The organism is Methylibium sp. T29-B (genome assembly GCF_000576225.1).
Lineage (GTDB): Bacteria > Pseudomonadota > Gammaproteobacteria > Burkholderiales > Burkholderiaceae_C > Methylibium > Methylibium petroleiphilum.
In genome coordinates, this window is the sequence record NZ_AZSN01000014.1 from 1 (window position 1) to 45,623 (window position 45,623).

Consider the following 45,623-nt stretch of genomic DNA (forward strand, 5'->3'; position numbering starts at 1 on the left):
CGCCGCAGGGCGGGCAGGCGCCGGCTTCGGCGTCGGTGGTGCGGTGGTCGAGCAGGCGCCCAGCGTCAACGCCAGTGCGGCCCCGAGGCGGGCCACGTGCCAGCGCGTGCGTCGCGCCGACGATTCTTCAGTGCAGGACACGGTAGATCTCCTCCGCCAGTTCTCTCGAAATGCCATCGACGCTCGACAGGTCGTCCACGCTCGCACTGGCCACGCCGCGTGCGCCGCCGAAGCGCTGCAGCAGCTTCGCACGTTTCTTGGGCCCGATGCCGGCGATGTCCTCCAGCCGGCTGCCGCCGGTGCGCACACTGGCACGCCGGGCGCGCATGCCGGTGATCGCGAAGCGGTGGGCCTCGTCACGGATCTGTGCCACCAGCATCAGCGCGGCCGAGTCCTTGCCAAGGTGGACCTTGGCGCGGCCATCGGCGAACACCAGTTCTTCCAGGCCGACCTTGCGGCCTTCCCCCTTCTCGACCCCGACGATCAGGGACAGGTCGAGCCCGAGCTCCTCGAACACGTCGCGCGCCATCGCCACCTGGCCCTTGCCGCCGTCCACCAGCACGAGGTCGGGCAGCCGCGCCGTGCCCTGGGCGGATGCCTCGGCGAGCTTGGCGTACCGGCGCGTCAGCACCTGGCGCATGGCCGCGTAGTCGTCGCCGGGGGTGATGCCAGTGATGTTGTAGCGCCGGTACTGGGCCGGCTGCATCTTGTGCTCCTCGAACACCACGCACGAGGCCTGGGTCGCCTCGCCGGCCGTGTGACTGATGTCGAAGCATTCGATGCGGAAGCGCTCCAACTGGTCGGGTGCCAGGTCGAGCGCATCGACCAGGGCCCGCGTGCGGGCCTGCTGCGAGCCTTCCTCGCCCAGCAACTGCGTGAGCTTGATGCGTGCGTTCTTCTCCGCCATCTCCAGCCACTGCCGGCGCTGGTCGCGCGGCTGGTGCTGGGCCGTAACGCGCACGCCGCTGGCTTCGGTCAGCGCCTCGACGAGCGCCTTGTCGATCGCATGGCTGGTGATCAACAGTGGCGGGGGCGCACCGTCGAGGTAGTGCTGGGCGATGAAGGCCTCCAGTACCCGCACCTCGACGCGGGCCTGGGGCGGGGCCACCGCGGCGACCGGCCCGGCGGCGTCCTCCATCCCCTCGAGTGCACTCGCCTCCTCGACATGCGTCGGGAAATAGGGCCGGTCGCCCAGGTGCCGGCCGCCCCGCACCATGGCCAGATTGACGCAGGCGCGCCCCCCTGCACCACCGCGGCCAGGATGTCGGCGTCCTTGTCGAAGGCGCCGTCGGCGTTGGTCTCGACCGACTGCTGGTGCAGCACCCGCGACAGGGCCCCGAGCTGATTCCGGATCTCGGCGGCCTTCTCGAACTCCAGCGCATCGGCGTACGCCATCATCTGCGCCTGCAGCGTACCCATCACCTCCTGCTGCTCACCGAGCAGAAAGCGCTCGGCGTTGCGGACATCGCGTGCGTAGTCCGCGGCCCCGATGGCCTGCACGCAGGGCCCCGAGCAGCGCTTGATCTGGTACAGCAGGCAGGGCCGCGTGCGGTGGTTGAACACCGTGTCCTCGCAGGTGCGCAGGCGGAACACCTTCTGCAGCAGCTGGATCGATTCCTTCACAGCCCAGGCGCTCGGGTAGGGGCCGAAGTAGCGATGCCGCTTGTCGACCCCACCGCGGTAGTAGGCCATGCGCGGATAGTCGACGGCGGCCGCCGTGCCAGCGGCAGGCGACGGCCCGCCGGCGACCGCGGCGCCGGTGATCTTGAGGTAGGGATAGCTCTTGTCGTCGCGGAACAGGATGTTGAACTTCGGGTTCAGCGTCTTGATCAGGTTGTTCTCGAGCAGCAGCGCCTCGGCCTCGGAGCGCACCACCGTGGTCTCCAGCCGAGCGATCCTGCCGACCATGTGGCCGGTGCGCGTGCCGCCATGGTTCTTCTGAAAGTAGCTCGACACCCGCTTCTTCAGGTTGCCGGCCTTGCCACATAGAGCAGCGTCCCCTGCGCGTCGAAGTAGCGGTAGACGCCCGGCAGGCTGGGCAAGGCCGCCACCTCGATCGCCAGGCGGTCCCGCGCCTCGTCGCCGGCTGCCGCTGTTGCGGCGGCGTCGGGCGGAGGCACCGTGTCGTCGGGGGAAGCGGCCGTCATGGTCGCGGATTGTGCAGCGTGGCCCTGTCGATAATCCCGCCGATGACACAGCCGCTGCGATGGGACCTGTTCTGCCACGTGATCGACAACTTCGGCGATGTCGGCGTGTCGTGGCGGCTCGCTGCCGACCTGGCGCGGCGCGGTCAGCAGGTCCGGCTGTGGATCGACGACCCGTCGGCACTCGCCTGGATGGCCCCGGCCGGGCAGCCTGGTGTCGAGGTGCTGCGCTGGGCCGAGCCGCTGCCGGACCGCGAGCCGGGCGACGTGGTCGTCGAGACCTTCGGGTGCCAGCTCCCTGCGACCTTCGTGCAGCGCATGCGGCGCCCCTGCCCGCCGGTGTGGATCAACTTCGAGTACCTGAGCGCCGAGTCCTACGTGGAGCGCAGCCATGGGCTGCCCTCGCCGCAGCTCGAAGGTCCCGGCCAGGGGCTGAGCAAGTGGTTCCTCTACCCCGGCTTCACGCCGCGCACCGCCGGCCTGATCCGCGAACCTGAGTTGCTGCCGCGCCGTGCGGCCTTCGACGCCACGGCCTGGCTGGCATCCCACGGCGTGCAGCGCCAGCAGGGTGAACGCGTGGTCAGCCTGTTCTGCTACGAAAACGCGGCCTTGCCAACCTGGCTGGACAGCCTGGCCGAGGTGCCCACGGTCCTCCTGGTGACGCCGGACCGGGCGGCACGGCAGGTGCGGTCCGCGCTCGGCGACGGCGGTCGGACGGGTGCGCTGCGAACCGTGATGTTGCCCTACCTGCCACAGGACGAGTTCGATCACCTGCTGTGGGCCAGCGACCTCAACTTCGTGCGCGGAGAGGATTCGTTCTCGCGCGCGCAATGGGCGGGCGTGCCCTTCATCTGGCAGATCTACCCGCAGGTGGACGACTTCCATGCCGTCAAGCTGGACGCCTTCCTGGACCGTTACCTCGACGCGGCCGCACCCGCCCAGGGTGTGCAGATCCGCGCGCTATGGCACGGGTGGAACGGTCTGTCCGGCGTTACCCGGCCGACCTGGCCCGAAGGGAAGGATTGGCAGCGCCTTGCCCGCGACTGGAGCGCGCACCTGGCCGCCCTGCCCGACGCCACCGACTGTCTGCTTCGCTTCGCGGCGGACAGAGGCTAAAATGCCGAGTTGTCTCGAAAGAAGGCGGCGCTGCCGCTGGGCAGCATGGCCGGGCCGCCACGGACCCGCCCCTTCCAACACGGAATCACTATGAAACTCGCACAGGAAATCCGCGCCGGTAACGTGATCATGCAGGGCAAGGACCCGATGGTCGTGCTCAAGACCGAATACAGCCGCGGCGGCCGCAACTCCGCCACGGTGCGCATGAAGATGAAGAACCTGCTGAACGGCTCCGGTGCCGAAGTGGTGTTCAAGGCCGACGACAAGATGGACCAGATCGTGCTCGAGAAGAAGGAGTGCACCTACTCCTACTTCGCCGACCCGATGTATGCGTTCATGGACGCCGAATACAACCAGTTCGAGGTGGAATCCGAGAACATGGGCGACGCGATCCAGTACCTCGAGGACGGCATGCCGGTCGAGGTGGTGTTTTACGACGGCAAGGCCATCTCGGTCGAACTGCCGACCAGCCTGGTGCGCGAGATCACCGAAACCGAGCCGGCCGTCAAGGGCGACACCTCGGGCAAGGTGCTGAAGATCGCGAAGCTGGCCACCGGCTTCGAGATCTCGGTGCCGCTGTTCGTGCAGACCGGCGACAAGGTCGAGATCGACACCCGCACGCACGAGTACCGCAAGCGCGTGTGAGCGAACTCGCTTCGCCGCGAACGAGGGCACCTGCGGGTGCCCTTGCCGTTTCTGGTGCTGCACGGCGGCTGCAGGCACCATCCGGACCATGAACCCAGGGTTCGACTTCGATGCCGCCGTCGGCGCGCCCTTTCGCATGCAGCCGGGGCTGCGCAAGCTGGCGCCGGCGACGGTCCAGTTGACGGCGCTGAACCCGGCCGCACCGGCGTTCGCCGAGAAGCTCACGGTGCTGACGCGGCATGCCGGCGAAGCGCTGCTCTGCGCACCGGACTTCGACCCGCTGCCCGCGTTGCGGGCGCTGGTCCACGAGGCCGCCCGGGATCCCCTCACGGCGTTGAGCGCCGATGAGGAGGGCGTCACCGCCCACCGGCTCGGCGGTCGCGTGCGCTGGGACGGCAGGTTGGCCGATGCCGGCGGCGCGGCGCCCTGGCCGCACGAAGCGGCGCTCGCCTGCCTCACGGCGATGCCGCCCGCGCAACGCCTGTCGGGCCTGCTGAGCCTCACGCTGCACGAGGATCTGGCCATCGTCGATGGCGCGCGGGCCACGCTGCCCTGGATGGCGGTCTGCCTGCCCTCGCACTGGGCGCCGTCCGAGAAGGTCGGTCGCTCCTTCGCTGCGGTGCATGGGCCGGTGGCCGACAACGCCACGCTGATCGCGGCCAGCCAGCACCTGACGCGGCTGGTCTGCCAGTCGCAACGCTGGGAGCGATTCGTTTGGAACCTGACGACGCACCCGTCGCACGACCAACATCCGGCCCGCCACGCGCGGCTGCCTTGGCCCGACGACCCGCAGGCCGTGGCCGAGGCTGCTCACTGGCGCACCGAGCACCAGACCTTCATTCCGCTGCCCGCGCTGCAGCAGGCCGTGTTCACGATCCATGTGAACGTGCAAGCGATGACGCAGGCCATCACGACGCCACGCCAGGCCACTGCATTGCATGCCGCGCTGTCGACGATGAGCGATGCGGTGCTCGCCTATCGCGGCCTCGGCCCGGCACGTGACGCCCTGCTGGTCTGGCTCGCCGCGCGCGCGTCGGCATGAAGACGGCGCCGATCACGCCAGGCCGCCTGGCCTTCTCACCCGACGGCGTGCCGCTGGCGCCGGAGTTCGGCGATGTCTACCACCCGGCGGCGGGCGCGCTGCAGCAGGCACACCACGTCTTCCTCGGCGGTAACCGGCTGCCGGCGCGCTGGGGCGGTCGCGGGCGCTTCGTGATCCTCGAGACCGGCTTCGGCCTGGGCAACAACTTCCTCGCCACCTGGGACGCCTGGCAACGTGACCCGCAGCGCTGCGAGCGGCTGGTGTTCGTCTCGATCGAGAAGCATCCGCTGACGCGCGAGGACCTGGCTCGTGCGCACGCGGCTTCACCGCTGCCCGAATTGGCCCGTGCACTGGTTTCGGCCTGGCCCTTGTCGACGCCGAATCTGCATCCGATCGCCTTCGAAGGCGGTCGCGTGCAACTGCTGCTGGGTTTCGGTGACGTGGCCTTGCTGCTGCCGCAATTGGTGGTGTCGGTCGACGCCTTCTTCCTCGACGGGTTCGCCCCGGCCCGCAATCCTGAGATGTGGGAGCCGCGCCGACTTCAGCGCCTGGGCCGGCTCGCCGCGCCCGGCGCAACCGCGGCGACCTGGAGCGCTGCGCGGGTCGTGCGTGACGGGCTCTCGGCAGCCGGCTTCACGGTGGAAACCACAGCCGGTACCGGCGGCAAGCGCGACATCACGGTGGCGCGATTCACACCAAGGCACATCGCGGTGCCCCCGCCCGGTGGCTGGCATGCGCACGACGCGGCCTCACGCGAAGCCTTGGTGATCGGCGCCGGTCTGGCCGGCTGCGCGGCAGCCTGGGCGTTGTCGCAACAGGGCTGGCAGTGCCAGCTGCTGGATCGTGCGGCGGAGCCGGCCGACGTCACGTCTGGCAATCCGGCCGGCCTGTTCCACGGCAGCTTCCACCGCGACGACGGTCCGCATGCCCGCACACTGCGAGCCGCGGCACTGGCGACCGAACGCCTGGCCGGCGCGTGGATCGCGCAGGCCGAGTGTCCGGCCAGCTCGCTGGCTGCCTGCGCCTCGAATCGAGGTGGTCGGACGACGCGGCGCGCGCGGCAATGGCGGCCCAGCAGATCGCCCCCGGCTATATCGACTGGATGGACCGGGCCGTCGCGAGCACGCTCTCCGGCCTCGCCCTGCCGAGCGGCGCCTGGTTCTACCCGGGCGGCGGCTGGCTCGCGCCGCGCGACTATGCGCGCGAACTGCTTGCGCGCAGTGCTCCCGCTTTCGGGGTGGCACCGACGTGGCGACCATCGAGCGGCATAGCGGCCTGTGGCGCGTGCTCGACGAACAGCGCCAGGTGATCGCCGAAGCACCGGTGCTGGTGCTGGCCAACGGGCTCGGTGCGAACGGCCTGCTGGCCTCCGGCCGCGGTGAGGTGCCGTGGCCGCTGACGGCGGTGCGTGGACAGATCAGCAGCCTGGCGACCGACGGTCACCCCGCCACCCTGCCCTGCCCGCGCCTGCCGGTCGCCGGCGGCGGCTATGTGCTGCCGCAGACGGGCGGTCGGCTGCTCTTCGGCGCCACCAGCCAGCCCGACGACATCGATCCCGCGCTGCGCGATGCCGACCACCGACTCAATCTGCAACAGCTCGCAGGACTGTCGGGCGGCGACGTCGAAGCCTGGTCCAGCCTGCCCTGGCAGGGCCGCGTGGGGTGGCGCGCAGTGACGAGCGATCGGCTGCCGCTGATCGGTGCAGTGCCCGACCTGGAGGCGCTGGACCGCACCTCGCGCGCCGACCAGCCGCGCTTCGTGCCGCGCCAGCGCGACGCGCGAGGCGGTCTCTATGTCTTCACCGGCCTCGGTTCGCGTGGCATCACCTGGGCCGCGCTCGGTGGCCAGTTGCTGGCCTCGTGGATCAGCGGCGCGCCCTGCCCGCTCGAAGCCGATCTGCGCGACGCGCTCGACCCCGCGCGCTACGCGCTGCCGCGCTGGCGCAGCGACTCGTAGAGACAGATCGCGGCGGCAGCAGCCACGTTCAGCGATTCCTGGCCGCCCGGCTGCGGGATGCGCCGCGTTTCGCTGCAGCGCGCCAGCAGCGCCTTGCCGACGCCCTGGCCTTCGTGCCCGAGCACCCAGCCACAGGGACTCGGCAATCGTCCCTCGGCCAGCGCGAGGCCGGCGTGGGAACTGGTGGCCAGCAGCGGCACGCCCAGCGCGTCCAGGTCTCCGACCTCGGCCGATTCGACCAGGTGCAGCGCGAAATGCGCGCCCATGCCGGCGCGCAGCACTTTCGACGACCACAGCGCCGCGGTTCCCTTGAGCGCGACGACCTGCACCACGCCGAGCGCTGCTGCACTGCGCAGGACGCTGCCGACGTTGCCGGCATCCTGCAGCCGGTCGAGCACGACGGTCGCCACCCCCGCCTGCACCGCCGTCGCCTCGGTCGCGTGATCGAGCACGAAGCCCAGCCGGGCCGGCGACTCCAGGCCGCTGAGTTGCGCGAACAGCGCGTCGGCCACGACCGCGATGCGCGGCGCCGCTCGCGCCAGCCGCTGCAACCGCGGATCGACCCAGCCAGCCTCGCTGACCACCGCCTGCGCCGGCACGACGCCGCGCGACACGCAGGCCTCGCACAGATGGTCGCCCTCGAGCCAGACCGCGCGGAGCTTGCGGTAGGCCCCCGGGTCCTGCGCCAGCTTGCGCAGCCGCACGAGCAGCGCGTTGTCGCGCGAGCTGATGAACTGAGGGCCGCTGGTCACGGCCGCCGCTCCAGCAACACCTCGCGCACCGGCGCGAAGCTGCGTCGGTGCGCGCCGCAGGCCCCGTGGACGCGCAGCGCCGCAAGGTGGTCGGGCGTCGGGTAGCCTTATGGCCCGCGAAGCCGTACTGCGGGTGCGCCTCGTGAAGCGCGAGGCAGAGACGGTCGCGATGCACCTTGGCGAGGATCGACGCCGCCGAGATCGCAGCCACCTTCGCGTCCCCCTTGACGATGGCCTCGGCCGGCACCTGTAACACCGGCAGCCGGTTGCCGTCGACCAGCACCTTGTTCGGCCGCAGCCGCAGGCCCGCAACCGCGCGGCGCATCGCCAGCAGCGTGGCCTGCAGGATGTTGAGCGTGTCGATCTCCTCGACGCTGGCCTCGGCGATGCAGCAGCACAGCGCCTTCGCGCGGATCTCGTCGAACAGCCGCTCGCGCACCCGCTCGCTCAGGACCTTGGAGTCGCCCAGGCCGCGGATCGGCTGCACGTCATCGAGGATCACCGCCGCGGCCACCACCGGCCCGGCCAGCGGCCCGCGGCCGGCTTCGTCGACACCGGCCAGCAGGCCCGGGACGTCCCATGACAGGCCGAGCTGCCGGTCGGTCGGCAGGCCCGGCGCCTCAGCCCGCGATGACTTGCGCGATCGCATCGGTGGCGGCGCGAGCGGTGTCGCGCCGGAGCAGGAAATGGAGCTCTGTAAAGCGCCCCGCGATGCGCTCGCAGGCAGCCGGATCGTCGAGCCAGCGCAGCGTTTCGGTGGCCAGCGCGTCCGGCGTCATCGCGTGCTGCAGCAGTTCGGGAACGACAAAGTCCTCGCTCAGCACGTTCGGCAGGCCCACCCAGGCTGGTAGCGCATGTGGCGCATCACCTGCCAGTTGAGCCAGTGGACGCGGTAGCCGATCACCATCGGCCGTTTGAACAACGCGGCTTCCAGCGTGGCGGTGCCGCTGGCCACCATCACCACGTCGCTGGCGGCCATCACCTCGTGCGAACGGCCGTCGACCAGCTCCACCGCCTCCTGCGCACCGGCTTCGGCCACCGCCGCCTCGACCATCGCACGCAGGCCGGGCGCGACCGGCAGCAGGCAGCGCAGGCCAGGCCGCGCCGTGCGCAGCCGCCGTGCGGCGCGCAGGAAGTCGGGAGCAATGTGGCGGATCTCGCCGCGGCGGCTGCCGGGCATCACGGCCACCACGGTCTCGCCGTCACCCAGGCCAAGCGCAGCGCGAGCGGCGGCGCGCGGTACGTCCAACGGAATCGCATCGGCCAGTGGATGGCCCACGTAGCTGGCGGGCACGCCCGCCTTCGCCAGCAGCGCCGGCTCGAACGGAAAGAGGCACAGCACATGGTCGGCCGACGCGGCCAGCTTGTGCACCCGCCCGCCGCGCCAGGCCCAGATCGACGGGCAGACGAAGTGGATGGTCTTGAGCCGGCTGCCTTCAGGCGTGCCTCGAGGCCGAGGTTGAAATCGGGCGCATCGATGCCGATGAAAGCCGAAGGGCGCTGCGCCAGCAGACGGTCGCCGAGCTCGGTACGCAGCGCGACGAGCTGGCGGTAGACCCTCAGCGCCTCGGCGTAGCCGTGCACCGAAAGTCGCTCGCTGGGCCACCAGGCCTCGAAGCCCTGGGCCACCATGTCGGGGCCGCCGATACCGGCCGCCTGCAGCGTCGGCCAGCGGGCCTTCAGGCCCCCCATCAACAAGCCGGCGAGCAGGTCGCCAGAGGCTTCGCCAGCGACCATGCCGAGCTGCATGGTGGTGCTATCTGACGATGCCGCGCTTGGAGGCGGCGAGGAAATCGAGCATCAGCCCGAGATCCTCATCACCGCCGTCGACACCGCCCTGCAATGCGGCGATGGACGCCTTCGACTCGTCGAGCGTCAGCCCCTTGCGATAGAGCAGGCGGTGCATCTGCTTGACCTGGGCAATACGCTCCGCGCCGAAACCGCGCCGGCGCAGCCCCTCGACGTTGAAGCCGCGCACCTCGGCCGGGTTGCCGTCGACCATCATGAAGGGGGGCACGTCCTGCGACAGCGCGGTCTGGAAACCGGCCATCGCGTGCGCGCCGATCTTCACGAACTGATGCACGCCGGTGAGGCCGCCGATGATGACCCAGTCGCCCACGTGCACATGGCCGGCCAGCGTGGCGTTGTTGGCCAGGATGCACTGGCTGCCGAGCTGCACGTCGTGCGCGATGTGCACGTAGGCCATCACCCAGTTGTCGTTGCCGACGCGGGTGACGCCGCTGTCCTGCGCGGTGCCGCAGTTGAAGGTGCAGAACTCGCGGATGGTATTGCGGTCGCCGATCTCGAGCCGGGTGGGCTCGCCAGCGTATTTCTTGTCCTGCGGTGCCGCGCCGATGGAGCAGAACTGCCAGATGCGGTTGTCGGTCCCGATCGTCGTGTGGCCCTCGATCACGCAGTGCGCACCGATCGTGGTGCCGGCACCGATGCTCACGTGGGGACCGATGACCGCATACGGCCCGACCTGGACGTCAGGCGCGAGCTGTGCTTGCGGATCGACGATCGCGGTGGGATGGACCGTGCTCATCGCCGGCGCCTTCAGGCGACGCTGCGCATCGTGCACATCAGCTCGGCACCGCAGGCCAGTTCCCCGGCGACCGTGGCGCGTGCCTTGAACTTGTGGATGCCGCCGCGGACGCGATCGGCCTCGACCTCGAGGATCAGCTGGTCGCCGGGCTCCACAGGCCGCTTGAAGCGCGCACCGTCGATGCCGACGAAATAGATCACCGAGTTCTTGTCGGACTGCAGGTTGTTGTCGGCAAAGCTCAGCAACGCGGCGGCCTGCGCCAGCGCCTCCAGCATCAGCACCCCCGGCATCACCGGCCGGTGCGGAAAGTGCCCGACGAAGAACGGCTCGTTGATCGTGACGTTCTTCAGCGCCTTGATGCGCACGCCGGCCTCGACCTCCAGCACCCGGTCCACCAGCAGGAACGGATAGCGATGCGGCAGTTTCTCGAGGATCTGGTGAATGTCCATCATGGCGTGTTCTCGGCGCCGTTCGCGTCGGCGGCGCCTGGTTCTTGGTCGGAAGCGGCAGCGGCCTGGCGCTCCAGTGCGCGGATGCGCTCGCGCAGCGCCGGCAACTGGCGCAGCGTGACCGCGGTCTTTTCCCACGCGCGATTCTCGGCCAGCGGGAAGATGCCGGTGTACACGCCGGGCTTGTCGATCGAGCGCAGCACGGCCGTGTGAGCCGAGACGTGCACACCGTCGGCGATGCTCACGTGGCCGACCACGCCGGCGCCGCCACCGAAGGTGCAGCCTTCGCCGATGCGCGTGCTGCCGGCCACGCCGGTGAAGGCGGCCATCGCAGTGCCCCGGCCGATTCGCACGTTGTGGGCGATCTGGATCAAGTTGTCGAGCTTCACGCCGTCCTCGATCACGGTGTCGCCGAGCGCACCGCGGTCGATGCAGGTGTTGGCGCCGATCTCCACGTCGTCGCCGATGCGCACGGCGCCCAGTTGCTCGATCTTCACGTAGCCGTGCTCGCGGCTCGGCGCGAAGCCGAAGCCGTCGGCGCCGATGACGGCGCCGCTGTGGACGATGCAGCGGGCACCGACCACGCACTCAAACGCCAGGGTCACGCGCGGATGCAGCCGAGTGCCTGCGCCGACGCGCGCCGCGCGCCCGACGAAGCACTGCGCACCGATCTCCGCACCGTCGTCGATCTGCGCGCCGGCCTCGACGACCGCCAGCGCGCCGATGCTGACGCCAGCGCCAAGCCGTGCGCCGGGATCGACCACCGCGCTCGGGTGCACCCCGGTGACCGCTGCCGGCCGCACGCGCCGCGCCCACCATTGGGTCAGGCGCGCGAAATAGAGATAGGGATCGGGCGTGACGATCGCCGCACCGCGGGCCACCGCTTCGTCACGCAGGGCCGGCGCCACGATCACGCAGCCTGCCGAACTGCCGGCCAGCTGGGCGCGGTAGCGCGGATTGGCCAGAAAGGAGATGGTGGCGGCGTCGGCGTCCTCGAGCGGCCCGATGCGGGCGATGTCGAGTGACTTCGGGCCGATCAGCTCGCCGCCGAGTGCTGCGGCGATGTCGCCGAGAGTGACCTCTGCCGAGTCGATCACCGCGCGGCCACGCGCCTCACTTCGCGCCGTTCAGCGCCTTGATCACCTTGTCGGTGATGTCGACGCGCGGACCCGCGAACACGGCTTCCTGGAGGATGACGTCGTACTTCTCGGTCTCGAAGATCTGCTTGATCACCTTGTTGGCGCGATCGACCACACCGGCCAGTTCCTCATTCTTCCGCTGGTTCAGGTCTTCCTGGAACTCGCGCCGCTTGCGCTGGAACTCGCGGTCCTGCTCGACCAGGTCGCGCTGACGGCGGCTGCGATCGCCTTCGGCCAGGGTGGGCGCATCCTTCTCGAGTTTTTCCGAAGCGGTCTTCAGCTTCGCAGCGACGTCCGCCAATTCCTTCTCGCGTTTGGAGAACTCGGATTCCAGCTTGGCCTGGGCCGCCTTCGCGGGGCCTGCCTCGCGCAGCACGCGTTCGCTGTTCACGTAGCCGATCTTCAGTTCCTGCGCTGCCGCCGCCGTCACTCCGGCAGCGAGCACCGCCGCGGCAAGCATCGGCATCAATGACAAGGTCTTCATCAGAACGCGGTCCCGATCTGGAATTGCAACTTTTGAATTCTATCCTGCGCAAACTTGCGCACCGGCTGACCGTAGCTGATCTTGAGCGGCCCGACCGGCGAGACCCAACTCAGGCCGATGCCGGCCGCGGCACGCAGGTCGCCGAGGCTGAGCTTCTCGTCCTCGCCCCACACGTTGCCGGCGTCGAGATAGCCGAACAGGCGCAGCGTGCGGTCGTTGCCCGAGCCGGGCACCGGGACGTAGAACTCGGCATTCAGGTTGAGCTTGCGGTTGCCGCCGATGTAGGCGCCGGTCACGTCGATCGGGCCCAGCGAGCTCTGGTCGAAGCCCCGCACCGACCCGAGGCCGCCGCCGTAGAAGTTCTTGAAGATCGGATACGGACGGCCGCCGAAGCCCTTGCCCCAGCCGGCTTCGGCATTGAGGCCCAGCGTGTACTTCTTCGACAGCGGAATCCACTGCTGGATCTGGTAGTTGGTGCGCAGATACCGGGTGTCGAGCGCCACGCTCCATTCGGCGTTCAGCCGCTGGTAGAGACCGGAGGTGGGGACCAGCGCGCTGTCGCGGCCGTCGCGCTGCCAACCGAGCGTCAGCGGCAGGCTGTCGGTCGTGTCACCGAAGGCCTCACGGTACAGGAAATAGCTGTTCGGGATCGAGACACCGGCCTCGATCTGGGTCCGCTCCCAGCCCGCGCCGAAGAACACGGTATCGAACTCGCTGAACGGCACGCCGAAACGGATCGCCCCGCCCTGCGTCACCAGCTTGTAATCCTCGCCCTGGCTGTTGATCGGCCTGGCCGTTCGGTAGAACACGTCGATGGCGCGCGAGATGCCGTCGACCGTGAAGTACGGATCGACCGTGCTGACCACGATGTTGCGGTTGTAGCGGCTGGTGTTGACCTCGAAGCCAGGTAGTTGCCGCTGCCGAAGATGTTGTCCTGTCGGATGCCGAAGGTCAGCGAGACCTTCTCCGCGCTGGAGAAGCCGGCGCCCAGTTGCAGATTGCCGGTCGGCTTCTCGACCACCTGGGCGGTGATATCGACCTGGTCCTGCGCACCCGGCACCTCGGCGGTGTCGATGGTGACCTCGCTGAAGTAGCCGAGCCGGTCCACGCGGTCGCGCGACAGCTTGATGCGCCGGCCGTCGTACCAGGACGACTCGAACTGCCGGAATTCGCGCCGCACCACCTCGTCGCGGGTGCGGGTATTGCCTGCCACGTTCACGCGGCGTACGTAGACCCGGCGGCTCGGCTCGCCGACCAGCACCACCTCGACGCGCCCGGTGGCACGGTCGATCTCGGTCCGCGGCTCGACGCGTGCAAAGGCGTAGCCGAACGCGCCGTACATCTCGGTGAAGCGGCGGGTCGTTTCGGCGACCGTCTCGGCGCGATACGCCTCGCCCGGCTTGATGGCCACCAGCGCCTTGAAGTCGTCTTCCTTGCCGAGGTACTCACCCTCGAGGCGGACCGCCGTCACGGTATAGGGCTGACCTTCGGTCACGTTGATCGTGATCGAAATGTTCTGCTTGTCCGGCGAGATGGCCACCTGGGTGGAGTCGACGGTGAACTCGAGATAGCCGCGGTTCAGGTAATAGGCGCGCAGTGTCTCGAGGTCGGCATTGAGCTTGGTACGCGAATAGCGATCCGTCTTCGTGTACCACGTGAGCCAACCGCCGGTGGTCAGCTCGAACTGCCCGAGCAGCGTGCTTTCCGAGAACACCTTGTTGCCGGTGATGCGGATGTCGCTGATCTTCGCAACCTCGCCTTCGCTGACGGTGAAGGTGACGTTGACGCGGTTGCGCTCCACCGGAGTGATGGTGGTCACGACCTCGGCACCGTAGAGGCTGCGCGTGAGGTACTGGCGCTTGAGTTCCTGTTCGGCACGGTCGGCCAGGGCGCGGTCGAACGGCTGGCCTTCGCCGATGCCCACATCCTTCAGCGACTTGGTCAGCGCGTCCTTGTCGAACTCCTTGAGCCCGACGAAGGTCACCGACGAGATGATCGGCCGCTCCTCGACAATGACGACGACCACGTCGTTATCGACGTCCAGTCGCACGTCCTTGAACAGGCCGGTGGCGAACAGCGCGCGCAGCGCGGCGGCGCCCTTCTCGTCGCTGTAGGTGTCGCCGATACGGAACGGCAGCGCGCCGAAAATGGTACCGGCGTCGGCCCGCTGCAGGCCTTCGACACGGATGTCCTTGAGCACGAAGGGCTCGACCGCCCACACCGGCGCCGCGTGCATTGCCACCGCCAGGGCGGCGGCGAGAATCGAGGGGCGCAACGCGGAAGGGGTGGCCAAGGAGAGCGACGGACGGACCGTCGACAGGAGGAGCGCGCGGGAGAAGGCCATGCGGTCAATGCAGGCCCAGCAGGCGGGCCACGTCGTTGTAGAGGGCGAGTGACATCATCACGAGCATGATTGCCAGCCCCCCGCGCTGCAGCCGATCGAGCCACACCTCAGAGACCGGCCGCCCTGTCACTCCTTCGAAAGATGATACATGAGGTGTCCGCCGTCGAGCATCGGCAACGGCAGCAGATTGAGCACGCCGAGACTGACGCTCACCAGTGCGAGGAAGCCGAGGTAGTAGGCCAGCCCGAGTTGTGCCGACTGGCCGGCGTAGTCGGCGATCGTCAGCGGCCCGCTCAGGTTCTTCAGCGAGGCCTCGCCGATCAGCATCTTGCCCAGCATGCGCAAGCTCAGTGCCGCCACTTCCCAGGTCCGTTGGGCACCGCGCACCAGGCCATCGACCACGCCGTAGCGCACCGTGATCGTTTCCGGCGCCTGCCCCACGTAGGCCTCGATCCGGCCCACGCTGCGGGCGCCGTCGGTCAGCAGCCCCGGCATCACGGTCAGCGATAGCCGCTCGCTGCCCCGCTGTACCTCCCACGCCATCGGGACCGGCACGCCGTCCCGCACGGCCGCACGGATCGTCTCGCGCAGCCGTCCGGCATCGTCGATGCGGGCGCCATCGACGCCCAGCACGCGGTCGCCTTCACGCAGCCCGGCCCGCGCGGCGGGTCCGCCCTCGACCAGCTTGCCGAGCACCGGCTCGCTGAACGGCGCGCCGATGCCGATGCGGCGCATCAGCTCGGCATCGACCTCGCGAGCGTCCACGCCCTCGAGCGCCAGGCGCACCGTGCGCTCGCCGTGCCCCTGGGCGTCGGTGATGCGCAGCGCGATGCGTTCGCCGCGCAGGGCGGCGTCGGTCAGCTGCCAGCGCAGATCGGTCATCGACTGCACCGGCTCGATACCGCCGTCGTCCTGCACGACGCCCCGCACCCAGTCGCCCGCCGCCAGGCCCGCGCGATCGGCAATGCTGCCGACCGTCGCGCGCCGAGGACGGCCTTGGGTTCCTCCAGCCCGACCCAGTTGGCCGCGGCGTACAGCAGCACTGCGAGCAGCAGGTTGGCGGCCGGGCCGGCCGCCACGATGCTCGATCGCTGCCACAGCGGTCGGTTGTTATAGGCCCGAGCGCGTTCGGCAGCGGGCACCGAACCCTCGCGTTCGTCGAGCATCTTCACGTAACCGCCCAGGGGCAGCATCGAGACGACGAACTCGGTCTCCCCCGCTGGCGGCGCCACACGACCCGCCCGAAACCGACCGAGAAGCGCAGCACCTTCACGCCACAGGCCACGGCAACCCGGTAGTGCCCGTACTCGTGCACGACGATCAGGATGGCGAGCGTCAGCAGGAAGGCCAGCAAGGTGGTCATGACAGGGCTTTCAGGTGCTGGCGCGCCACGCTGCGGGCTTCCGCGTCCAGCGCGAGCAGGCCCGCGAGCGAGGCCGCGGCCCCGGCGCCAAGCGGCGTGCGTTCGAAGGTGTGGGCATTGACGCTGTGAATCTGGTCGAAGCGGATCGTTCCGGCCAGGAAGGCCGCCACGGCCACCTCGTTCGCGGCATTCAGCACCGCCGTGCCGCCCTCGGGCCCGCGCAGGGCGGCCCAGGCCAGCGGCAGCCCGGGGTAGCGGCGCTCGTCGGCCGGCTCGAAGCTGAGAGCCCCCAGCCGCAGGAAGTCGAGTTGCTCGGCTCCGGACTCGATCCGTTCCGGCCACGCCAGCCCGTAGGCGATCGGGACGCGCATGTCGGGCGTTCCGAGCTGCGCCAGCACCGAATGATCGCGGCATACCACCATCGAGTGGATGATGCTCTGAGGGTGCAGAACGACACGCACCTGCTCGGGCTGCAGGTCGAACAGCCAGCGGGCCTCGATCACCTCGAGCGCCTTGTTCATCATCGTCGCCGAATCGACTGAAATCTTGCGGCCCATGACCCAGTTCGGATGGGCGCAGGCCTCGTCGGGCGAGACGTCGCGCAGGCTGGCCGGGTCACGGCTGCGGAACGGCCCGCCTGAAGCCGTCAGCACGATGTGATCGATGCGCCGCGCCCAGGTGCTGCGATCCTCCGGCAGGCACTGGAAGATCGCCGAGTGTTCGCTGTCGATCGGCAGCAGCGTGGCGCCGCCTTCCTTCACCGCCGCCATGAACAGCGCACCGCCCACCACCAGCGCCTCCTTGTTCGCCAGCAGCAGGCGCTTGCCGGCGCGCGCAGCAGCCAGGCAGGGCGCCAGCCCGGCGGCGCCGACGATCGCCGCCATCACCGTGTCCACCTCCGGGTGGGCCGCTACCTCGGCCAGTGCGGCCGCGCCGGACAGCACTTCGACACCGCTGCCGCGAGCCGCTCGCGCAGCGTCTGCGCTGCCGCGGCGTCCGGCAACACCGCGTAGCGCGGCCGGAACTGCAGACACTGCGCCGCCAGTTCGTCGATTCGGCTGTGGGCGCTGAGTGCGAACAGTTCGTAGCGGTCGGGATGGCGCGCGATCACATCGAGGGTGCTGACACCGATGGAGCCGGTGGCACCGAGAAGGCACACACGTTGCATCGTCATGGCGTCTTCAGAAGGAACACAGCGCCAGCGCCAGTGGGAACACCGGCAGCAACGCGTCGATACGGTCGAGCACGCCGCCGTGGCCCGGCAGCAGCGCGCTGCTGTCCTTGGCGCCGGCACTGCGCTTGACCAGCGACTCGAACAGATCGCCGACGACGCTCATTGCCGTGAGAAACACCAGTGCCACGGCCAGCCCGGCGAACCCGAGCCGTTCGAGCAACTGGCTGTACAGGCTGGACACCGACTGGCCGGTGTACCGATCGAGGGCGATCCAGACCAGGGCGAGCACCAGCACGCCAGCCATGCCGCTCCACACGCCCTCCCAGCTCTTGCCCGGACTGATGGCCGGCGCCAGCTTGCGCCGACCGAAGGCGCGGCCGCCGAAATAGGCGGCGATGTCGGCCGCCCACACCAGCGTGAACACCGAGAGCAGGAAGTTCACGCCGCGTGCCTTGGCGGCCACCATCGCCAGCCAGACGCTCCACAGCAGCAGCGCGCCGAGCATCCAGCGCAGCGGCGGGCTCAGGGTCGGCCAGCCGGCGACGCCACGGCGCAGGACCCACGCGCCGCCCAGAACCCAGGCCGCGGTCGCGACCCACCACCACCCGGCGCCCTCCGCCGCCACGTCGGGCCAGCCCAGACCGTAGGCTGCCGATCCGCCCGCGGCCACCAGTCCGCCCAGCGCTACCGCACCCACCGATCCGAGACCGTTCAGGCGCCCCCACTCCCAGCCGGCGGCACCGATCATCACCAGCAGCAGCAGCGCGAACGGCCACAGGGCCGCGGCGAACAAGGCCGGAAGGAGTGCCGCGAGCAACAGCAGCGCCGTGATGATGCGTTGCTTGAGCATCGTGCGGGCCGAGCTCAGACCGTGGCCTGCGGATCGGCCGCCACCGCTGCGACCGGCTTCACGCCACCATAGCGGCGATCGCGCGCGGCGTAGGCGGCCAGCGCAGCATCCAGCTCGACGTCACCGAAGTCCGGCCACAGGCAATCGGTGAAGTACAGCTCCGAGTAGGCCGCCTGCCACAGCAGGAAATTCGAGATCCGGACCTCGCCACCGGTGCGGATGAAAAGATCGGGATCGGGCGCGTGGCTGAGCGCCATGTACTGTCCCAGCCGGGCCTCGTTCAGCTGGTCAGCCGGTATGCCGTCGGCGATCGCCTGCCGGCAGGCCTGCAGCACGTCCCAGCGGCCACCGTAGTTGAACGCGACCGACAAGGTGATGCGCGTGTTGTGCGCGGTGCTGCGCTCGGCCTCCGCCCAGGCCTCTCGCACCTTGTCGGACACCGCATCGCGGTCGCCGACGATGCGGATGCGCACGCCCTCCTTCGCCAGCTTGGCCAGGTACTTGGAGACCGCCACCAGCACCAGCCCCATCAGACCCGACACCTCTTCTTCGGGCCGCTTCCAGTTCTCGCTGGAGAACGCGAACACCGTGAGGTACTCGATGCCACGATCGGCGCAAGCCTTGACGGTGCGCACCAGCGCGTCGACGCCCTGCTTGTGCCCGACGAAGCGCGGCATGAAGCGCTTGCTGGCCCAGCGGCCATTGCCGTCCATCACCACGGCCACGTGGCGCGGGATCGCGGCGGGGGCCTGGCTCACGGCGGAGGCGCTACGCACACCGGAGGCTCTCAAACCGCGAGGATCTCGGCTTCCTTGGACTGCACCAGTCGGTCGATCTCGGCGATCACGCGGTCGGTGAGCTTCTGCACCTCGTCGAGCGAGCGGCGCTCGTCGTCTTCGGAGATGGCCTTGTCCTTCAGGAGCTTCTTGGCCTGGTCGTTGGCGTCGCGGCGCAGGTTGCGCACCGCGATCCGTGCGTCCTCGCCGGCGCCGCGCACCACCTTCGTGAGGTCGCGGCGGCGTTCTTCGTTCAGCGCCGGCATCGGAACGCGCAGCAGCTCACCCTGCGACGACGGATTCAGGCCCAGGTCCGACTCGCGGATCGCCTTCTCGATCTTCGGGCCCATGCCCTTTTCCCACGGCTGGACGCTGATGGTGCGGGCGTCGAGCAGGCTCACGTTGGCCACCTGGCTGATCGACACCATCGAGCCGTAGTACTCGACGTGCACCTGGTCCAGGATGCCGGGGTGGGCGCGGCCGGTGCGAATCTTCTGCAGTTCCGACTTGAAGGATTCGATCGAACGTGCCGACTTCTGCTCGAACGTCTTCTTGATGTCTGCGATGCTCATGTTGTTGCGATCCTCGGACGGGTTCACACATGCACCAGGGTGCCCTCGTCCTCTCCCGTCACCACGCGCCTGAGGGCACCGGGCTTGAAGATCGAGAACACCTTGATCGGCAGCTTCTGGTCGCGGCACAGCGCGAACGCCGTCGCGTCCATGACCTGCAGGTTCTTGCTGATCGCCTCGTCGAAGCTGATCTTGGCGTAGCGCGTGGCGCCGGGATCCTTCTTCGGATCGGCGGAGTAGACGCCATCGACCTTGGTCGCCTTCAACACGATCTGCGCGCCGATCTCGGCCCCGCGCAGCGCGGCGGCGGTGTCGGTGGTGAAGAACGGATTGCCGGTGCCGGCGGCGAAGATCACCACCTTGCCTTCTTCGAGGTACTGCAAGGCCTTGGGGCGAACATAGGGCTCGACCACCTGCTCGATGCCGATCGCCGACATCACCCGGGCGGTCATGCCCTCTTGGCGCATCGTGTCGGCGAGGGCGAGTGCATTCATCACCGTGGCGAGCATGCCCATGTAGTCGGCCGTCGCGCGGTCCATGCCGACGGCACCGCCGGCCACGCCTCGGAAGAGGTTCCCGCCGCCGATCACCACCGCCACCTCGCAACCCATCTCGGTGATCTCGCGAACCTCCTGCACCATGCGCACGATGGTCGCGCGGTTGATGCCGTAGGCGTCGTCGCCCATCAAGGCCTCGCCGGAAAGCTTGAGCAGGATGCGCTTGAACGCCGGCATGCGGGGGACTCCTCGGGTGAACGGTCAGTAGGACGGCAGTTTAGGGGATGGCCCCGGCACGCAGGCACGCGCGCCGGGCCGGGCGCAGCGCTTACTGCCCCTTGGCAGCGGCCACCTGGGCGGCCACTTCGGCGGCGAAGTCGTCGGTCTTCTTCTCGATGCCCTCACCCACGATGTACATCGTGAAGCCCTTGATCGTCGTGCTGGCGGCCTTGAGCATCTGCTCGACGGTCTGCTTGTCGTTCTTCACGAAGGTCTGGTTGAACAACGAGACCTCCTTCAGGAACTTCTGCACCGAGCCTTCGACCCGCTTGGTGACGATCTCGGCAGACTGCGGCGCCTTGCCGGCCGCCTCGGCGGCCTTGGCATCCTCGGCGGCCTTGCCGGCGGCGACGTTGCGCTCCTTCTCGATCAGATCGGCCGGCACGTCGGCCGAGGTCAGCGCCACGGGCTTCATCGCGGCCACGTGCATCGCCACGTCCTTGGCGGCCACGTCGTCGCCGGTGTACTCGACCACCACGCCGATGCGGGTGCCGTGCAGGTAGCTGACCAGCTTGCTGTCGCCGCTGAAGCGCTTGAAGCGGCGGATCGCGATGTTCTCGCCGATCTTGCCGATCAGCGCGGTGCGGGTGGCCTCCACCGTCACGCCGGCGATCTCCAACGCCGACAGCGCCGCGACATCCGCCGGGGCCTGGGTGACCACAAGTTCCGCGAGCGTCTTGCCGAAGGCCAGGAAGTCGTCGTTCTTGGACACGAAGTCGGTTTCGCAGTTCAGTTCCATCAGCGCACCGGTCGTGCCGCTGATGTGCGCCACGACGATGCCTTCGGCCGTGACGCGCGAGGCGGCCTTGCTGGCCTTGCTGCCGAGCTTGACGCGCAACAGTTCCTCGGCCTTGTTCAGGTCACCTTCGGCCTCGGTGAGGGCCTTCTTGCACTCCATCATCGGGGCGTCGGTCTTGGCGCGCAGTTCGGCGACCATGCTGGCGGTGATTGCGGGCATTGCGTTCTCCGTTCGGTGAAGCGAGGCTGCCTCCGGGCAGCGATCGCTTCGAAATCATTGAAAAAAAGGGGCTGAATCAGCCCTTGATGAGTGCGCGGGGGCGCCTTGCGACGGGCTCAGGCCGCGTCGCTGACTTCCACGAACTCGTCGGTGCTCTGGGCGGCGGCGACCACTTCGCTGACCGCGTTGGCCTTGCCTTCGAGTGCGGCATCCGCCACGGCACGGGCGTACAACGCCACGGCCTTCGCGGAGTCGTCGTTGCCCGGGATCACGTAATCGATGCCCTCGGGCGAGTGGTTCGAGTCCACCACGCCGATGACCGGAATGCCCAGCTTCTTCGCCTCGGCAATCGCGATCTTGTGGTAGCCCACGTCGATGACGAACATGGCATCGGGCAGCGCGTTCATGTCCTGGATGCCGCCGATGTCCTTCTCGAGCTTGGCGATCTCGCGGGCGAACAGCAGCGCTTCCTTCTTGCTCATGGACTCGAGGCCCGCTTCCTGCTGCGCCTGCATTTCCTTCAGCTTCTTCAGCGACCCCTTGACGGTCTTGAAGTTGGTCAGCATGCCGCCGAGCCAGCGCTGGTCGACGTAGGGCATACCGGCGCGCTGGGCCTCCTGGGCAACCACTTCGCGCGCCTGGCGCTTGGTGCCGACCATCAGGATCGTGCCGCGCTTGGCGGCGAGCGAGCGGGTGAACTTCATCGCCTCGTTGAAGAGCGGCAGCGTCTTCTCGAGGTTGATGATGTGGATCTTGTTGCGATGGCCGAAGATGAAGGGGGCCATCTTCGGATTCCAGAAGCGGGTCTGGTGTCCGAAATGGACGCCCGCTTCCAGCATTTCACGCATGGTGAGGGACATGGAAACTCCAAAGGTTGGGTCTAAAATCCGGCCAGAATTGCAAGTGATTGCAGCGCTTTGTTGCGACATGCAAGCAGACCTCTTTCGAGTCTTGCAACACCTTTTGGCGACCGGGTTTGCGGATTGCAAATGTTCTTCCGGCTTTTGCCGAACCGGCCTCGATCGAACCGACCAGGACAGGCACCGACGTGTTCCAGAAAAACCCTGAGAGTTTAGCACGCCGATGACCGACGACCTGCTCTCCCGGCGCGCCCGGGTGCTTGACGGCACGAGCAGCGCCGGCGCGGAGATCGAGCGCTCGCTGCAGCACGCAGCCTCCGCTGCCGTGGCCCCGGCCTTCCTGAAGATCGATGCTGTCGGCGCGCGAGCCGCGGCCCGCGCCGTCGACGCCGCGTTCTCCAGCGGCGCCCCGCTGCCGCCGCTCGCCGGTCTGGCCGTCAGCATCAAGGACCTGTTCGACATCGCCGGTCAGGTCACGACCGCGGGCTCCACGGTACTGGCCGATGCCGAACCGGCCGCGCAGGACGCGCCCGCGGTGTCGCGGCTGCGGGCAGCCGGCGCAGCGTTGATCGGCCGCACCCACATGACCGAGTTCGCGTTCTCGGGCATTGGCCTCAATCCGCACCACCCCACGCCGGCCAACGTGCCGATGGCAGCCCTGGACCGCGACACGCCGCGCATCCCAGGCGGCTCCAGTTCCGGCGCGGCGGTCTCGGTGGCCGGCGGGGCCGCGTGGGCGGCGCTGGGTTCGGACACCGGCGGTTCGGTGCGCATCCCGGCGGCGCTGCAGGGTCTGGTCGGCTTCAAGAACACAGCATCGCTGACGCCGACCGAGGGAGCCATCCCGCTGTCCACCACGCTCGACACGGTCTCGGCCCTGACGCGCTCGGTGCGCGACGCCGTGCTGCTGCACGAGTTGCTGTCGGCGCGCCGCGTCGCGCTGCCTGGCCGGCCGCTGCGCGCCACCCGGCTCGCGGTGCCGACAACGCTGATGCTCGACGCGCTGGAGCCTGCCGTGGCCGCGGCCTTCGAACGCGCCGTGGACCGGTTGTCGCGCGTCGCGCACAGATCGTCGCGCTCGACGTCCCGCCGCTGGCCGACCTGGCGCCGCTGCAGGTCAACGGTGGTTTCGCGAGCTGCGAAAGCTGGGCCTGGCACCGGCACCGGCTCGCGACACACGAAGAAGCCGGCTACGACCGCCGCGTGGTGACGCGCATCCGCCGCGGCATGGCCATGAGCGCGGCGGACTACATCGACCTGCAGAAGGCACGCGCCGCCTGGATCGCTCGCATGCACGTGGCGCTGCGTGGCTTCGACGCGGTGCTGTCCCCGACCGTGCCGATCCTCGCGCCACCGATCACCGCGCTGGAAGCGAGCGACGAGGAATTCTTCCGCGTCAACTCGCTGCTGCTGCGCAACCCCTCGGTCGTGAACCTGCTCGACGGCTGCGCGATCAGCCTGCCCTGCCAGGCGCCGGGCGAAGCGCCGGTCGGCCTGATGCTGTGGTCGCGCGGCCATGCCGACGACGCCCTGCTCGACACGGCCCTGGCCGTCGAAGCCGTGCTGGCCACTGGAGCATCCTCATGAAGGTCGGCGTGATCGGCGCCGGTATCGTCGGCGTGACCACAGCCTACGAGCTGGCCGAGGACGGCCACGACGTCACCGTGTTCGAGCGACACAGCAGCGTCGCCTCGGAGGCGAGCTTCGCGCATGCCGGCTTGCTGGGCTCGGGCGATGTTGCGCCATGGGCAGCGCCCGGCCTTCCCGGCCGCCTGCTACGCGACCTGTTCAGCCGCCATCCGGCGATGCGCGTGCGCCCTTCCTTCGACGCGATGCAATGGCGCTGGCTGTGGCGCTGGTGGAGCGCCTGCCGCGCGCCGAACTTCCCGCAGCGCCACATCGAGCTGCTGCGACTGGCGCAGTACAGCCGCGAACGGCTCCGCGTGCTCGACGAGCGGCTGCAGCTGGATTTCGAACGCTCGCAGGGCCTGTTGCTCCTGCTGCGAGAAGAGCGCGACGTTGCCGCGGCGCAGCCCCGCCTGGCGCTGCTGCGCGAACTCGGCATCAGCGTGCGCGAACTGGACGCCGCCGCCTGCCACGCGACGGAGCCCGGCCTCCATCGCGAGCAGCCGCTGGCCGGCGGGATCCAGCTGCCCCAGGACGGCGTGGGCAACTGCCGCCAGTTCGCCCACCTGCTGCGCGACGCGGCCGAGCGGCTCGGCGTCGAGTTCCGGTTCGGCACCGTGGTGCGCGCGCTGGAGACCGGAACACGCTCCGATGGCGCCGAACTGCAGCTCGAGCACCTGGCCCTGACCACCGGCTTCGCTTCGAGCCGGGCCACGGCCGTCCCCGGCGGCAACGGCGACAAGCACGGCAACGCGATGGCTCACCGCGCGCGCGCCGCGGCGCGCTATCTCGACCCGGTGTCGGCGGAGGCTTTCGATGCGTGGTGATCGCCGCCGGTGTCGATGCCGCCGAACTGCTGCCGGGCCTGGGCATCAAGCTGCCGCTGATGCCGATCCACGGCTACTCGCTGACAGCGCCGCTGCGCTCGCCCGAACGGGGCCCGAAGGCAGCACTGGTCGACGAGCGCTACCGCATCGCGATGAGCCGGCTGGGGCAGCGCGTGCGTCTGGCCGGCTGCGCCGAGCTGGGCGGCTCGGTGCAGACGCAGCGGCGGGCGGCGGTCGAGACGCTGTACCGACTGCTCAACGACTGGTTCCCCGGCGCCGCCCACATTGCGCGGCCCCAGGTATGGAAAGGCGCTCGGCCAACGCTGCCCGACGGCCTGCCACTGATCGGCCCCAGCCCCCGCCCCGGCGTGTGGCTGAACCTGGGCCACGCCGACCACGGCTGGACGCTGGCCTGCGGCAGCGCCCGGCTGCTGGCCGACCAGATCGCCGGACGCTCGCCCGGCTTCGATCCGGGCAGTTTCGCGCTGGCCCGGGCGGCCTCGGTCCCGCCGTCTGCCTGACGGGTCAGCCAACATGCTTGATGTCGCGATGCCCTGGGCCGTTCTGGGCGATGGCTCGCGGCGTGACGTGGAGCGGCTGCCGCTGTTCGGCGTGGCCGCAACGCGTGCGCTGGAGATCGAGGCCGCGCGCGCCTTGCCGCCCCACACGCTGATGCAGCGTGCCGGCGGCTCGGTGGCCCGGCTGGCCCTCGCATTGGCGCCGCATGCACGACGCATCTGGATCGCTGCCGGTCCCGGCAACAACGGTGGCGATGGCCTGGAAGCCGCGGCGTGGCTGCAGCGCGCCGGCAAGCAGGTGACGGTGAGCCTTGCGCCTTCCGTGCAAACGCCAGCCGATGCGGCGGCGGCCGGCGCCAAGGCACGTGCCGCGGGAGTCGCACTGGTGGAAAGCAGCGCGCCGCCCGAGCCGCTCGGCCCCGACAATCTGGCCATCGACGCCCTGTTCGGCATCGGCCTGACCCGCGCGCCCGCCGGCTGGGCCCTGGCCGCGATGAGGTCGCTCAACGACGGCGGCACTCCGGTGTTGTCGATCGACCTGCCCAGCGGGTTGGACGCCGAGCAGGGGGCACTGCTTGACGAGACCGCCGTGGTGCAGGCTCGCTGGACACTGAGCCTGCTGACCTTGAAGCCGGGTCTGTTCACCGCTCAGGGGCGCGACCACGCCGGGCAAATCTGGTTCCACGACCTGGGTGTCGATGCCGAGACCTCACAGGCGAGTGCCGGCCTGCTGACGGGTGCGAGCACGTTGTGGCCGGCGCGCCGGCATGCGCAGCACAAGGGCAGCTTCGGCGACGTATGGGTGGTCGGCGGCGCCGCCGGCATGGTCGGGGCCGCGCTGCTCGCGGCACGGGCCGCGCTGGCCGCCGGCGCTGGCCGTGTGCACCTGGTGCCGCTCGATCCGCAGTCACCGGCGCTCGATCCCATGCACCCCGAGTTGATGCACCGGCCGCTCACCGCACTGCACGATGCCCGCACGCCTCTCGAGAACGCCACGGTGGTGTGCGGCTGCGGTGGCGGCGACGCGGTGCGTGAGCACCTCCCGGGCCTGATCGCCCGTGCCGGACGCCTGCTGCTCGATGCCGATGCGCTGAACGCGGTGGCCGCCGACCCGTCGCTCGCTCGCTTGCTCGAAATGCGTGCCGGCCGCAGGCGCGCCGCCACGCTGCTGACGCCGCACCCCCTCGAGGCCTCCCGGCTGCTGGGTCTGCAGACTGCCGCGATCCAGTCCGCCCGGCTGTCGGCCGCGGAGCGGCTCGCGCAGCGATGGCACGCCACCGTCGTCCTCAAGGGATCGGGGAGCGTCATCGCGGCGCCTGGGGAAACCACGCTGATCAACGCCAGCGGCAATGCATCGCTGGCCACGGCGGGAACCGGCGATGTGCTGGCGGGCTGGATCGGCGGGCTCTGGGCGCAAGGCCTGTCAGCACGAAGCGCCGCGCTGCTGGGCACGCACACCCATGGCGCCGCGGCCGACGTCTGGTGCGCACACCAGGCGCGTCCCGGGCCGCTGGCCGCGAGCGCGCTGATTGCTCAGCTGCGGCGCTGAGCGCCGCAGCGACTCAGTGGATCGGGCCTACCGCCTCGAACGCTTCGACTTGCGCGGCGCTGCCGCGGTGTCCGCCCCAGCGCTGCGCGCAGGCTTGCGGGGAGTCTTGCTGACCGCCTTCTTGGTCGCCCGCTTGTGCTCGCGGTCGACGTCCTTCACGACCTGCAGTTCCTCGACGGCCGAAGCCGCCTTGTCACGCGGTGCCCGCGGGTTCAGCCCCGATTCGTGGACCAGTCGGAAGTCGATCTTGCGCCCGTCGAGATCGACGCGGCTCACCTGCACCCGCACCCGGCTGCCGACGACGTAGCGCACGCCGGTGCGCTCGCCGCGCAGCTCCTGTCGCGCTTCGTCGAAGCGGAAGTACTCTCCGCCGAGTTCGGTGATGTGCACCAGGCCCTCGACGTAAAGCTCGTCGAGCGTGACGAACAACCCGAAGGTCGTGACTGCGGTGACCGCGCCGCCGAACTCCTCGCCGAGGTGCTCACGCATGAACTTGCATTTCAGCCAAGCTTCGACATCGCGCGACGCCTCGTCGGCCCTCCGCTCGTTCGCGCTGCAGTGCGCGCCGGCCGCTTCCCAGGCCATCGCCTCGGCGGTCTGCTTGACGACCAGCTTGCTGGCCTGCTGCGCCTTCGAGGCCGCGGTCGGCCGAACCTTGCGCGTGTGGACGGCTGAGCTGGCGAGCTCGGTGACCTGCAGGTGGTACTTCTTGCTGCCCAGCAGAGCCTTGATCACACGGTGCACCAGCAGGTCCGGGTAGCGGCGGATCGGGCTGGTGAAGTGGGTGTAGGCCGGATAGGCCAGGCCGAAGTGACCGCTGTTGGTCGGCGTGTAGATGGCCTGCTGCATCGAGCGCAGCAGCATCGAGTGGATCTGGGTGGCGTCAGGGCGGTCCTTCGTCGCCTGCGCGATCGCCTGGAACTCACCGGGCCGGGGATCGTCGCCGATCGACAAGCCGAGGCCGAGCGCACGCAGATAGGTCTGAAGGATCGCGCGCTTCTCGGGCGTCGGGCCTTCGTGCACGCGATACAGCGAAGCGTGCTTGTGTGACGCGATGAAATCGGCCGAGCACACGTTCGCCGCCAGCATCGCCTCCTCGATCAGGCGGTGTGCGTCGTTGCGTGTGCGCGGCACAATCTTCTCGATTCGCCCGTTCTCATCGCAGACGATCTGCGTCTCGGTGGTCTCGAAGTCGACCGCGCCGCGCGTGGCGCGCGCCTTCAGCAGGGCGCGATACACCTCGTGCAGGTGCAGCAGGTGCGGCACCAACTCCTTGCGCTTCTGCGCCTCGGGCCCGCGCGTGTTGGCGAGGATCGTCGCGACTTCCGTGTACGTGAAGCGCGCATGCGAGTTGATGACGGCCGGGAAGAACTGGTAGGCGTGTACCTCGCCTGCGGCATCGACCACCATGTCGCACACCATCGCGAGGCGGTCCTCGTTGGGATTCAGCGAGCACAGCCCGTTGCTGAGCTTCTCCGGCAGCATCGGAATCACGCGCCGCGGGAAATAGACCGAGGTCGCGCGCTCGTAGGCATCGTCGTCCAGCGACTCGCCGGGCTTCACGTAGTGGCTCACGTCGGCAATGGCGACGATCAGGCGCCAGCCGTTCGGCGCCGCCCCCTTGGTCTTGCGGCCGATCGTGACCGGCTCGCAGTACACGGCGTCGTCGAAGTCCCGGGCGTCCTCGCCATCGATGGTGACCAGCGGGACGTCGGTCAGGTCGATGCGCTGCCTCTTGTCGGCTGGCCGCACCTTGTCGGGCAGCTTGGCCGTCTGCGCCAGCGTTTCGGCCGAGAAGCGGTGCGGCACCTCGTACTTGCGCACCGCGATCTCGATCTCCATGCCCGCGTCGTCGATCTCGCCGAGCACCTCTGTCACGCGGCCCAGTGGCTGCGAATGCATCGACGGCGGCTCGGTCAGCTCGACCGCGACCACCTGACCCGCGCTGGCATTGGCAATGCCATTCTTCGGGATCATGATGTCCTGGCCGTAGCGCTTGTCCTCCGGGGCGACCAGCCAGATGCCGCTCTCGTGCAGCAGGCGACCGATGATCGGCGCCTTGCGGCGTTCCAGGATCTCGAGCACCCGCCCTTCAGGCCGGCCCTTGCGGTCATAGCGGATCACCCGCACGCGGACCCGATCGCGGTGCAGAACCGCCCGCATTTCCTGCGGCGACAGATAGATGTCGGATTCGCCGTCGTCGCGCTGGACGAAGCCGTGCCCGTCGCGGTGGCCTTGGACGATACCCTCGACCTCACTCATTAGCGCAGCACCGAGTGAGGCGCTGCTTGTCTTGTCTTCGTTCTTGATGCTAAAATCTCCGGCTTCGGTACCTAGCCCAGGTGGCGGAATTGGTAGACGCACTAGTTTCAGGTACTAGCGAGTAACATCGTGGAGGTTCGAGTCCTCTCCTGGGCACCAAATCATAAAAGGCCAGCGCAGCGCGCTGGCCTTTTTGTTTTCCGCGGTCGATGGTGCGTGACCTCTCAAACCGCCAGCTTCCTCGCGAGCCCGTCGGGCCGCAGGCTGTCGTAATCCTCGAACGGCTGGTGGATCCAGGGACTGGTCGGCAGCGATTCGACATAGTAGTCCGGCGTGTAGCTCGACACACCCTTCACCCAGATCACGGACGAACGCAGTTCGCTGATCGAGGGCATGCCGCGCAGGCGATCGACCACCGCCTTCAGTGTCACCCCGGTATCGGCGAGGTCGTCGACCAGCAGGACCCGGCCGGCCAGTTCGCCCTTGGGCAGGGTGATGTAGGTCGCCAGGTCCAGCCGCCCCTGGATGGTCCCGGCGTCCGAGCGATAGGAACTGGTCGACATGATGGCCAGCGGCTTGTCGAACACCCGCGACAGCATGTCGCCGGGCCGCAGGCCGCCACGCGCCAGGCACAGGATCTGGTCGAACGCCCAGCCCGAGTTGTGCACCTTCAGTGCCAGGCGCTCGATCAGCAGGTGGTACTCGTCCCAGGAGACGTAGAGGTGCTTGCCGTCGTCGGTGAGCATGTGGCGTGGTTCCCGTGGTGTCTACCTTTGGCGCATCAGCTGGTAGGGGTGGCGTAGCAGGATGGTGTGCTCGCGATCCGGCCCCGTCGACACCATGTCGATCGGCGCGCCGATGACCTCCTGCACGCGCTCGAGATAGCGGCGGGCATTGAGTGGCAAGTCGTCCCAGCGCGTCGTGCCGACGGTGCTGCCGGTCCACCCCGGGAAGCTCTCGTAGACCGGCTTGCAGGCCACGATCTCGTCGGCGTCGAGCGGCAGGATGTCGATGCGCCGGCCATCGAGTTCGTAGCCCACGCCCATCTTGATCTCGGTCAGGCCATCGAGCACGTCGAGCTTGGTGATGCACAGGCCCGTGAGGCCGTTGATCAGGATCGAGCGCTTCATCGCCGCCGCATCCAGCCAGCCGCAGCGCCGCGGGCGGCCCGTGACGGTGCCCCGCTCCTGACCGACCGTCGACAGATGGTGCCCCACCGTGCCCGGCTCGTCCATCGGCAGCTCGGTCGGGAACGGGCCCGAGCCCACGCGTGTGGTGTAGGCCTTGGTGATGCCGAGGATGTAGTGCAGCTTGTCCGGGCCGACGCCGGACCCGGCCGCCGCATTGCCGGCCACGCAGTTGCTCGACGTGACGTAGGGGTAGGTGCCGTGGTCGATGTCGAGCAGCGTGCCCTGCGCACCCTCGAACAGAACGCTGCCGCCGGCCAGGTTGGTCTCGTGGATGCGCACGCCGACATCGGCCAGCATGGGCTTCAGCTGCTCGGCGACGTTCATTGCATGGTCGAAGATCGGCTGAAACTCGAGCGCCTCCGCCTTCAGGAAGCCCTGCAGCACGAAGTTGTGAAGTTCGAGCAGGTCGCGCAGCTTCTTCGCGAAGCGATCCGGGTGCTTCAGGTCCTGCACGCGCAACGCGCGCCGTGCGACCTTGTCCTCGTAGGCCGGGCCGATGCCCTTGCCGGTCGTCCCGATCTTGCCGGCCCCCGAGCTCTCGCGCAGCGCCTCGCGGGCCTTGTCGACCTCCACGTGGAACGGCAGGATCAGCGGGCACGACTCGCTGATGAACAGCCGCGAACGCACCTCGACGCCGGCCGCCTCCAACCGCTCGATCTCGCCGAGCAGGTGGGCCGGATCGACGACCACGCCGTTGCCGATGTAGCAGGCCACGCCGTCGCGCATCACACCCGACGGAATGAGCTGCAGCGCAGTCTTCTTGCCCTTGATCACCAGCGTGTGACCGGCGTTGTGGCCGCCCTGGAAGCGCACCACCGCCGCTGCGTGGTCGGTCAGCCAGTCGACCACCTTGCCCTTGCCCTCGTCGCCCCACTGGGTCCCGACCACCACGACGTTGTGACCGGCCTTGCTCGCTGCTTGCATTGTCTTGTCCTGAATCTGATGGCTCTCGGTCGCTGGCTTCACAGCGGCCGGACGACCCATTGGCCGCCTTTTTGCACGATCTCGCGGTCGCAGTCGAACTCCTGGACCTCGTGCTCATGTCCCGGCAGCACGCACACCACGGTCTCGCCGCCAGCCCGCAGGGCGCGGACGGCGGCGCGCAACCCGGTTTCCTCACCCCAGGGCGCACGCACCGCAGCCCGGCGCCCATCGGGGCAGGCACGTTGCACCACTTCCTTGAGATCGGCACTGAAGCCCACCGCTGGCCGGTTGCGGCCGAACACCGCACCGACCTCGTCGTAGCGCCCGCCGCGCACCAGCGAGTCGCTGGACCCGGCGCCGTAGACGGCAAAGCGCGCGCCGCTGTAGTAGGCGTAGCCGCTCAGGTCGGCAAGGTCGAAGCCGACCCGCACGTCGGGATGCGCGATCGCGGCGTGCGCGGCCAGGCGTCGCAGGTCGGCCAGCGCGGCCGTGATCAGTGGACGCTGAGGCAGCCGCGCTGCCGCGATGTCGAGCACCTCTCCATCGCCGTACAGCGAGGTCAGTGCCTGCAGCCCCTGCCGCACCTCGGCGGTGAATCCGCTGCCAAGCGCCTGCAGCGCCGTGCCGTCCTTGGCAGCGAGCGCCGCGTACACATGGTTCAGACGCGCGGGGTCGCAAGCGACACCGGCCAGCAGGCCGCGCACGATACGGGCGTCGGCCAAGTCGAGCACCAGGCCCGGGACACCCGCGGCACGCAAGCTGTCGAGCGCCAGATCCTGTACCTCGAGATCGGCCTCGAGTCCGGCATGACCGTAGAGTTCGGCGCCGAACTGCAGCGGTTCCCGGCTACCGTGCAGTCCGGCCGGCCGCGTGTGCGCCACCGGGCCGCAGTAGCACAGGCGCGTGATGCCATCGCGATTGAGCAGGTGCGCGTCGATGCGCGCCACCTGGGGCGTGGTGTCGGCACGCAGACCCAGCGTGCGGCCGCTCAGTTGATCGACCAGCTTGAAGGTCCGTAAATCCAGTTCGTGCCCGGTGCCCGTCAGCAGCGACTCGAGGTGCTCGAGCAAGGGCGGCATCACCAGTTCGTAGCCGTAGACGCGGGCCGCGTCCAGTACGGTGCGCCGCAATTCCTCGATGCGCCGCGCCTCGGAGGGCAGCACATCGGCAATGTGCTCGGGCAGCAGCCAAGCAGAGGTCATGAAAAGCCTGCGGGGTTAAAACCGCATTGTACCGGCGCCCCCAGCAGCATTCGCGCGCGATTGACCTGCGCGAACGATGATCAGCCTGCCAAAACCAGCAGCACCACCAGCCCGCCCAGCATGCTGGTCAAGCCAAGAAAACGCAGTTGCCCGTCGCTCAGCCGCGTGGCCTGCTCGAACACCCGGCGCCAGCGCTGCGGACTCAGGAAAGGCAGCAGCCCCTCGAAGACCAGCATCAGCGCCAGCGCGCTGAACAGCGTGTCCCACATGCCGGCTCCTGCGGCAACGCGCCGTCAGCCCGGACTCACCTGGCACGGGAGGAGGATGGCCCGCCCTCACCTCGCATCGCGCGGAAGAACTCGCTCTCGGGCTCGACCACCATCACGTCGGTCTTGCTGCGAAAGCTCGCCCGATAGGCCTCGAGACTGCGATAGAACTGCGCGAACTGCGGGTCGCGACCGAAGGCCTCGGCATACAGGGCCGAAGCCTTGGCATCGCCGTCACCCTTGACCTTCTGTGCATCCCGGTAGGCCTCGGCGACGATGACCTCGCGCTGCCGGTCGGCGTCGGCACGCACCTGCTCGCCTTCGGCCTGGCCGGTGGAGCGGGTCTCGTTGGCGACGCGCTTGCGCTCCGACTCCATGCGGCGGTAGACGGCCTCGGTGATGTTGGCGACGAAGTCGACCCGCTTGATCCGCACGTCAACCACCTCGATGCCGAAGCTCGTGGCGTCGTCCGACAACCGCCGCAGCACGCCCTGCATGACCTTGTCGCGCTCGGTCGAGAGCACCTGGCGCACGCTGACCTTGGTGACCTCCTCGTTCAGCGCGGCCTGGACGATCGGTGCCAGCCGCGCCTCGACATTGCGCGCATCGATGCCGCTGTTGCGGATGAATTGTCGCGGGTCCTTGATGCGCCACTTCACCAGCCAGTCGATCACCAGACTGGTCTTCTCGGCGGTGAATACCGGCCGCGTTTCAGGCTGTCGAGGCTCTGGATGCGGCGGTCGAGGAAGACCACGTTCTGGAACGGCGGGGGCAGCTTGAACTTCAGCCCCGGCTGGGCAATGACTTCCTTGATCTCGCCCAGCGCATACAGCACGGCGAACTGCCGCTGGTCGACGACGAACAGCGTGCTCGAGGCAATCATCAATGCGAGCAGAGCGCTCGCCACGATCAGACCGATGCGATTCATTCTTGTTGTTCTCCTCAACGGCTTTCGCGCTCACGCGAACGCTGGTTGTCGCGCGATCGCACATCGTTCTGTGACGTGCCGGTGCTTTCGGTGGTCGGCAGCGCGGGCGCCGGTGCGGCCGCGGCGGTCGCCCCGGCCGATTGCATCAGCTTGTCGAGCGGCAGGTACAGCAGGTTAGAGCCGGTGCGCGACTCGATCATGATCTTGCTGACGTTGGAGTACACCTCTCGCATCGTGTCCACATAGAGACGATCGCGCGTGACGGCCGGCGCCTTCTGGTACTCCGTCAGCACCTGCTTGAAGCGCGATGCATCGCCCTCGGCCTGCGCAATCACGCGCGCCTTGTAGCCCTCGGCCTCCTCGCGCAGGCGCGAGGCCGTGCCCTGCGCCTTCGGGATCACGTCGTTGGCGTAGGCCTGGCCCTCGTTCTTGAAGCGCGAGCGGTCGGCGCCGGCCTTCACGGCATCGTCGAACGCCGCCTGCACCTGCTCGGGCGGCGCCACACTCTGCACGTTGACGTTGGAAATCAGGATGCCGGTCTTCAGACGATCGAGCTGCGCCTGGATGGACTTGACGAGGTCGGTCGCGATGGCATCGCGCTGCTCGTACAGCACCGAGTCCATGTTGCTGCGACCGACGATCTCGCGCACTGCGGATTCGGAGGCTAACACCACCGCCTCGTCCGCATTGCGGTTCTCGAACAGGTAGTCCTTCGAATCCTTCAGGCGGTACTGCACTGTGAAGCGGATGTCGACGATGTTCTCGTCCTGGGTCAGCATCGACGAGTCCCGCAGCCCGGTGGCCTGCACCACCGAATTGCGCCCGACCTCGACCGACCGCAACTGCGTCACGTTCACCACCTCCGCCGACTGGAACGGGTATGGGAAACGCCACTGGAAGCCGGCTTCGACCGTGTGGCTGTATCGGCCGAAGGACATCACGACGCCCTGCTGCCCTTCCTGCACGATGAAGAAGCCGCTGCCCAGCCAGATCAGCGCCACGACCGCGCCGATCAAGCCGATGCCGATACCGGCGCTGCGCAGGTCCGGCGGTGGCGAGCTGGCGCCACCGCCGTCGGGCTGCGGACTGTTCCCACCCCCTTTGCCACCGAACAGGCCGCTCAGGCGACGATTGAAGTCGCGCCAAAGCTCGTCGAGATCGGGCGGGCCGTCGTTGCGGCCGCCGGTCGCCAGCAGCCGCTCCCACGCGCGCGCCAGACGGCGCGGCGCACGGCGCCGGACCACAGCAGCGCCAGGGCCTCGACCAGGAGTGCGGGGCGTCCCCGCGGGCGCGCTGCGCCTGCATCGTTATAGGTATTCATGCGTGTCGTTGGAGCAAGACGGAGGCGGGAATAGGATCGTGATCGGAGAGCGCGGCGTCGGCGTCGTCGCGCACCGGCGCGTCGGAGACCGAGGCACCGGGCGCACCCGCCTCGCCACCGTCGGCGAGCAGCGCCTCGCTCACCAGCGCCCGCAGCTCGGCGAGCCCCACACCGCGCAAGGCACTGACGAAGACGCGCGGGATGCGGCGTCCTCCGTCGAGTTCGAGCCGATCCACCAGCACGCGAGGCCGCTGCTCCTCGTCGAGCTGGTCGAGCTTGTTGTAGACCAGGATCTGGGGAATACCGGCCGCGTCGATCTCCGCGAGCACGCGCTCCACCTCGACCCGCTGCTCGGCCAGCACCGGGCTCGAAGCGTCGACCACATGCAGCAGCAGATCGGCATCGGCAGCCTCCTGCAGCGTGGCGGCGAAGGCCTTGACGAGCGTGTGCGGCAGATCGCGGATGAAGCCCACGGTGTCCGACAGACTGACCGAGCGCTGCGCGTCCTCGAGATAGAGCTGCCGCGTGGTGGTGTCGAGCGTCGCGAACAGTTGGTCGGCGGCGTAGCTGCGGGCCTTGACCAGCGCGTTGAACAGCGTGGACTTGCCGGCATTGGTGTAGCCGATCAGCGAGACGCGGAAGGTGCCGGCGCGCTCGCGCGAGCGCCGTTGCGTGCCGCGCTGGCGCTTCACCTTGTCGAGCCTCGCCTTGAGCGCCTTGATGCGCTCGCCGATCATGCGGCGATCGAGTTCGATCTGGCGTTCGCCCGGACCGCCACGATGACCCACGCCGCCGCGCTGGCGCTCGAGGTGGGTCCACCGGCGCACCAGCCGGTTGCTGAGGTACTGCAGCTGCGCGAGCTCGACCTGCAGCTTGCCCTCGTGGCTCTGAGCGCGCGCGGCGAAGATCTCGAGGATCAGGCCGGTTCGGTCGAGCACCTCGACGCCAAGATGGCGCTCCAGGTTGCGCTGCTGCGTCGGGGACAAGGCCTGATCGAAGATCACGCACTGGCCGCCGCTTTCGGCCACCAGCGCCTTCAGCTCGTCGGCCTTGCCCGAACCGAGGAACAGTGCGGCGTCGGGCGCCTTGCGGCGAGCGATCAGGCGCGCCACCGGCGTGTCGCCGGCCGACTCGGCCAGCAGCGCCAGTTCGTCGAGGGTGGCGTCGAAGGAGGCGCCGGCGCCGAGGTCGACACCGACCAGCACCGCCCTGGCCTCGTTGACGGCGGTGGACGCGCTCAACCTGAAACCACCAGGGTCTGGCGGCAGGCGGTCAGGCGACGAGACGGATGCCGGGAGTCCATCGAGCCGTTCAGCCCGCCGACTCCGGCGCGTCGTTGGCCTGGAAATTCACGGCCCGGCCGGGCACGACGGTGGAAATCGCGTGCTTGTAGACCATCTGGGTCACGGTGTTGCGCAACAAGACCACGTACTGGTCGAAGGACTCGATGTGCCCCTGCAGCTTGATGCCGTTCACGAGGTAGATCGAGACCGGAACGTGCTCCTTGCGAAGCAGGTTCAGGAACGGGTCTTGTAGGAGTTGCCCTTTGTTGCTCACGATATCGTCCGTGTTGTGAAGCTGTTGGAGGATGGAAGGTATCACAGGCTCCAGCCGGCGACGCCCTCAGACTACGAGTCCTTCTCCGCGAAGGGGTTCCGTGACGATTTCATCTCGATGCGCATCGGCGTGCCGCTGAGCTGGAAGTGGCTGCGGAAACGCCCCTCCAGGAAGCGCTTGTAGGCGTCGGTCACATGCTCCAGCGAGTTGCCGTGGATCACGATCACCGGCGGGTTCTGCCCGCCTTGGTGGGCGTAGCGCAGCTTGGGTCGGAAGGCGCCGGCGCGCTTGGGCTGCTGGAACTGCACCGCCTCCAGCAGCACCCGCGTCAGCACCGGCGTGGCGAGCTTCTTGGTGGCCGAGGCCCACGCGTCGGCGATCGCCTTCCACACCGGCCCCAGGCCCTGGCGCTTGATGGCGGAGATGTGCAGCACCGGCGCGAACTTCAGGAACGCCAACCGCTGCTCGATGGAGCGCTGCAGCAGTTCGCGCTGGTAGCTGTCGACCGCGTCCCACTTGTTCACCGCCAGCACCACGGCACGGCCGGAATCGAGGATATAGCCGGCGATGTGGGCGTCCTGGTCAGTCACCCCCTGGGTCGCGTCGAGCAACAGCAGCACGACATTCGCGTCGGCGATCGCCTGCAGCGTCTTGACGACCGAGAACTTCTCGATCGACTCGAACACCTTGCCCTTGCGACGCAGGCCGGCAGTGTCGATCAACTCGAACTTCTGGCCATTGCGCTCGAACGGAACGCTGATGGCGTCGCGTGTGGTGCCGGGCAGGTCGAAGGCCACCAGCCGCTCTTCACCGAGCCAGGTGTTGATCAACGTCGACTTGCCCACGTTCGGGCGACCCGCTACCGCCAGGCGGATCGGCCGATCTGGGTCGTCGAGCGCGAGATCGTCGGGCTCGTCGAACGCAAAGTCCTCCAGCGCCGCCGTCAGCAGGCTGCGGATGCCCTGCCCGTGTGCCGACGACACCGCCAGCGGCTCGCCCATGCCGAGCTCGTAGAACTCGGCCAGCTGGATGCCTTCCAGCATGCCCTCGGCCTTGTTGGCAGCGAGCAGCACCTTCTTGCCGGCAGTGCGCAGGTAGCGTGCGATGTCATGGTCCTGCCCGGTGACGCCGGCGCGGACGTCGACCACGAAGATGACCACGTCGGACTCCGCCACCGCCTGGCGCGTCTGCTTGGCCATCTCCTTGTAGATGCCGCTCTCGGCCGTGGGCTCGAAGCCGCCGGTGTCGACGACGATGAACTCGCGTTCGCCGAGCCGCCCATCACCGTAATGGCGGTCGCGGGTCAGGCCGGCGAAGTCGGCCACGATCGCGTCGCGGCTCTTCGTCAGACGGTTGAACAGCGTCGACTTGCCGACGTTGGGGCGCCCCACGAGCGCCAGGACGGGTTTCATTCAGGTTCCGATCGCACTCACTCGGGCCGGAACGCGAACACCGTGCCGCGGCGGGTCACCGCGACGATGGTGGTGCCGACCTTCACCGGGGCACCGATGATGGGCTGCCCGTCGGTGGGCAAGCGCAACAGCGGCTGGCCGTTGTTGCGATCGAGGAAGTGCACCTGGCCCTCGAAATCTCCAAACACCAGCGTCGGACCCACCACCAACGGTGAACTGAGGCCGCGGTGGAGCATGCGCTCCGAGGTCCATGCGACTTCGCCGCTGGCGCGCTTCCAGGCGGTAATGCGGTCGGTGGCATCGGCCGAGAACACCAGTTGCTCGTCGGCCGCCACGCCCTGGGTCCCGCCGGTGGTCTTGGCCCAGCCGAGGGTGCCCCCTTCGACGTTGACGCAACCGACCGCGGCCTGGAAGCCGCGCACGCAGACTGCGTCGCCGACGCGCGCCGCCGGCCCGACGAGGTCGGCCAGCCGTTCGACCTCGTTGGTGCCGCGCGGCGACGCGACGGTGGTGTCCCAGCGCACGCTGCCGCGCAGCGGGTCGAGCCCGGCGAGGCGCGGACCCTGGCCGACCACCAGCGTGTCCTTCCACGGCAGCAGCACACCGGGCTGCAGCAGCGTCAACGGATCGCCGGGGCGCTGCTGGACCCACAGCTTGCGGCCATCCAGTACGTCGAAGGCCTGCACGCTGCGGTCGATGCCGAGCACGAAGACGCGCTCGCCCGCCACCAGCGGCGGTGTCACGACACGGGTGGTCAGGCGCGTGCGCCACAGCGGCTTTCCGCTGTCGAGCACGACCAGCTCGTTGCCGGTCGTCACGACGCTGGCGTAGCGCCCGTCGCTGCCCACGCCGGCGCTGAGCTTGCCGTCGGCATCGCCGCGCCAGAGCTCGCGGCCGGTGTCCGCCGCCAGGGCGACGACGCGACCATCGGAACTGGCCAGCACCACGGCACCGGCGCCGGTGGCGATGCGCAGGGGAAAGTCCACACTGCCCAGGCCCTGCGTCCACACCTGCCGGCCGGCGATCTGCGCCTTGAGCGGCTCGAGTGGTGTCGGCTTGGGCTTCTCGGGCCCGCTGGAGCAGGCGGCCAGGCCGGCAACGAGCAGCGCGGCGGCAAGGCGGCGCATCACTTCGACGCTCCCGTCGCAGCCGCTGAGGCCGCCGCAGCGGGCGCCTCAGCGGCGCCCAGCGCGGTCAGCTTGGCCTCGACCAGCCGACGGTAGTCGAGCGTCGGCGGCATCGCATCGAACGCGGCCTGATAGGCGGCACGCGCCTCGGCGGGCTTGCCCTGCGCCGTGAGGATGTCGCCGCGGCGATCGGCCGCCAGCCCTGCAAAGGACTGCGGAGGATCGGTCGGCAGTGCCTTGAGCGCCTCGTCGTACTTCTTCTCGTCGAGCAGTACGCCGGCCAGGCGCAGGCGCGCCAGCACCGCGTACTCCTTGTCGCTCGCGTTGCCGATCACCCATTCCAGGCTGGCCCGCGCCGCGTCGTTCTGGCCCTTCTCGAACTGCGCCTTCGCCGCCAGCAGGCCGGCCTGTCCAGCGAACGCCGTCGAGCCGTAGCGATCCTTCATGTCGGAGAACACGCGGGCGGCCTTGTCGGTGTCGCCGGCGATCACGGCCTTGTCGAGTTCGTCGAACAGCACGCTGGCCTTCACGGATCGGTCTCGCTGCATCCACTGCCAGCCGTTGAACGCGGCGAAACCGCCGAGCGCAATGATCAGGACCCAGGTGATCAGGTTGCCGTACTGCTTCCAGAAGTGCTTGATCGAGTCGAGCTGTTCTTGTTCTTGGAGGTCGAGATGGGTGGCCATGCGGATGCTTTGTGAGAGGCTGCGCGGCGTGCGGGGCGCGAAGCCGGGATTATGAACGGAGCAATTCGCCGGCCCAGGCCGCCGGATCGGCCAGCGGGCGCAGTACCTGGGTGGCCGCGCCCTCTCCGGCACGCAGCGGCTTGAGCGCCACCATGCCCTGCGCCAGCTCGTCGGCGCCGAAGACCAGCGCATGGCGGGCGCCGCTGGCGTCGGCCTTCTTGAACTGCGACTTCATGCTGGCCGGCCCGTCCTTGCCGGCGGGATGCAGGATGACGCTGGCGCCGTGGGCGCGCAGGGCCTCGATCAGCACCATCGCCGTCGGCAGCGCGGCAGCGGCAGGCAGCACCGCGTAGGCGTCCGGCAGCCGCGGCGGCGTCACGACGCCGACCGCGTCCAGCAGCAGCAACAGGCGCTCGATCCCCAGGCCCCAGCCGACGCCTGGCGCCGGCTTGCCGCCGAGCTGCTCGATCAGGCTGTCGTAACGGCCACCGCCTCCGACCGTCAGGGGCGCGCCCATGCGATCGGTGACCCACTCGAACACGGTGAGGTTGTAGTAGTCCATGCCGCGCACCAGCCGCGGGTTGATGCGGTAGGGCAGACCGGCGGCATCCAGCACCGCACGCACGGCATCGAAATGCGCCAGTGAGGCCTCGCCGAGGAAGTCGATGAGCCGGGGCGCCGCGTCCACCACAGCCTGCATCGCCGGCGTCTTGGTGTCGAGGATTCGCAGCGGGTTGCTGTGCAGGCGGCGCTTCGCGTCATCGTCCAGCAGGTCGGCGTGCGCCTCCAGGTGCGCGATCAGCGCCGCCCGGTGGGCACGCCGCTCTTCGGGCTGCCCCAGGCTGTTGATCTCCAGCCACAGATCACGGCCTTCGATCAGCCCGAGCTCGCGCCACAGCGCGCGGCACATCAGGATCAGCTCGGCATCGACGTCCGGGCCATGAAAGCCCAGCGCCTCGGCGCCGGCCTGATGGAACTGGCGGTAGCGGCCCTTCTGCGGGCGCTCGTGGCGGAACATCGCGCCCAGGTAGTAGAGGCGTTTGCCGCCCTCGTACAGCAGCGAATGTTCGGTCACCGCCCGCACCACGCCGGCCGTGCCTTCCGGGCGCAGTGTGAGTTGGTCGCCGTTCATGCTGTCGGTGAAGGAGTACATCTCCTTCTCGACGATGTCGGTCACCTCGCCGAGCCCGCGCACGAACAGCGCCGTCGGTTCGACGATCGGTGTGCGGATCGCGGCATAGCCGTAACGCTGCATCACGCGGCGCACCGCGTCCTCGAACCATTCCCAGCGTGCCGATTCGGGCGGCAGCAGGTCGTTCATGCCCTTGACCGCACGCAGCGGCGAAGTCTCCGTCTTGGCGGCTTTCTGTTGTTCTGCCATGGTCGATGCCCACAAGGATTCAGGCCGGCCGCGGCCGGTTCGCTGGGCACACCCGAGGGGTGCGCCGGCTCGCCGCGTCAATGCGCGGCGGTGATGCTGCCGTAACGGCGCTCGATGTAGTGCTCGACGACGTTCTGGAACTCGCGCGCGATGCCCTCGCCGCGCAAGGTCATCGCCTTCTCGCCATCGATGAACACCGGCGCGGCAGGCGCCTCGCCGGTGCCGGGCAGGCTGATGCCGATATCGGCATGCTTGCTCTCGCCAGGCCCGTTGACAATGCAGCCCATCACCGCCACCTTCATGTTCTCCACGCCCGGGTAACGCGCCTTCCAGACCGGCATCTGTGCCCGCAGGAAGTCGTCGATCTGCTTGGCCAGCTCCTGGAAGGTGGTGCTGGTGGTGCGGCCGCAGCCCGGGCAGGCGGTGACGCTGGGATTGAAGGCACGCAGGCCGAGCGACTGCAGGATCTCGAGCGCCACCACCACCTCCTGCGTGCGGGCCTCGCCCGGCTGCGGCGTGAGGCTGACGCGGATGGTGTCGCCGATGCCGTCCTGCAGCAGCATCGCCAGCGCCGCGGTCGACGCCACGGTGCCCTTGGTGCCCATGCCGGCTTCGGTGAGCCCGAGGTGCAGCGGGTAATCGCACCGTCGCGCCAGTGCGCGGTAGACGCTCACGAGGTCCTGCACGCCGCTGACCTTGCAGCTGATGAGGATCTGGGACGGGTCCATGCCCAGCTCGCGCGCATATGCGGCCGACTGCAGCGCCGAGCTGATCAGCGCGTGGTACATCACCTGCTTCGCGTCCCAGGGCCGGGCGCGGGCGGCGTTCTCATCCATCAAAGCCGCCAGCAGTTCCTGATCGAGGCTGCCCCAGTTGACGCCGATGCGCACCGGCTTGTCGTGGCGCATCGCGGCCTCGATCATCATCGCGAACTGCCGGTCGCGCTTGTCGCCCTTGCCAACGTTGCCGGGATTGATGCGGTACTTCGACAGCGCGGCCGCGCAGTCCGGGAACTCGGTCAGCAGGCGGTGGCCGTTGTAGTGGAAATCGCCGATCAGCGGCACCGAGATGCCCATGCGGTCTAGCTGCTCGCGCACGTGCGGCACGGCCTGCGCCGCCTCCGGCGTGTTGACCGTGATGCGCACCAACTCCGAGCCCGCCAACGCCAGCTCCTTGACCTGGATCGCGGTCTCGATCGCATTCACCGTGTCGGTGTTGGTCATGGACTGCACGCGCACCGGGGCGTCGCCACCGACCGTCACGACATTGCTGCCCCAGACGACACGCGCCTGCAGCGAACGGCGCGCGGCAGGCTGCGCCACGTCGATCGCTTCGGCGTCACTGCGGGTCCCTGCGGACGCTACTGGCCTGTTCATTTCAGCTCCAAGCGCGCGACGTTGTCGCGCGTCGACTCGCTCAATGCGACCGGCTGGCCGCGGAAGACGATCTGGGTGGCTTCGGCATTTCCCACGGTCACGCGCAGCGGGAGCGGGCCGTCCAGACCCGCCGCCTCGCCGGCCGCCAGCGTGCGCGACAGCAGCACCTGCCCCTTCGCATCACGCACCTCGACCCAGGATTCCGCCACCGCCCGCATGGTCAGCAGGCCGCCGGCCGCGGATGCCGAGGCTGCGGTGCCGACCGGAGCCGAGAACACCGTGTCGATCACGGCCGAACCGGGTGCTGCAGCCTCGGCCTCGGACGACCCGACGGCCGACGCTCCCGCCAGCGCGGGCGATGCCGACTCGGGCGCGATCGACGTCGTCGAGGACACGGCAACGCCTGTATCGATCGGGTTGCTGGCGGCGATCTCCGGGACTGCCGAGGCGCTTGGATCGGTCGGCAGCAGCCGACCCACCCAGCCCACGGGCAGCAGGTAGACGGCCACCGCTGCCAGCACCAGGACGGCGGCCGCGATCAGCGGTGGGCTGAGGAAGCGCTGCCACTCGTCACCGTCGCTTGGCACGCCGCGATCGTGGAAGGGCTGGTTGAGGCCCCGCGCCACGTGATCGAGCCCACGGCCGGCCGACGCGGCCGTAGGCAGGAGCGACAGCACCGGCTCGGCATCGATTTTCAGTGCGCGGCACATGCTCTGCGCCAGCGCACGCGCGAAAGTGGCATCGGGCAGCTGTTCTGGGTGGTCGTTCTCGATTGCCTCCAGCTTCTGCGGCGAGACCTTCAGCGAGGCTGCGAGCACCGCGAGGTGCATCCCTTGCGATTCGCGCGCCGCGCGCAGCAGCTTCCCGGCCGTCGTGGCCGGCGGGCCGGCGTCGACCGTCCCCTCACTCATCGAACATCCCCCGCTCGAACGACGCCGCCTCGCGCGACGTGGGGTAGCTCGCACGCAGCTGGTTGCCCAGATCGCGAACGCCCTGCGGATTGGCCAGGCGGTTCTCGATGCGGGCGGCGAGCCACAGCGTCTCGGCGCTGCGCAACTCGGCGTTGTTGTTGACGCGGCGCACGTAGAAGCGCGCCCGCTCGTACTCGCCACGTCGGTACAGCACGTCGGCCAGGTTCATCGCGATCGCCGGGTTGGCCGGCTCGAGTTCGTAGGCGCGCTTGAGCGTCAGCTCGGCCAGGTCCAGCTGGCCGGCGCGTGCCTCGCAGATCCCCTGCACCAGGAAAGTCCGGTTCGGGGTGCGGTACTGCGGCGTCGCCACGGCGCGCTCGAACAGCTTTCCCGCCTCCGGGTAGCGGCCACGCTGGCACAGGAACCAGCCGTAGTTGTGCATCACGTCGCCGTCGGTGGATGCCAGCTGCAGTGCGCGCTTGAAACTGTCCTCGGCCTTCTGCTCCTCGCCCAGCGCGGCCAGCACCAGGCCTTGCAGGTTCAGCGCCTGCGGCAGATTGGGGTCGGCGGCCAGCGCCAGCTTCACCTCCGACAGGGCATTGTCGAAACGCCCCTCGGAGAAATAGGCCCCCGCAAGGTCGAGGCGGATGCGCGCGCGCTTCGCCGAGTCGGACTCCTCGTCCGTGCCGGCACCGGCGGTGGAACTGCTGCGGCCGAAGTCGTTGGGCCGGCCCTGCGCCTGGGCAACGCTCCAGACCGCGCCACACAACAGCGTCGCCAGCAGCAGTCCTCGCATCGCGTCCCTCACCCATCCGTCCCGCATCATCGTGTCGTCTCCGTGGCTGAACCCGATGGTGCAGCGTCGGCCCGGCGCTGCACCGCGCTGTCGATCGGCCGGATGGCGATCGGCGCACGCCGCATCCGTGCCTGCGCATTGGTGCGGTCCTGTACCTCGCCGGCCAGTTGGCCGCAGGCGGCGTCGATGTCATCGCCGCGAGTCCGTCGCACCGTGGTGACCAGACCCCCGTCGACCAGCAGCTGCGCGAAGGCCTGCACGCGCGCCACTGACGAACGCGTCAGCCCCGAGGCCGGGAACGGGTTGAACGGGATGAGGTTGATCTTGCAGGGCACGCGCCCCACCGGCCCGCGTTCGCCCACCAGGCGCAACAGTTCGCGCGCCTGCGCCTCACTGTCGTTGACGCCGTCGAGCATGCAGTACTCGAAGGTGATGAAGTCGCGCGGCGCCGCCTCGAGGTAGCGCTGGCAGGCCTCGAGCAGCTCCGCGATCCGGTACTTGCGGTTGAGCGGCACGAGATCGTCGCGCAGCGCGTCGGTCGGCGCATGCAGCGACACTGCCAGAGCCACCGGACAGTCCTCGCGCAGGCGGTCGATCATCGGCACCACACCGGAGGTCGATACCGTGACACGGCGACGCGACAGGCCGTAGCCGTGATCGTCGAGCATCACGCGCAGCGCCGGCAATAGCGCGGCGTAGTTCTGCAGCGGTTCACCCATGCCCATCATCACGACGTTGCTGATGACGCGCTCGGTCGTGCCCAGCCGCGCGCGCAGCTGGTGCTCGGCATGCCAGAGCTGGGCAACGATCTCGCCGGTCGACAGGTTGCGACTGAAGCCCTGGTGACCGGTCGAGCAGAAGCGGCAACCGACCGCGCAACCGGCCTGCGACGAGATGCACAACGTGCCGCGATCGTCCTCGGGGATGAACACCGTCTCGACGGCATTGCCGCCGCCCACGTCGAACAGCCACTTGACCGTGCCGTCGGCCGACACGTGCTCGCTCAGCACTGCGAGCGGCCGGACCACCACCCGCCCCGCTAGCTTCTCGCGCAGCGACTTCGCCAGATCGGACATCTGAGCGAAGTCGCTCTGGCCCTTCTGGTGGATCCAGCGGAACAGCTGAGTGGCGCGAAAACGCTTCTCGCCGAGCTGCTCGCAGAAAGCGGCCAGCGCGTCGAGATCGAATTCGAGCAGGTTGGCCGCAGTCATGGCTTGCACCGATCGGACCGTCGGGGCGCCAGGCGCCCCGCAGTCGTTCAGCGGCTGTAGACGTTCATGCCCGGGAAGAAGAACGCCACCTCGACCGCGGCGGTCTCCGGCGCGTCCGAGCCGTGCACGGCATTGGCGTCGATGCTGTCGGCGAAGTCGGCACGGATGGTGCCCTTCTCGGCCTTCTTCGGGTCCGTCGCGCCCATCAGCTCGCGGTTCTTGGCGATCGCGCCCTCGCCTTCCAGCGCCTGGATCATCACCGGGCCCGAGATCATGAACTCGACCAGGTCCTTGAAGAAAGGCCGGGCCTTGTGCACGGCGTAGAACTGCTCGGCCTCGCCGCGCGACAGGTGAACCAGCTTGGCCGCCACGATCTTCAGGCCCGCGCCCTCGAAACGGGCATAGATCTGACCGATCACGTTCTTGGCAACGGCGTCAGGCTTGATGATAGACAAGGTGCGTTCGATCGCCATATTTATTCTCCGGAATCAATGATTTAGCAGAACCTTGAATTGTAGCGCTTGAGGTCGGCGCCTCGATGTCGCTCGCAGCCTCAGCGGCGCGGTCCGCGGCCCCCACCGCCGCCCCCACGACCCCCCTGGCCTCCG

General features: G+C 68.9%; 36 protein-coding genes, 1 tRNA gene and 8 pseudogenes. 10 read left to right on the forward strand and 35 right to left on the reverse strand.

The genetic code is table 11. The features are described 5' to 3' along the window. Positions 1 to 127: 127 nt before the first annotated feature. Positions 128 to 2,147, reverse strand: a pseudogene (locus tag Y694_RS04105) (excinuclease ABC subunit UvrC). Between the two features lie 42 nt (positions 2,148 to 2,189). Between Y694_RS04105 and earP the strand changes: the two are divergent. From earP to Y694_RS25415, 5 genes are all read left to right on the forward strand, one after another. After that, complete coding sequence (earP, locus tag Y694_RS04110) at positions 2,190 to 3,260, forward strand: elongation factor P maturation arginine rhamnosyltransferase EarP (protein WP_036230102.1); 1,071 nt, start codon at positions 2,190 to 2,192, stop codon at positions 3,258 to 3,260. Positions 3,261 to 3,350: 90 nt separating this feature from the next. Beyond that, positions 3,351 to 3,905: an elongation factor P gene (gene efp / locus Y694_RS04115; protein ID WP_036230106.1), complete on the forward strand. Its 555-nt coding sequence runs from the start codon at positions 3,351 to 3,353 to the stop codon at positions 3,903 to 3,905. Positions 3,906 to 3,993: 88 nt separating this feature from the next. Continuing rightward, positions 3,994 to 4,947, forward strand: coding sequence for a heme-dependent oxidative N-demethylase subunit alpha family protein (locus Y694_RS04120; protein WP_036230107.1), 954 nt, complete (start codon positions 3,994 to 3,996; stop codon positions 4,945 to 4,947). After that, positions 4,944 to 6,218 carry a tRNA (5-methylaminomethyl-2-thiouridine)(34)-methyltransferase MnmD gene (gene mnmD / locus Y694_RS22395; RefSeq protein ID WP_231497529.1) on the forward strand — a complete coding sequence of 425 codons (1,275 nt, stop codon included), beginning with the start codon at positions 4,944 to 4,946 and terminating at the stop codon, positions 6,216 to 6,218. The genes Y694_RS04120 and mnmD overlap by 4 nt, the downstream gene beginning before the upstream one ends. Beyond that, a complete protein-coding gene (locus tag Y694_RS25415; protein WP_231497531.1) occupies positions 6,124 to 6,903 on the forward strand; it encodes an FAD-dependent oxidoreductase in 780 nt (259 codons plus the stop codon). Before mnmD ends, Y694_RS25415 begins: the two co-directional genes overlap by 95 nt. On the opposite strand, the gene Y694_RS04135 is transcribed toward Y694_RS25415, so the two are convergent. The 16 genes and pseudogenes from Y694_RS04135 to rpsB form a co-directional block, all read right to left on the reverse strand. Then, entirely contained in the window at positions 6,870 to 7,655 is a 786-nt protein-coding gene (locus tag Y694_RS04135; protein ID WP_036230112.1) for an RNA methyltransferase, read from the reverse strand. The genes Y694_RS25415 and Y694_RS04135 overlap by 34 nt on opposite strands. Before the next feature lie 26 nt (positions 7,656 to 7,681). Then, positions 7,682 to 8,304 (reverse strand): annotated as a pseudogene (gene rnhB / locus Y694_RS23145) (ribonuclease HII); the annotation flags it as partial. Beyond that, positions 8,276 to 9,404 (reverse strand): annotated as a pseudogene (lpxB, locus tag Y694_RS04140) (lipid-A-disaccharide synthase). The pseudogenes lpxB and rnhB, both read right to left, overlap by 29 nt. Positions 9,405 to 9,411: 7 nt before the next feature. Next, positions 9,412 to 10,200, reverse strand: a complete 789-nt coding sequence (gene lpxA / locus Y694_RS04145) for an acyl-ACP--UDP-N-acetylglucosamine O-acyltransferase (RefSeq protein WP_036230140.1) — start codon at positions 10,198 to 10,200, stop codon at positions 9,412 to 9,414. Between the two features lie 11 nt (positions 10,201 to 10,211). Beyond that, positions 10,212 to 10,652 carry a 3-hydroxyacyl-ACP dehydratase FabZ gene (gene fabZ / locus Y694_RS04150; protein ID WP_036230115.1) on the reverse strand — a complete coding sequence of 147 codons (441 nt, stop codon included), beginning with the start codon at positions 10,650 to 10,652 and terminating at the stop codon, positions 10,212 to 10,214. Beyond that, entirely contained in the window at positions 10,649 to 11,746 is a 1,098-nt protein-coding gene (gene lpxD / locus Y694_RS04155; protein ID WP_011829564.1) for a UDP-3-O-(3-hydroxymyristoyl)glucosamine N-acyltransferase, read from the reverse strand. Before lpxD ends, fabZ begins: the two co-directional genes overlap by 4 nt. A gap of 16 nt (positions 11,747 to 11,762) precedes the next feature. Next, complete coding sequence (locus tag Y694_RS04160) at positions 11,763 to 12,272, reverse strand: OmpH family outer membrane protein (RefSeq protein WP_011829565.1); 510 nt, start codon at positions 12,270 to 12,272, stop codon at positions 11,763 to 11,765. Continuing rightward, positions 12,272 to 14,508: pseudogene (gene bamA / locus Y694_RS04165) on the reverse strand (outer membrane protein assembly factor BamA). The gene Y694_RS04160 and the pseudogene bamA overlap by 1 nt, the downstream one beginning before the upstream one ends. 112 nt (positions 14,509 to 14,620) lie before the next feature. Continuing rightward, positions 14,621 to 15,979, reverse strand: a pseudogene (gene rseP, locus Y694_RS04170) (RIP metalloprotease RseP). Continuing rightward, positions 15,976 to 17,147: pseudogene (locus Y694_RS04175) on the reverse strand (1-deoxy-D-xylulose-5-phosphate reductoisomerase). Before Y694_RS04175 ends, rseP begins: the two co-directional pseudogenes overlap by 4 nt. A 13-nt stretch (positions 17,148 to 17,160) precedes the next feature. Continuing rightward, positions 17,161 to 18,003 carry a phosphatidate cytidylyltransferase gene (locus Y694_RS04180; RefSeq protein WP_036230118.1) on the reverse strand — a complete coding sequence of 281 codons (843 nt, stop codon included), beginning with the start codon at positions 18,001 to 18,003 and terminating at the stop codon, positions 17,161 to 17,163. 14 nt (positions 18,004 to 18,017) lie between these two features. Then, entirely contained in the window at positions 18,018 to 18,761 is a 744-nt protein-coding gene (gene uppS, locus Y694_RS04185) for a polyprenyl diphosphate synthase (RefSeq protein ID WP_036230143.1), read from the reverse strand. A 29-nt stretch (positions 18,762 to 18,790) separates the two neighbouring features. Continuing rightward, positions 18,791 to 19,351, reverse strand: coding sequence for a ribosome recycling factor (frr, locus tag Y694_RS04190; protein WP_011829571.1), 561 nt, complete (start codon positions 19,349 to 19,351; stop codon positions 18,791 to 18,793). A 23-nt stretch (positions 19,352 to 19,374) separates the two neighbouring features. Next, the gene (gene pyrH, locus Y694_RS04195; protein ID WP_011829572.1) at positions 19,375 to 20,085 is read right to left on the reverse strand and encodes a UMP kinase; all 711 of its coding nucleotides are present in this window, start codon (positions 20,083 to 20,085) and stop codon (positions 19,375 to 19,377) included. 91 nt (positions 20,086 to 20,176) lie between these two features. Further along, positions 20,177 to 21,085, reverse strand: coding sequence for a translation elongation factor Ts (tsf, locus tag Y694_RS04200; RefSeq protein ID WP_036230120.1), 909 nt, complete (start codon positions 21,083 to 21,085; stop codon positions 20,177 to 20,179). A gap of 116 nt (positions 21,086 to 21,201) precedes the next feature. Next, positions 21,202 to 21,945 (reverse strand): 30S ribosomal protein S2, encoded by a 744-nt coding sequence (rpsB, locus tag Y694_RS04205; RefSeq protein ID WP_036230121.1) that lies wholly within the window; start codon positions 21,943 to 21,945, stop codon positions 21,202 to 21,204. Positions 21,946 to 22,168: 223 nt separating this feature from the next. On the opposite strand from rpsB, the pseudogene Y694_RS04210 reads away from it, so the two are divergent. From Y694_RS04210 to Y694_RS04225, 4 genes and pseudogenes are all read left to right on the forward strand, one after another. Continuing rightward, positions 22,169 to 23,532: pseudogene (locus Y694_RS04210) on the forward strand (amidase). Continuing rightward, the gene (locus Y694_RS26415) at positions 23,529 to 24,398 is read left to right on the forward strand and encodes an FAD-dependent oxidoreductase (RefSeq protein ID WP_051495556.1); all 870 of its coding nucleotides are present in this window, start codon (positions 23,529 to 23,531) and stop codon (positions 24,396 to 24,398) included. Before Y694_RS04210 ends, Y694_RS26415 begins: the two are co-directional and overlap by 4 nt. Then, positions 24,392 to 24,919 carry an FAD-dependent oxidoreductase gene (locus tag Y694_RS26420; protein WP_036230122.1) on the forward strand — a complete coding sequence of 176 codons (528 nt, stop codon included), beginning with the start codon at positions 24,392 to 24,394 and terminating at the stop codon, positions 24,917 to 24,919. Before Y694_RS26415 ends, Y694_RS26420 begins: the two co-directional genes overlap by 7 nt. Positions 24,920 to 24,947: 28 nt before the next feature. Next, positions 24,948 to 26,465 carry a bifunctional ADP-dependent NAD(P)H-hydrate dehydratase/NAD(P)H-hydrate epimerase gene (locus tag Y694_RS04225; protein ID WP_051495557.1) on the forward strand — a complete coding sequence of 506 codons (1,518 nt, stop codon included), beginning with the start codon at positions 24,948 to 24,950 and terminating at the stop codon, positions 26,463 to 26,465. A 27-nt stretch (positions 26,466 to 26,492) separates the two neighbouring features. Here Y694_RS04225 and rnr read toward each other — a convergent pair whose 3' ends face one another. Further along, complete coding sequence (rnr, locus tag Y694_RS04230) at positions 26,493 to 28,727, reverse strand: ribonuclease R (RefSeq protein WP_036230123.1); 2,235 nt, start codon at positions 28,725 to 28,727, stop codon at positions 26,493 to 26,495. Positions 28,728 to 28,801: 74 nt separating this feature from the next. Here rnr and Y694_RS04235 point away from each other — a divergent pair. Then, a tRNA-Leu gene (locus tag Y694_RS04235) sits at positions 28,802 to 28,886 on the forward strand. A 65-nt stretch (positions 28,887 to 28,951) separates the two neighbouring features. Here the strand turns inward: Y694_RS04235 and Y694_RS04240 are convergent. The 17 genes and pseudogenes from Y694_RS04240 to ndk form a co-directional block, all read right to left on the reverse strand. After that, positions 28,952 to 29,473 carry a phosphoribosyltransferase gene (locus Y694_RS04240; RefSeq protein ID WP_011829579.1) on the reverse strand — a complete coding sequence of 174 codons (522 nt, stop codon included), beginning with the start codon at positions 29,471 to 29,473 and terminating at the stop codon, positions 28,952 to 28,954. A gap of 21 nt (positions 29,474 to 29,494) precedes the next feature. Beyond that, a complete protein-coding gene (locus tag Y694_RS04245) occupies positions 29,495 to 30,841 on the reverse strand; it encodes an adenylosuccinate synthase (RefSeq protein WP_036230153.1) in 1,347 nt (448 codons plus the stop codon). Positions 30,842 to 30,879: 38 nt separating this feature from the next. Continuing rightward, positions 30,880 to 32,043, reverse strand: coding sequence for an ATP phosphoribosyltransferase regulatory subunit (locus Y694_RS04250; protein ID WP_036230124.1), 1,164 nt, complete (start codon positions 32,041 to 32,043; stop codon positions 30,880 to 30,882). 80 nt (positions 32,044 to 32,123) lie between these two features. After that, positions 32,124 to 32,312: a DUF2065 domain-containing protein gene (locus Y694_RS04255; protein WP_036230126.1), complete on the reverse strand. Its 189-nt coding sequence runs from the start codon at positions 32,310 to 32,312 to the stop codon at positions 32,124 to 32,126. Positions 32,313 to 32,347: 35 nt separating this feature from the next. Continuing rightward, positions 32,348 to 33,237, reverse strand: a pseudogene (gene hflC, locus Y694_RS04260) (protease modulator HflC). A gap of 14 nt (positions 33,238 to 33,251) precedes the next feature. Beyond that, positions 33,252 to 34,430: an FtsH protease activity modulator HflK gene (gene hflK, locus Y694_RS04265; RefSeq protein WP_036230154.1), complete on the reverse strand. Its 1,179-nt coding sequence runs from the start codon at positions 34,428 to 34,430 to the stop codon at positions 33,252 to 33,254. 124 nt (positions 34,431 to 34,554) lie between these two features. Next, positions 34,555 to 35,799 (reverse strand): GTPase HflX, encoded by a 1,245-nt coding sequence (gene hflX / locus Y694_RS04270; protein ID WP_036230127.1) that lies wholly within the window; start codon positions 35,797 to 35,799, stop codon positions 34,555 to 34,557. A 70-nt stretch (positions 35,800 to 35,869) separates the two neighbouring features. Then, on the reverse strand, positions 35,870 to 36,115 hold the full coding sequence (hfq, locus tag Y694_RS04275) for an RNA chaperone Hfq (RefSeq protein WP_036230128.1): 246 nt from the start codon (positions 36,113 to 36,115) through the stop codon (positions 35,870 to 35,872). Positions 36,116 to 36,186: 71 nt separating this feature from the next. Continuing rightward, positions 36,187 to 37,527, reverse strand: coding sequence for a ribosome biogenesis GTPase Der (gene der / locus Y694_RS04280; protein ID WP_036230131.1), 1,341 nt, complete (start codon positions 37,525 to 37,527; stop codon positions 36,187 to 36,189). Between the two features lie 17 nt (positions 37,528 to 37,544). Continuing rightward, positions 37,545 to 38,654 carry an outer membrane protein assembly factor BamB gene (gene bamB / locus Y694_RS04285; protein ID WP_036230134.1) on the reverse strand — a complete coding sequence of 370 codons (1,110 nt, stop codon included), beginning with the start codon at positions 38,652 to 38,654 and terminating at the stop codon, positions 37,545 to 37,547. Further along, positions 38,654 to 39,340 carry a tetratricopeptide repeat protein gene (locus tag Y694_RS04290; protein ID WP_036230135.1) on the reverse strand — a complete coding sequence of 229 codons (687 nt, stop codon included), beginning with the start codon at positions 39,338 to 39,340 and terminating at the stop codon, positions 38,654 to 38,656. Before Y694_RS04290 ends, bamB begins: the two co-directional genes overlap by 1 nt. Before the next feature lie 49 nt (positions 39,341 to 39,389). Further along, positions 39,390 to 40,721, reverse strand: a complete 1,332-nt coding sequence (gene hisS / locus Y694_RS04295; protein ID WP_051495558.1) for a histidine--tRNA ligase — start codon at positions 40,719 to 40,721, stop codon at positions 39,390 to 39,392. Between the two features lie 77 nt (positions 40,722 to 40,798). Next, a complete protein-coding gene (ispG, locus tag Y694_RS04300; protein WP_051495559.1) occupies positions 40,799 to 42,097 on the reverse strand; it encodes a flavodoxin-dependent (E)-4-hydroxy-3-methylbut-2-enyl-diphosphate synthase in 1,299 nt (432 codons plus the stop codon). After that, positions 42,094 to 43,008 (reverse strand): RodZ domain-containing protein, encoded by a 915-nt coding sequence (locus Y694_RS04305; RefSeq protein ID WP_011829592.1) that lies wholly within the window; start codon positions 43,006 to 43,008, stop codon positions 42,094 to 42,096. The genes ispG and Y694_RS04305 overlap by 4 nt, the downstream gene beginning before the upstream one ends. Next, on the reverse strand, positions 43,001 to 43,834 hold the full coding sequence (gene pilW, locus Y694_RS04310) for a type IV pilus biogenesis/stability protein PilW (protein WP_231497530.1): 834 nt from the start codon (positions 43,832 to 43,834) through the stop codon (positions 43,001 to 43,003). The genes Y694_RS04305 and pilW overlap by 8 nt, the downstream gene beginning before the upstream one ends. Continuing rightward, a complete protein-coding gene (gene rlmN / locus Y694_RS04315) occupies positions 43,831 to 45,015 on the reverse strand; it encodes a 23S rRNA (adenine(2503)-C(2))-methyltransferase RlmN (protein WP_036230136.1) in 1,185 nt (394 codons plus the stop codon). The genes pilW and rlmN overlap by 4 nt, the downstream gene beginning before the upstream one ends. Before the next feature lie 47 nt (positions 45,016 to 45,062). Further along, positions 45,063 to 45,488 (reverse strand): nucleoside-diphosphate kinase, encoded by a 426-nt coding sequence (ndk, locus tag Y694_RS04320; RefSeq protein WP_011829595.1) that lies wholly within the window; start codon positions 45,486 to 45,488, stop codon positions 45,063 to 45,065. Between the last annotated feature and the right edge of the window lie 135 nt (positions 45,489 to 45,623).

Bases quoted from the DNA above. Each gene is read 5' to 3' on its own strand.
- earP (WP_036230102.1), top strand. From the start codon at position 2,190: ATGACACAGCCGCTGCGATGGGACCTGTTCTGCCACGTGATCGACAAC.
- efp (WP_036230106.1), top strand. From the start codon at position 3,351: ATGAAACTCGCACAGGAAATCCGCGCCGGTAACGTGATCATGCAGGGC.
- Y694_RS04120 (WP_036230107.1), top strand. From the start codon at position 3,994: ATGAACCCAGGGTTCGACTTCGATGCCGCCGTCGGCGCGCCCTTTCGC.
- mnmD (WP_231497529.1), top strand. From the start codon at position 4,944: ATGAAGACGGCGCCGATCACGCCAGGCCGCCTGGCCTTCTCACCCGAC.
- lpxA (WP_036230140.1), bottom strand. From the start codon at position 10,200: ATGAGCACGGTCCATCCCACCGCGATCGTCGATCCGCAAGCACAGCTC.
- fabZ (WP_036230115.1), bottom strand. From the start codon at position 10,652: ATGATGGACATTCACCAGATCCTCGAGAAACTGCCGCATCGCTATCCG.
- Y694_RS04160 (WP_011829565.1), bottom strand. From the start codon at position 12,272: ATGAAGACCTTGTCATTGATGCCGATGCTTGCCGCGGCGGTGCTCGCT.
- Y694_RS04180 (WP_036230118.1), bottom strand. From the start codon at position 18,003: ATGCTCAAGCAACGCATCATCACGGCGCTGCTGTTGCTCGCGGCACTC.
- frr (WP_011829571.1), bottom strand. From the start codon at position 19,351: ATGAGCATCGCAGACATCAAGAAGACGTTCGAGCAGAAGTCGGCACGT.
- pyrH (WP_011829572.1), bottom strand. From the start codon at position 20,085: ATGCCGGCGTTCAAGCGCATCCTGCTCAAGCTTTCCGGCGAGGCCTTG.
- tsf (WP_036230120.1), bottom strand. From the start codon at position 21,085: ATGCCCGCAATCACCGCCAGCATGGTCGCCGAACTGCGCGCCAAGACC.
- rpsB (WP_036230121.1), bottom strand. From the start codon at position 21,945: ATGTCCCTCACCATGCGTGAAATGCTGGAAGCGGGCGTCCATTTCGGA.
- Y694_RS26415 (WP_051495556.1), top strand. From the start codon at position 23,529: ATGAAGGTCGGCGTGATCGGCGCCGGTATCGTCGGCGTGACCACAGCC.
- Y694_RS04225 (WP_051495557.1), top strand. From the start codon at position 24,948: ATGCCCTGGGCCGTTCTGGGCGATGGCTCGCGGCGTGACGTGGAGCGG.
- rnr (WP_036230123.1), bottom strand. From the start codon at position 28,727: ATGAGTGAGGTCGAGGGTATCGTCCAAGGCCACCGCGACGGGCACGGC.
- Y694_RS04240 (WP_011829579.1), bottom strand. From the start codon at position 29,473: ATGCTCACCGACGACGGCAAGCACCTCTACGTCTCCTGGGACGAGTAC.
- Y694_RS04245 (WP_036230153.1), bottom strand. From the start codon at position 30,841: ATGCAAGCAGCGAGCAAGGCCGGTCACAACGTCGTGGTGGTCGGGACC.
- Y694_RS04250 (WP_036230124.1), bottom strand. From the start codon at position 32,043: ATGACCTCTGCTTGGCTGCTGCCCGAGCACATTGCCGATGTGCTGCCC.
- Y694_RS04255 (WP_036230126.1), bottom strand. From the start codon at position 32,312: ATGTGGGACACGCTGTTCAGCGCGCTGGCGCTGATGCTGGTCTTCGAG.
- der (WP_036230131.1), bottom strand. From the start codon at position 37,527: ATGAAACCCGTCCTGGCGCTCGTGGGGCGCCCCAACGTCGGCAAGTCG.
- bamB (WP_036230134.1), bottom strand. From the start codon at position 38,654: ATGCGCCGCCTTGCCGCCGCGCTGCTCGTTGCCGGCCTGGCCGCCTGC.
- Y694_RS04290 (WP_036230135.1), bottom strand. From the start codon at position 39,340: ATGGCCACCCATCTCGACCTCCAAGAACAAGAACAGCTCGACTCGATC.
- hisS (WP_051495558.1), bottom strand. From the start codon at position 40,721: ATGGCAGAACAACAGAAAGCCGCCAAGACGGAGACTTCGCCGCTGCGT.
- ispG (WP_051495559.1), bottom strand. From the start codon at position 42,097: ATGAACAGGCCAGTAGCGTCCGCAGGGACCCGCAGTGACGCCGAAGCG.
- Y694_RS04305 (WP_011829592.1), bottom strand. From the start codon at position 43,008: ATGAGTGAGGGGACGGTCGACGCCGGCCCGCCGGCCACGACGGCCGGG.
- pilW (WP_231497530.1), bottom strand. From the start codon at position 43,834: ATGATGCGGGACGGATGGGTGAGGGACGCGATGCGAGGACTGCTGCTG.
- rlmN (WP_036230136.1), bottom strand. From the start codon at position 45,015: ATGACTGCGGCCAACCTGCTCGAATTCGATCTCGACGCGCTGGCCGCT.
- ndk (WP_011829595.1), bottom strand. From the start codon at position 45,488: ATGGCGATCGAACGCACCTTGTCTATCATCAAGCCTGACGCCGTTGCC.